This window comes from Streptomyces sp. NPDC025806 (assembly GCF_055558275.1).
Genome location: NZ_JBVHMU010000003.1, coordinates 584555 through 638504, shown reverse-complemented (window position 1 = coordinate 638504; position 53950 = coordinate 584555). Strand labels below are relative to the sequence as shown.

59 protein-coding genes and 1 pseudogene (1 of these 60 only partly in view) are annotated in these 53950 nt (G+C 71.6%); 18 read left to right on the top strand and 42 right to left on the bottom strand.

The genetic code is table 11. From position 1 onward, the window contains the following. Positions 1–386 precede the first annotated feature (386 nt). Positions 387–716 carry a DUF6087 family protein gene (locus ACZ4E1_RS09925; RefSeq protein WP_467537561.1) on the top strand — a complete coding sequence of 110 codons (330 nt, stop codon included), beginning with the start codon at positions 387–389 and terminating at the stop codon, positions 714–716. Between the two features lie 184 nt (positions 717–900). On the opposite strand, the gene ACZ4E1_RS09920 is transcribed toward ACZ4E1_RS09925, so the two are convergent. After that, positions 901–1788, bottom strand: a complete 888-nt coding sequence (locus ACZ4E1_RS09920) for a DUF5655 domain-containing protein (RefSeq protein ID WP_467537623.1) — start codon at positions 1786–1788, stop codon at positions 901–903. Positions 1789–3030: 1242 nt separating this feature from the next. Between ACZ4E1_RS09920 and ACZ4E1_RS09915 the strand changes: the two genes are divergently transcribed. The 4 genes from ACZ4E1_RS09915 to ACZ4E1_RS09900 all read left to right on the top strand — a co-directional run bounded on the left by ACZ4E1_RS09915 (position 3031) and on the right by ACZ4E1_RS09900 (position 4954). Continuing rightward, positions 3031–3243, top strand: coding sequence for a helix-turn-helix domain-containing protein (locus tag ACZ4E1_RS09915; RefSeq protein WP_467537560.1), 213 nt, complete (start codon positions 3031–3033; stop codon positions 3241–3243). 251 nt (positions 3244–3494) lie between these two features. Continuing rightward, on the top strand, positions 3495–3683 hold the full coding sequence (locus tag ACZ4E1_RS09910; RefSeq protein ID WP_467537559.1) for a sigma factor-like helix-turn-helix DNA-binding protein: 189 nt from the start codon (positions 3495–3497) through the stop codon (positions 3681–3683). A gap of 100 nt (positions 3684–3783) precedes the next feature. Beyond that, the gene (locus ACZ4E1_RS09905; protein WP_467537558.1) at positions 3784–4704 is read left to right on the top strand and encodes a hypothetical protein; all 921 of its coding nucleotides are present in this window, start codon (positions 3784–3786) and stop codon (positions 4702–4704) included. Positions 4705–4720: 16 nt separating this feature from the next. Next, positions 4721–4954 (top strand): hypothetical protein, encoded by a 234-nt coding sequence (locus ACZ4E1_RS09900; protein ID WP_467537557.1) that lies wholly within the window; start codon positions 4721–4723, stop codon positions 4952–4954. 171 nt (positions 4955–5125) lie between these two features. On the opposite strand, the gene ACZ4E1_RS09895 is transcribed toward ACZ4E1_RS09900, so the two are convergent. Next, positions 5126–5368, bottom strand: a complete 243-nt coding sequence (locus ACZ4E1_RS09895; protein ID WP_467537554.1) for a LexA family protein — start codon at positions 5366–5368, stop codon at positions 5126–5128. Positions 5369–5602: 234 nt separating this feature from the next. On the opposite strand from ACZ4E1_RS09895, the gene ACZ4E1_RS09890 reads away from it, so the two are divergent. The 3 genes from ACZ4E1_RS09890 (at position 5603) to ACZ4E1_RS09880 (ending at position 7085) form a co-directional block, all read left to right on the top strand. Then, positions 5603–5866, top strand: coding sequence for a hypothetical protein (locus tag ACZ4E1_RS09890; RefSeq protein ID WP_467537551.1), 264 nt, complete (start codon positions 5603–5605; stop codon positions 5864–5866). Between the two features lie 105 nt (positions 5867–5971). Then, positions 5972–6184, top strand: coding sequence for a hypothetical protein (locus tag ACZ4E1_RS09885; protein ID WP_467537549.1), 213 nt, complete (start codon positions 5972–5974; stop codon positions 6182–6184). A 40-nt stretch (positions 6185–6224) separates the two neighbouring features. After that, complete coding sequence (locus ACZ4E1_RS09880; protein ID WP_467537547.1) at positions 6225–7085, top strand: hypothetical protein; 861 nt, start codon at positions 6225–6227, stop codon at positions 7083–7085. Between the two features lie 17 nt (positions 7086–7102). Here ACZ4E1_RS09880 and ACZ4E1_RS09875 read toward each other — a convergent pair whose 3' ends face one another. The 7 genes and pseudogenes from ACZ4E1_RS09875 to ACZ4E1_RS09845 all read right to left on the bottom strand — a co-directional run bounded on the left by ACZ4E1_RS09875 (position 7103) and on the right by ACZ4E1_RS09845 (position 11370). Next, complete coding sequence (locus ACZ4E1_RS09875) at positions 7103–7288, bottom strand: hypothetical protein (protein WP_467537545.1); 186 nt, start codon at positions 7286–7288, stop codon at positions 7103–7105. A gap of 35 nt (positions 7289–7323) precedes the next feature. Continuing rightward, entirely contained in the window at positions 7324–7686 is a 363-nt protein-coding gene (locus tag ACZ4E1_RS09870) for a hypothetical protein (protein WP_467537543.1), read from the bottom strand. 37 nt (positions 7687–7723) lie between these two features. Beyond that, positions 7724–7876: pseudogene (locus tag ACZ4E1_RS09865) on the bottom strand (transposase); the annotation flags it as partial. A 635-nt stretch (positions 7877–8511) separates the two neighbouring features. Then, positions 8512–8916: a cold-shock protein gene (locus tag ACZ4E1_RS09860; RefSeq protein WP_188336062.1), complete on the bottom strand. Its 405-nt coding sequence runs from the start codon at positions 8914–8916 to the stop codon at positions 8512–8514. A 103-nt stretch (positions 8917–9019) separates the two neighbouring features. After that, positions 9020–9556 carry a DUF4232 domain-containing protein gene (locus ACZ4E1_RS09855; protein ID WP_467537541.1) on the bottom strand — a complete coding sequence of 179 codons (537 nt, stop codon included), beginning with the start codon at positions 9554–9556 and terminating at the stop codon, positions 9020–9022. 9 nt (positions 9557–9565) lie between these two features. Then, a complete protein-coding gene (locus ACZ4E1_RS09850; RefSeq protein WP_467537539.1) occupies positions 9566–10246 on the bottom strand; it encodes a response regulator in 681 nt (226 codons plus the stop codon). Then, positions 10243–11370 (bottom strand): sensor histidine kinase, encoded by a 1128-nt coding sequence (locus ACZ4E1_RS09845; RefSeq protein ID WP_467537622.1) that lies wholly within the window; start codon positions 11368–11370, stop codon positions 10243–10245. The genes ACZ4E1_RS09850 and ACZ4E1_RS09845 overlap by 4 nt, the downstream gene beginning before the upstream one ends. 311 nt (positions 11371–11681) lie before the next feature. Between ACZ4E1_RS09845 and ACZ4E1_RS09840 the strand changes: the two genes are divergently transcribed. Next, complete coding sequence (locus ACZ4E1_RS09840; RefSeq protein WP_467537537.1) at positions 11682–12698, top strand: carboxymuconolactone decarboxylase family protein; 1017 nt, start codon at positions 11682–11684, stop codon at positions 12696–12698. Positions 12699–12785: 87 nt separating this feature from the next. Then, complete coding sequence (locus tag ACZ4E1_RS09835; protein WP_467537535.1) at positions 12786–13451, top strand: hypothetical protein; 666 nt, start codon at positions 12786–12788, stop codon at positions 13449–13451. 35 nt (positions 13452–13486) lie between these two features. Here the strand turns inward: ACZ4E1_RS09835 and ACZ4E1_RS09830 are convergent, their stop codons facing one another. The 12 genes from ACZ4E1_RS09830 to ACZ4E1_RS09775 all read right to left on the bottom strand — a co-directional run bounded on the left by ACZ4E1_RS09830 (position 13487) and on the right by ACZ4E1_RS09775 (position 26079). Then, positions 13487–14116 carry a VOC family protein gene (locus ACZ4E1_RS09830; protein WP_467537533.1) on the bottom strand — a complete coding sequence of 210 codons (630 nt, stop codon included), beginning with the start codon at positions 14114–14116 and terminating at the stop codon, positions 13487–13489. 10 nt (positions 14117–14126) lie between these two features. Then, a complete protein-coding gene (locus ACZ4E1_RS09825) occupies positions 14127–15209 on the bottom strand; it encodes a sensor histidine kinase (RefSeq protein ID WP_467537531.1) in 1083 nt (360 codons plus the stop codon). A 31-nt stretch (positions 15210–15240) separates the two neighbouring features. Next, entirely contained in the window at positions 15241–15930 is a 690-nt protein-coding gene (locus ACZ4E1_RS09820; RefSeq protein ID WP_467537529.1) for a response regulator transcription factor, read from the bottom strand. Between the two features lie 9 nt (positions 15931–15939). Then, complete coding sequence (locus tag ACZ4E1_RS09815) at positions 15940–16632, bottom strand: VanZ family protein (protein WP_467537527.1); 693 nt, start codon at positions 16630–16632, stop codon at positions 15940–15942. A gap of 85 nt (positions 16633–16717) precedes the next feature. After that, the gene (locus ACZ4E1_RS09810) at positions 16718–18244 is read right to left on the bottom strand and encodes an NCS1 family nucleobase:cation symporter-1 (protein ID WP_467537525.1); all 1527 of its coding nucleotides are present in this window, start codon (positions 18242–18244) and stop codon (positions 16718–16720) included. Between the two features lie 156 nt (positions 18245–18400). Beyond that, positions 18401–19420, bottom strand: a complete 1020-nt coding sequence (locus ACZ4E1_RS09805) for a TIGR03842 family LLM class F420-dependent oxidoreductase (RefSeq protein ID WP_467537523.1) — start codon at positions 19418–19420, stop codon at positions 18401–18403. 19 nt (positions 19421–19439) lie between these two features. After that, positions 19440–20846, bottom strand: coding sequence for a dihydropyrimidinase (gene hydA / locus ACZ4E1_RS09800; RefSeq protein WP_467537521.1), 1407 nt, complete (start codon positions 20844–20846; stop codon positions 19440–19442). 27 nt (positions 20847–20873) lie between these two features. Continuing rightward, on the bottom strand, positions 20874–21716 hold the full coding sequence (locus ACZ4E1_RS09795) for a nitrilase-related carbon-nitrogen hydrolase (RefSeq protein ID WP_467537519.1): 843 nt from the start codon (positions 21714–21716) through the stop codon (positions 20874–20876). A gap of 132 nt (positions 21717–21848) precedes the next feature. Then, complete coding sequence (locus ACZ4E1_RS09790) at positions 21849–23411, bottom strand: PucR family transcriptional regulator (protein WP_467537517.1); 1563 nt, start codon at positions 23409–23411, stop codon at positions 21849–21851. A 13-nt stretch (positions 23412–23424) separates the two neighbouring features. Next, a complete protein-coding gene (locus ACZ4E1_RS09785; RefSeq protein WP_467537515.1) occupies positions 23425–24714 on the bottom strand; it encodes an aspartate aminotransferase family protein in 1290 nt (429 codons plus the stop codon). Positions 24715–24815: 101 nt separating this feature from the next. Further along, the gene (locus ACZ4E1_RS09780) at positions 24816–25658 is read right to left on the bottom strand and encodes a nitrilase-related carbon-nitrogen hydrolase (RefSeq protein WP_467537513.1); all 843 of its coding nucleotides are present in this window, start codon (positions 25656–25658) and stop codon (positions 24816–24818) included. Between the two features lie 169 nt (positions 25659–25827). Then, positions 25828–26079, bottom strand: a complete 252-nt coding sequence (locus tag ACZ4E1_RS09775; protein ID WP_399126371.1) for a helix-turn-helix domain-containing protein — start codon at positions 26077–26079, stop codon at positions 25828–25830. Positions 26080–26141: 62 nt separating this feature from the next. Here ACZ4E1_RS09775 and map point away from each other — a divergent pair, with 62 nt between their 5' ends. Then, positions 26142–26909 (top strand): type I methionyl aminopeptidase, encoded by a 768-nt coding sequence (gene map / locus ACZ4E1_RS09770; protein ID WP_467537511.1) that lies wholly within the window; start codon positions 26142–26144, stop codon positions 26907–26909. A gap of 24 nt (positions 26910–26933) precedes the next feature. Here map and ACZ4E1_RS09765 read toward each other — a convergent pair whose 3' ends face one another. The 4 genes from ACZ4E1_RS09765 to ggt all read right to left on the bottom strand — a co-directional run bounded on the left by ACZ4E1_RS09765 (position 26934) and on the right by ggt (position 31862). Further along, on the bottom strand, positions 26934–27887 hold the full coding sequence (locus ACZ4E1_RS09765; protein ID WP_467537508.1) for an FKBP-type peptidyl-prolyl cis-trans isomerase: 954 nt from the start codon (positions 27885–27887) through the stop codon (positions 26934–26936). A gap of 211 nt (positions 27888–28098) precedes the next feature. Continuing rightward, positions 28099–28767: a response regulator gene (locus tag ACZ4E1_RS09760; RefSeq protein WP_467537506.1), complete on the bottom strand. Its 669-nt coding sequence runs from the start codon at positions 28765–28767 to the stop codon at positions 28099–28101. Continuing rightward, on the bottom strand, positions 28764–29963 hold the full coding sequence (locus ACZ4E1_RS09755) for a sensor histidine kinase (protein ID WP_467537504.1): 1200 nt from the start codon (positions 29961–29963) through the stop codon (positions 28764–28766). Before ACZ4E1_RS09755 ends, ACZ4E1_RS09760 begins: the two co-directional genes overlap by 4 nt. An 84-nt stretch (positions 29964–30047) precedes the next feature. Continuing rightward, positions 30048–31862, bottom strand: a complete 1815-nt coding sequence (gene ggt, locus ACZ4E1_RS09750) for a gamma-glutamyltransferase (RefSeq protein WP_467537501.1) — start codon at positions 31860–31862, stop codon at positions 30048–30050. A 103-nt stretch (positions 31863–31965) separates the two neighbouring features. On the opposite strand from ggt, the gene ACZ4E1_RS09745 reads away from it, so the two are divergent. Continuing rightward, positions 31966–32724, top strand: a complete 759-nt coding sequence (locus ACZ4E1_RS09745; RefSeq protein ID WP_467537500.1) for a hypothetical protein — start codon at positions 31966–31968, stop codon at positions 32722–32724. Positions 32725–32890: 166 nt separating this feature from the next. Here ACZ4E1_RS09745 and ACZ4E1_RS09740 read toward each other — a convergent pair whose 3' ends face one another. The 5 genes from ACZ4E1_RS09740 to ACZ4E1_RS09720 all read right to left on the bottom strand — a co-directional run bounded on the left by ACZ4E1_RS09740 (position 32891) and on the right by ACZ4E1_RS09720 (position 36673). Beyond that, positions 32891–33760, bottom strand: a complete 870-nt coding sequence (locus ACZ4E1_RS09740; RefSeq protein ID WP_467537499.1) for an amino acid ABC transporter permease — start codon at positions 33758–33760, stop codon at positions 32891–32893. Then, the gene (locus ACZ4E1_RS09735) at positions 33757–34401 is read right to left on the bottom strand and encodes an amino acid ABC transporter permease (RefSeq protein WP_467537497.1); all 645 of its coding nucleotides are present in this window, start codon (positions 34399–34401) and stop codon (positions 33757–33759) included. Before ACZ4E1_RS09735 ends, ACZ4E1_RS09740 begins: the two co-directional genes overlap by 4 nt. An 11-nt stretch (positions 34402–34412) precedes the next feature. Then, on the bottom strand, positions 34413–35324 hold the full coding sequence (locus ACZ4E1_RS09730) for a glutamate ABC transporter substrate-binding protein (protein ID WP_467537495.1): 912 nt from the start codon (positions 35322–35324) through the stop codon (positions 34413–34415). Between the two features lie 20 nt (positions 35325–35344). After that, complete coding sequence (locus ACZ4E1_RS09725) at positions 35345–36088, bottom strand: amino acid ABC transporter ATP-binding protein (RefSeq protein WP_467537493.1); 744 nt, start codon at positions 36086–36088, stop codon at positions 35345–35347. A gap of 120 nt (positions 36089–36208) precedes the next feature. After that, positions 36209–36673 carry a DUF6278 family protein gene (locus tag ACZ4E1_RS09720; RefSeq protein ID WP_467537491.1) on the bottom strand — a complete coding sequence of 155 codons (465 nt, stop codon included), beginning with the start codon at positions 36671–36673 and terminating at the stop codon, positions 36209–36211. A 168-nt stretch (positions 36674–36841) separates the two neighbouring features. Between ACZ4E1_RS09720 and ACZ4E1_RS09715 the strand changes: the two genes are divergently transcribed. Further along, a complete protein-coding gene (locus tag ACZ4E1_RS09715; RefSeq protein ID WP_467537489.1) occupies positions 36842–38623 on the top strand; it encodes an SGNH/GDSL hydrolase family protein in 1782 nt (593 codons plus the stop codon). Between the two features lie 244 nt (positions 38624–38867). Here ACZ4E1_RS09715 and ACZ4E1_RS09710 read toward each other — a convergent pair whose 3' ends face one another. After that, a complete protein-coding gene (locus tag ACZ4E1_RS09710) occupies positions 38868–39647 on the bottom strand; it encodes an exodeoxyribonuclease III (protein ID WP_467537487.1) in 780 nt (259 codons plus the stop codon). Between the two features lie 60 nt (positions 39648–39707). On the opposite strand from ACZ4E1_RS09710, the gene ACZ4E1_RS09705 reads away from it, so the two are divergent. Next, positions 39708–40298, top strand: coding sequence for a hydrolase (locus ACZ4E1_RS09705; protein WP_467537485.1), 591 nt, complete (start codon positions 39708–39710; stop codon positions 40296–40298). Between the two features lie 7 nt (positions 40299–40305). On the opposite strand, the gene ACZ4E1_RS09700 is transcribed toward ACZ4E1_RS09705, so the two are convergent. From ACZ4E1_RS09700 to ACZ4E1_RS09690, 3 genes are all read right to left on the bottom strand, one after another. Continuing rightward, the gene (locus ACZ4E1_RS09700; protein ID WP_467537483.1) at positions 40306–40968 is read right to left on the bottom strand and encodes an MBL fold metallo-hydrolase; all 663 of its coding nucleotides are present in this window, start codon (positions 40966–40968) and stop codon (positions 40306–40308) included. Next, positions 40965–42272 carry a bifunctional 3-oxoadipate enol-lactonase/4-carboxymuconolactone decarboxylase PcaDC gene (gene pcaDC, locus ACZ4E1_RS09695; RefSeq protein ID WP_467537481.1) on the bottom strand — a complete coding sequence of 436 codons (1308 nt, stop codon included), beginning with the start codon at positions 42270–42272 and terminating at the stop codon, positions 40965–40967. The genes ACZ4E1_RS09700 and pcaDC overlap by 4 nt, the downstream gene beginning before the upstream one ends. Positions 42273–42384: 112 nt before the next feature. Next, on the bottom strand, positions 42385–42795 hold the full coding sequence (locus ACZ4E1_RS09690; RefSeq protein WP_467537479.1) for an SRPBCC family protein: 411 nt from the start codon (positions 42793–42795) through the stop codon (positions 42385–42387). Positions 42796–42933: 138 nt separating this feature from the next. Between ACZ4E1_RS09690 and ACZ4E1_RS09685 the strand changes: the two genes are divergently transcribed. The 3 genes from ACZ4E1_RS09685 (at position 42934) to ACZ4E1_RS09675 (ending at position 46084) form a co-directional block, all read left to right on the top strand. Further along, positions 42934–43755, top strand: coding sequence for a helix-turn-helix domain-containing protein (locus ACZ4E1_RS09685; protein WP_467537477.1), 822 nt, complete (start codon positions 42934–42936; stop codon positions 43753–43755). Positions 43756–43887: 132 nt separating this feature from the next. Next, positions 43888–44952 carry a right-handed parallel beta-helix repeat-containing protein gene (locus tag ACZ4E1_RS09680; RefSeq protein ID WP_467537475.1) on the top strand — a complete coding sequence of 355 codons (1065 nt, stop codon included), beginning with the start codon at positions 43888–43890 and terminating at the stop codon, positions 44950–44952. Positions 44953–45037: 85 nt separating this feature from the next. Beyond that, positions 45038–46084, top strand: coding sequence for a methyltransferase (locus tag ACZ4E1_RS09675; RefSeq protein WP_467537472.1), 1047 nt, complete (start codon positions 45038–45040; stop codon positions 46082–46084). A gap of 79 nt (positions 46085–46163) precedes the next feature. Here ACZ4E1_RS09675 and ACZ4E1_RS09670 read toward each other — a convergent pair whose 3' ends face one another. From ACZ4E1_RS09670 to ACZ4E1_RS09640, 7 genes are all read right to left on the bottom strand, one after another. Continuing rightward, positions 46164–46496 (bottom strand): TcmI family type II polyketide cyclase, encoded by a 333-nt coding sequence (locus ACZ4E1_RS09670; RefSeq protein WP_467537470.1) that lies wholly within the window; start codon positions 46494–46496, stop codon positions 46164–46166. A 24-nt stretch (positions 46497–46520) separates the two neighbouring features. Further along, entirely contained in the window at positions 46521–46997 is a 477-nt protein-coding gene (locus ACZ4E1_RS09665; RefSeq protein ID WP_467537468.1) for an SRPBCC family protein, read from the bottom strand. A 1-nt stretch (position 46998) separates the two neighbouring features. Beyond that, positions 46999–47259, bottom strand: a complete 261-nt coding sequence (locus ACZ4E1_RS09660) for an acyl carrier protein (RefSeq protein WP_188336100.1) — start codon at positions 47257–47259, stop codon at positions 46999–47001. Beyond that, complete coding sequence (locus ACZ4E1_RS09655; RefSeq protein WP_467537466.1) at positions 47256–48533, bottom strand: beta-ketoacyl synthase N-terminal-like domain-containing protein; 1278 nt, start codon at positions 48531–48533, stop codon at positions 47256–47258. The genes ACZ4E1_RS09660 and ACZ4E1_RS09655 overlap by 4 nt, the downstream gene beginning before the upstream one ends. After that, on the bottom strand, positions 48530–49798 hold the full coding sequence (locus tag ACZ4E1_RS09650; RefSeq protein ID WP_467537464.1) for a beta-ketoacyl-[acyl-carrier-protein] synthase family protein: 1269 nt from the start codon (positions 49796–49798) through the stop codon (positions 48530–48532). Before ACZ4E1_RS09650 ends, ACZ4E1_RS09655 begins: the two co-directional genes overlap by 4 nt. After that, on the bottom strand, positions 49795–50199 hold the full coding sequence (locus ACZ4E1_RS09645; RefSeq protein ID WP_188336103.1) for a cupin domain-containing protein: 405 nt from the start codon (positions 50197–50199) through the stop codon (positions 49795–49797). Before ACZ4E1_RS09645 ends, ACZ4E1_RS09650 begins: the two co-directional genes overlap by 4 nt. A gap of 65 nt (positions 50200–50264) precedes the next feature. Beyond that, on the bottom strand, positions 50265–51389 hold the full coding sequence (locus ACZ4E1_RS09640) for a SchA/CurD-like domain-containing protein (RefSeq protein WP_467537462.1): 1125 nt from the start codon (positions 51387–51389) through the stop codon (positions 50265–50267). A gap of 282 nt (positions 51390–51671) precedes the next feature. Between ACZ4E1_RS09640 and ACZ4E1_RS09635 the strand changes: the two genes are divergently transcribed. Next, positions 51672–53708 carry an FAD-dependent oxidoreductase gene (locus ACZ4E1_RS09635; RefSeq protein ID WP_467537460.1) on the top strand — a complete coding sequence of 679 codons (2037 nt, stop codon included), beginning with the start codon at positions 51672–51674 and terminating at the stop codon, positions 53706–53708. A 13-nt stretch (positions 53709–53721) separates the two neighbouring features. On the opposite strand, the gene ACZ4E1_RS09630 is transcribed toward ACZ4E1_RS09635, so the two are convergent. Next, on the bottom strand, positions 53722–53950 hold the 3' portion of the coding sequence (locus tag ACZ4E1_RS09630) for a class F sortase (protein ID WP_467537458.1). Its footprint extends 440 nt past the window's final position; the window shows 229 of its 669 coding nt (coding positions 441–669); its start codon lies beyond the right edge, outside the window; its stop codon occupies positions 53722–53724.

Here is a 53950-nt window from a genome sequence, read left to right as displayed (position 1 = left end):
GTCTGCAGCGACAGCGCGAGCCCGCTCTCGAACCTCCGGTACGGCACCCTCGTCTCGAGCACGACCGCGCGTCAGTCCTCGGCGGGCGCGCCGAAGGCGTCTGCAGCCGCGGTCGGGCGAGGGCCCGCGCAGCACCGGGCGGCACACGCAGAACGTGGCGTCGTGCTCCGCCCGCGGGCGCGAGGTTGTTTAGCTGTCACTGGTGCGCTGGCCCGGCGATCTCCTCGGTCTGCCTGGCGACAGGGTGCGATACACGAGCCCCACGCCCTGGCGTGCAGGGCGAGAGCGGTGAGGGCAGCAAGGTGCATGCCCCGGTTCGGCTGGGTCGCGGTGGCGTCCGGCCAAGCCGGTGGCCACAGCAACCACGCCTGCGCCACGATGCTGAGATGCACGATGAACAGGAGCCGCTGGAGGACTGGGCACGCCGCCGCGAGGAACGTCGACACACCTCGAAGGGCAAGCGCCGCGCGGTGCCGTTGACCGAAGGTCCGCACCGCGGGCAACACGTCGACCCCGACGCACCACGCGCGATCCAGGAGTGGAACGGAACCGAGTGGGAGACGGTCGCCCTGGTCAGCAATCTCACCGAGGCCAAGACCCTTCTGTACCCAATGCAGCCGGCCGAACCAAAGCCCACCGAATGGGATCGTCCCGCGCTGGGGAAAGGCCGGGGCCGGCACCGGAAGCCGACGCCAGCAGAGGGCCGAGAGGAATAGCAGTCCATTCAGAACCATGCGAGAAGGCGGCGGCAATATAGCGACGGGTCCCCGGCTACCGAAACCGGGGATCCGCCGAATACTTGTAGCTCCACCGCCACTTCCTGACCGCCCGTCGAAAGGCAGCACTGCGACGATCCATGACGTCACCGCCACGCGAGACGCAATGCCCGGCCCTGCTCCATCACGCCGCGGCGTAGCTCAACCGGAACAGGTCCTGGGCTCGCTCCAGGTCCCGCTCGTTGCGCAGCTGGACCTCCAGGTCTCCTGTGCCATGGTGTCCGAGCCCGGTCACGTCCCGGGTAAAACCGGGCACCAGGCCCACGGCCGTCGGATCCGCTTTCAGGTAGACCAGCACCTTGGTTTGCTGGGGCGGGATGAGGCACGCGAAGTTCCGCAGCCGCTGATAGGCGCGGTACTGCTTGCGCTGCACCCGAGTGACGCCGTCGCCCAGACCGACGAGGACCTCGTCGACCGCTGCCGCCAGCTCGCCCATCGCTCCGCCCTGCTGCCGAACCTGAAGACCTGGCGTGCGGCGGCGTACCCGCTTGGCCTCAGCCGAGTGCCCGGTGACCGAGGACACGGTCTCAAGGCCGAAGTGGTCGCTGCCGAAGTACCGGTAGCGGACCAGGTCGATCGAGCGCCGGTGCTCGCGGACGGCGTGCGCGTCGTAGCGGGTGAAGTCGCCGGCCACGCAGATCAGCCGCGGTGCGCTCCACAGAATCCGGGACGCGGCCGTCACCCCGAGCCGGTCGCGGACCAGACTCCGGAAGGCGTCCTTGTGGCTCATCAGCCAGGCCATATAGAAGAGGCCCTGGTTGACAACACCCGCGTCCGTGCCCCGCTTGTACTCCACGATCACGGGCGCGCCGTTTTCGTCGAGCCCCAGCGAATCGATACGACCGCCGTCGACGCAGTCGATCACGTACTCGCTCGCGAGAAACGTGACCCCCAGCATCGCCTCCATGTTCGCCTCGACGAGATCCTGAACATCCGCCTCGACAGCCGACAAACGCGGCGTGACCTCAGTCACGCCGCTATTCGTCGTGTGGAACAGCCTCAGCCCCGACACCTTCCCCTCCTCGCTCTGGAGATCACCAACGCCGAACCGGGTCAGGGTTGTTTCCACGAGGGGCTTCGGGAGTGTGAAGATGGTGTGAGAGGCTACGTCCGGGCCACCGAGAGACACCCGTGTCCCACGGTTCCCAGGGATCTCCAGATCCCACATACGTCCCACAAGATCGCGGGACGAGCGCATGGAGGACTGCGTTTACGCAGGTAACCCCCGTAGCTCAGTGGATAGAGCACGCGCCTTCTAAGCGCCTGCTCTGTCCCTGGCCATGGCCCGAGGAGCTTTTCGCGCCACGTGTCGGCGGCGGATCAAGAGGTCCTAACAGAGGCGTTGCACGTTCCGGTGAGTGATGAGGCAGGCGGCGAGGCCGGGGAAGACGTCGCGGATGCCGTCGCGTCGTTTCCAGCGGATGCGCAAACGCCGGAAGCCGTGCATTCAGGCGCTTGTGCACTCGACGACGTACCGGAAGATACCCAGTCCGGTGATGGGGATTGGGGCTGCCGCCTGGTTCACTGGGCTGCAGCCTTTTGCTCGACTGCACCCCCGGTCGCCATGGCTCTGTGTCCGCATGGAATGCAGGTCGTCGCCGTCATGGTGGCCCTGCAGCAGGTGCGAACCGGACGATCAACTCGACGGCGCCCTACCGGCCAACGTGTACGTCTGTTGAGTGGCCGGTTATCGGCGCTGGCGCACCTTCTTGCGGCGGGCCGCCGATCGGGGGGCGGCGCGGTCAATCATCTTGGTGGTGGCTGTGGGGGACACGTAGGTGGCTGCGCCGTCTCCGTAGATTGCGGCGTCTGTGGTCTCGTTGGTCTTGTAGGCGAGGCGGTGCGATACGCCGAGGCGGCGTAGGGCGAGCATGACGCGTTCTGCTTCCGCCTTATTCGCCCTGCGCTCGTGTTGGTCGGCGGTGTAGATGCAGATGACGCGGCGGGGGTCGTCTCCCCCGGGCGCCATTGGCCAAGGTGCCGGCGCCGGCCTTGGCGATGGGACCGAGTTGGCTGCCCCGGACGGCGTCGTGGATCAGGCGCCACCCGGAATCGAGGGTGGCCACCGGCAGGAACCAGAGCCACCTGCCCCAGGTCGGCCGCGTGTCACCTGCAGGCTCGAGAGCCCAGAGCCATGGCGTGTCGGTGGTGGTGGCGGGCGCGAGGCCGGACAGGAGCGCCTCCACGAGAGCCCCTGGAAGCGGTCGAGCAGATCGCGGACCGCGAGGAGCGCGTGCGGGCCAAGAGCCAGATCATGGCCGACCAGGTCAAGCGCAACCGGGAGTGGTGGCAGGAGCGCAGCGCGCTGATCCGCGAGCTGTGGGACGACGGTCAAGGTCTGTCGAATCGCCAGATCGCCGACCGCCTCGGCATCAAACTCAGTACCTTGCAGGACGTGTTCCGTGGCTACAAGGGGTCCGGAACCACCCGGCCCAAGACGGTGTCGGACGATGGCGGAGCGCGGTAGAGAGCTGCGGTACCTGGACGGCCATGGAGCGGAGGATGCCGGCGAGTACATGTGAGAGTGCTACGCCGACGAAGGCGTCGACTGCTCCGGCGAGTCGGCTGTCCTCGTCCGCGCCAGCGCCCCGGGGAGCCGCCGCGTGTATCACGGGGACGAGCACTGCGGCCTGGCCGATGGCGAGGGGCGGCGCCTCGAGGATGCCAGCTGGATCTGCGCGGCGACGCCGAGGGAGTCGGCTACGTCCCCTGTCAGAGGTGTGGAACGCCAGCCTGACGCGCAAGCTGTCTGCTCGCCTTGGCCCTCCGTGGACGGGCGCCGGCTGCCGTGAAGAGCGGGTGGTCCAGGAGATGCGCGAGGGCGGGATGACACTCCGTGAGATCGCCAAGGAGATGGTGATCAGCTTCGGCCGCGTCCGTCAGATCCTCGATGAGGAGGCAGGGTAAGGACTTCTCGCATGGGGAGAGTGGATCCAAGTGGTTGACGACCGGCCAGTTCTCCGTTGTCGCTGGACGAGGCGTGAGGGACCCTGCAAGATCGCTTGTCATGAGCGAGGATCACAACGCGCGCGAACCCGAAGTCAGTGAACCTACCTCGCGGCGCTGGCGTCATTGGCTCACGCTGCTCGGATTCCTGATGATCGGGGCGGCCGTCTCTCTTGCCATCAACGAGTGGACCTCGGATTCCGAATCGCCTTGGTCGATCCTCCTAGCTGCCCTGGTGGGTCTCCTGGGCGCGGTCGGAGGCGCATGGTCGGCAACGCTTGCAACCCAAGAGACCGAGCGGATGAGGCGTAGCCGAGCGCGGGTCCGTGCTGCTGAGCAAGACCTGGAGCGAGCAGTCCATGTCTCGAACATCGTGATTCACGGCGCCACCGTTCAAGAGGTTGACTACGGCCGAAGCTCTGGCCAGGGCTCCGGCTCCGAACCGGGAGGAGCTGCTCCTGCCGACGAAGGTGGGGGTGATCCACTGGTCGGGCTCGCCCACCCCTCGCGTCTCGGCCTATCTCAGCTGTGGGCGGTCACTCACAGTCGGATCGACCTGTACCACGAGATAGCCACCGGGCAGGCGTCGCGGTCATTCCGCAACGCCCAAGTCGCCATGGTCCTCGGGTTCGCCCTCCTCGTTGCCTTCGTAGTTGTCGCGCTTCAGGCGAGCACCACGGCCGGTGCGATCGTCGCCGGCGGGATGGGCGCGGTGGCCGCGGCCCTTGCCGGATACGTGAGTCGTACCTTTGTCCGGTCACAAGAAGCCGCGGCTGGTCACCTGCGTGCGTACTTCGACCAGCCGCTGGAGTTCTCGCGCTACCTCGCGGCGGAGCGGCTGATCGCCGACTCGAACCTGAGCGTCGAGCAGCGGGCGGAGGTGGTCGCGGAGCTTGCGAAGGTTATGATCGCCGGGCCGAACCCGCCCGGTGCGGACACAGTGAACGGCGCGAACGGCGATGCGGGGAGCGCTCGGCCGTAGGTCATAGGATCCGCTCGTGGATCTGCCCGACAGCCTGATCGAATTGCAGCGCGCGGCCGACGATGAGGGCCGCAAGTTGGAACACCTCGACGCTGACGAGCGCGCCGCGCAGCGCGAGGTGTGGTTCGAGGCCGCGGCCCGGGTGCAGGCCGCCGTCACCGAGTACGCCGCCGAGCACGAGCTCAACCGGTACGAGGTCGAGAAGGTGCTGCGCCAGCTTGTCCGGCATCCGCCGAAGCCGGAGGAGTGAGCGGCCACTCCCGGCCGCCGTCCCACTCCGTCAGCGTCACCTCGGCGCCCGGCTGCTCCCGGGCGTAGCCCGCCCGCTTCCGCTCCGCCACGTCCGCGTCGTTCCACCAGCCGTCGAGGATCCGTGCACCGTCGCGGACGATGCTCACGTGGTACCGGCCCGGCGGCGTGGTCACAGCTCGCCGCCGCAGTGCCGGCAGTACGCGCTCGGCCGGTGCCCGCGGGTCGGCAGGTCGAGGCCGCGGGCCCGCATCCGCCGGAGGTGCAAGCTGATCGTCGACGGCGTAACGCCCACCACGTCGGCCAGTTCTCGCACGGTCGGCGCCTCGCCCCGCTCGACGACCCAGGCGCGGTGGGCGCGCTCGATGCCGTCCTGCCGCTGCTCGGCGGGTAGGGAGTCGGTGGTGCGGGACATGGTTACCCCCAGGTCGTGGCGGTCCCTACTCCTCCACTAGAGCACGTGTTCGATTTTTCAGGCAACGCATGATCGTTTCAGGGTGAATACGTGTCTGCCAGCCGAGTGGGGGCGCGTGGCGGCGGCACCAGCCGACAGGGCGCCGCCCGTACGGTCCGTGGACACCCGCTGTGATCTTGCCTGGCAGACCCGCCAGGAAGGCACGGCGCGCGCTGCTACCCGAGAGGAACACCCATGCTCAAGCGTCTCGCCGCCACTCTCGGCGGTCTCGCCCTCGTCCTCGGCGGTGCCGTAATCACAGCACCCGCTGCCAGCGCCACCCCGGAGGACTGCGTCAGCCACGTGTTGGAGAGGTTCCCGTGGGCGAACCCTGAAGTGGTGACGGGTGCGTGCGACGCCGGCGCTACCGGAGACATCGACACCTGCATTTTCGAGATGCTGCAAGACCGTATCGACTCGCGGATCGCGGCCGAGGGCTGCACCCGCGCCACCTTCTAGGGGCCACCCGCGCGGGGGCTGACGTCCCGGCCGTGCGGGCGGGTCGATGGTGGATGTGCGGTGGCTCCGCTCGCACGCATCGGTGACGTGTGCACCAATGGAGGTATGGCGAGCGCCCCGATCGTCGTGCACCCGCCGCTCGGCACGGGCGGCCGGCGCGTCACCGCGCGCGGACAGATCCTCGGCCTCGCCCACTCCGACGCAGACGTCGTGGAGTTCCTGCGCCGGGCCGGACTCGAGGACGCAGAGGCGCTGCTCGACGACCCGGCCTGGGTGAAGTGGAAGGGCGGCAGGGCGCACCACTACGAGGCGGCCTGACCAGGGTGAATGTCAGAGGCGGACTGTACGGTTCCGCCTCGTGACTGTGAAAACCCCCGCCATCGACTGGGCCACCTTCGGCAGCGCCTTCGCCGCTGCCTACGACGAGTTCGAGGCCAATGACTACCTCCACGCGGCAACAGCAGAGCCAGAATCAACCGCTCTGGGCATCGTCGACGCAGATGAACCTGATGATGCTGACGAACTACGTCGAGTCTTCCTCAAGCCAGTGGGCGACATACGCGAGTACTTCGCGCATGAGGCCGCCGATTTCACGCCGTGGGTGGCCCAGAACCTGGACCGTGTGGCCGCGGCAACTTGGATGACCGCGCCTCTGCGGCTAGTCGGAACCGAACAGAAGCTTGGTGGGTACCGCATCGACGTGCTCGCGCAGACTCAGGTGGATGACCGACCCCGATACGTTGTCATCGAGAACCAGTTGGAGCGCACCGACGCCGACCATCTCGGAAGGCTCATCAGCTGCGCGGCCGAAGTTGATGCCAGCCATGCCGTATGGATCGGCACAGAGTTCCGCGATGAGCACCTCAAGGTCCTCGACTCCCTGAACAGAAACAGGTCTGGGTGCTCTTTTCACGCGCTGCAGATCGACGCCGTGTACACCGGTGGCGGATGCGCGCACATCGATCTGGGCATCCCAGGAAGCTATCCCTCCCCGGACGATCACGTCCGAGAGATGGTGCATGCATGCATGCAAGCGGCGCGAAAGATCCAGTTGACCGTGGCCCGGCTCCGTCTGCTCATGGACAAGTACCCAGGCATCGACTTCACCCGGTACCGGAGCTTGGTGGAGGAGGCCGGTTGGGCGAGCTACGAGGGGGATCAGATGATGGGCGAGATACTGAAGGAAATGCCGGAGGAGCGGCGAACGCGCGGCATCTGAACGGAGTCTTGGTGCCGTCATTCCCGCGAACGCACCCGGGCGGCGAGGTTCCCCAGCAGCCACCGTGCGACCTCTGGGTCTGACTGGCGCCCGTCGCGTACGTCGGCGAGCAGGTTCATCAGCTCGTGGACGTTGTCGAGGGTGAGCACGGGGAGCAGCTCGGACGGCGGGTCTTCGGCGGTCGTGTCGTCGTTCAGGTCCATGTCCATGTCCCGTAACGGCAGCTGGGGCGACGAGGTCACTGACCGCCGCCGCCCGAACCTCCGAAGGGGGCTGGCCCGCTTCCCTGGATCCCGAGACCGTTGGTGTCGGCGTTGAACGTGCCCGCGATGAAGGCGCCCGTAGTGCCGCCGATCAGCAGGAGTGTCTCCGCGTTCTCGTCGAAGATGTCCCAGGCGACCTTCGTGCTCTCACAGATGAGTGTGCCCCGCCACTCCTCGAACCCGCCGTCTTCCGTGCTACCTGTGGAAACCGCGGCCCAAGCGCACGTGAAGATGGCCAAAGAACTGAACCTCGGCGTGACCTTCAACTCGCGCGCGATCAAGGAGACAGTCGAAGCAGCCGCGGCGGCGGGCGGTCTCGCCTTGCAGCCGACGGCCACGGACGCTCCCGTGGCGATCGCCCCGCAGGCTGATGGGGTCACGCCACGGGACACCGGTTCGGATCCGGAACAGGATCCCATTGACCACGGTGCGGTGGTCGTTCCACCGACCGCCCCGGCCACCCAGAGGTGGCAGGTGCGGTTCCAGTAACGACCACTCGCGATTCGTCAGATCCCCCCGACTCGCGATTCGTCAGATCCCCCCGACCCATGACGGGACCAACGAGCGACCACTCGGAAGGTCATATGATCCGCCGGACAGAACCTAGGCCCCCCAGGTGCCAGTGCAGGGAGGTGGCCCCGCCTCATGGCGCCCATCTCGTCCCCCGCCCCCCCCTCACCCACCTAGAGGAGTCCTCTACTACAGGTGCGCCCCCGCATCGGTCTCTGCCACGGCCCACGAACTTTGCTTCACCTCCGTCCCGACCAACCCGAGGCCCCAGGTGAGTGGCCTTCCAATAGCGCTCCCCAGCTGCTCCGCATGGGGAGCAGCTGGGGAGTTTTCTCGCCGCTGGGGGAGGCTCTGGGGAGTTCCGGTGGCATAAGCCGGTACAGCACCGAAAGACGCTGAAAGAAGCATCACCGCAGGTGAGGGCCGCAATGGACAACAAAAGCCGAGGTCAGCGACCCGACCCCGGGACCTCCATGCCGAAGGTGCCCTGCAGAGTCGGCCGGGTCGTGAACAAGAAGGCTCCTCGTGCTGCGCGGCGGCGTGCGGCGAACAAGCGGAACGTACGGCTCGTTCCCCGTGCGCGACAAGGGATGTGTCCGCATCCCGGTCCACCTCGCAGCGCCGGCCGGGCACGGTGCCGGCGGAGCCTTCGGTCAGCTGTCGACCCAGCCGTGCTTGCGGCCGTTCTGCACCAGTTCGCGGCGCACGGCGAGGATCTGCTCGCCGGTGAGGGAGGGGGCCGCGCGCAGCAGCAGCTCGGTGATCTCGTTGGTGAACTCGTCGACGCGCAGCACGTCGCACAGGACGTCGTCGCCCTCGGCGGCCGTGTGGCGGCCCGGGGCCGGGGCGGTCGCGCCCTCGGCGAGGCGCACGGAGGAGGCCTTGGGGCCGCGGTCGCCGTCCTCGATCTCGAACTCGACCTTCAGGCCGGTGCGCAGATACGACTCGGGGATGAGGAGATCGTTCACATGCAGGAAGACGTCCTCGCCGCCGTCGTCCGGCGCGATGAACCCGTACCCGCGCTGTCCGTCGAAGCGCACCACTCGTCCTGCCGTCATGCCGACCACCCCCAACCACCTCGGCGGACCAGCCGTCCGTGTCCGCACCGATTTCTGCGGATCCTAGCGGGCCCGGTCCCGGGTGTGCGTCAGGGCGGGGGTGTCACCCGCTGCGCCAGGCCGTGGTGCCGAGCTTCCCGGTGCTGCCGAGGTCGACGGGCGCGTACGGGGTGAGCGTGGTCGTGCCGCGGCCGAGGCCGGGGTCGATCCTGACGTGGGGGGCGGTGACGGGGGGCCGGGTCAGGTCGTCGTAGGTGGTGCGCCAGACGAACGTGGTGACGGCGCCGGCGCGGGGGCGCACGGTGATGCGGTGCGGGCCGTCGTCGCGGATGCCGGTGGTGATCTCGTCGGTGCCTTCGAGGACGGTGACGTGCTCGACGGGCTCGCGGTCGGCGTCGAGCAGGGTCAGGCGCGGGTAGCCGTTCAGTTCGACGGTGGACCGGCCGCAGTTGGTGAGGGTGACGCTCAGGGTGCGCAGGCCCGAGGCTGCCTCGGTGCGCCCCGTGGTCAGCCGGATGCCGGAGTCGGGGCAGGGGCGGGTGCTCGGCGCCACCTCGATGGTGTCGGGGCGTTCGGCGCTGTCGCAGCCGGCCAGGAGCAGCCCTGTCGCGGCGAGCGAGGCGAGGCGTCGGGTCGTCATGCGGTGATCCTACGGAGCGCTGCCGGCATCCCGGGTCCGGGCGGTGACGAGGCCCGACTCATAGGCGAACACGACGAGTTGGGCGCGGTCGCGGGCGCCGAGTTTGGTCATGGCGCGGCTGATGTGGGTCTTGGCCGTGAACGGGCTGATCACCATGTGCGCGGCGATCTCCTCGTTGGTGAGGCCACGCGCGGCGAGCGCGGTGACCTCGCGCTCGCGCGGGGTGAGGCCCTCCAGGCCGGGCGCGGTCGCGCGGTCCGGCGGCCGGGCGACGAACTCGCCGATGAGCCGGCGGGTGACGGACGGCGACAGGAGGGCGTCGCCGCGCGCCACGACACCGATCCCGGCCAGCAGGTCCTCCGGCTCGCTGTCCTTGAGCAGGAAGCCCGAGGCACCGGCGCGCAGCGCGTCGAAGACGTAGGCGTCGAATCCGTAGTTGGTGAGCATGACGACGCGGACGTCGGCGAGGGCCGGGTCCCCGGCGATGCGGCGGGTCGCCTCGATGCCTCCGGCGCCGGGCATCTGCACGTCCATGAGGACGACGTCGGGCATGACGCGCCGGACCAGCTCCACGCCGCTCTCCCCGTCCCCGGCCTCCCCCGCCACCGTGATCCCGTCCTCGGCGTCGAGCAGGGCCCGGAAGCCGGCCCGCATCAGTGCCTGGTCGTCGACGAGCACCACCCGGATCACCGGTCGGCCCCCGCCGCCCGTACGGGGTCGGGCGCCACCTCCGGCGCGCGGGGCGCCGGCGGCTCGACCGGGCCCGGGGCGAGCGGCAGCCGGGCCCGCACCTCGAAGCCGCCCTCCGGCCGGGGCCCGGCGACGAGCGTGCCGTGGAGCGCCTCGACGCGCTCGCGCATGCCCGTCAGGCCGGTGCCCTCGACGGGCGGCCGGGCCGGGTCGGCGGCCCCGTCGTCGGTGACGTCGACGCTCAACTCCTGTGTGCCGTAGGCGATGCGGACCTCGATGGTCGCGTCGCGGCCCGCGTGCCGGGCCGCGTTCGTAAGGGCTTCCTGCACGATCCGGTACAGGGTGCGCTCCACGGGCGCCGACAGCGGGCGCTCGGTGCCCTCGATGCGCAGCGCCACCGACAGGCCCGCCGAGCGGGCCCGTTCGACGAGAGGGGCGGGGCCGCCCGTGGGCTCGTCGGCGCGCAGCACGTCGAGCGTCGCGCGCAGTTCACGCATCGCCTCGCCGCTCGCCTCCTGGATGGCGAGCAGCGCCTGCGGCACCTCCTCGCCGCGCTTGCGGGCGAGGTACACGGCGACGCCTGCCTGCAGCTTGACGATCGAGATGCTGTGGGTGAGGGAGTCGTGCAACTCCCGTGCGATGCGCAGCCGTTCCTCACCGGCCCGGCGCAGCGCGGCCTCCTCGCGGGTGCGTTCGGCCTCCAGGGCGCGCTGCTCGGTCTGGTGCAGGTACCGCTGCCAGTTCCGGTCGGCGAGTCCGGTGACGACCGCGCACACGAACCAGCCGGCGAGCAGCATGCCCCGGCCCGCGGCGCCGTCGCCCGCGAACGCGTCCCGGACGACGTAGAGGGTGAGGAACGCCCCGGCGACCGCCGCGCCGAGCCCCCGGTGTCCGGCGCGGGACGCGGTGTGCACGGCGCCGATCACGGGCAGCGCGGCGACCGGCCCCGGGGCGGCGTGCAGCACGTACACCGAGGTCAGGGCCGCGACGGCCAGGAGCACGGCGCGCGGTGCGCGGGCGTACCCGGCGAGCGCGGCGGCGGAGCCGGCCATGAGGACGTAGTCGACGGGGGTGGCGCCGTGGGTGAGGGCCGCGCCGGACACGACGACGGCGCCCACGATCAGGGCGAGGGCGGCTCCGGCCGGCGGGACCGGTCCCCCGGCCGCCCGCCGCTCGGCACCGGCCCTCTCGTGCCTCGACTCTGCGGCCACGGCGCCCCTTTCACGGTCGGCTGCGGGCGTCCACGAGCAGGCTAGCCGGACCGGCGGTCCCGGCCACTCCCCCGTGGGGACCGTCCCGGCCGCCGGTCTACTCCCCCGGGAGTAGTCGCGGCTCGGCTCCGCCGCACGACGCGCGGGCCGGGGCGCGAGGGCGAGGCTGAGCGGGTCCGGAGCACCCTGCCCGGCGAACCGACCGAACCGACGAGGAGCCCGTCATGCCCGGCCCGTACCGCTACACCGTCCCGCCCGCCCCCAAGGCCGCCACCGGCACCACCGCGGCCGTCTACGCGCAGTCGGCCACCGACTTCGGCATCGCCCACCCCGTGCCGCTGGTCGCCTTGTCGTCGGCGCCCGAACTGCTCGCCCCCGCCTGGGCGTTGATGCGCGAGTCGCTCATCGCGGGCAGCGGTTCGCGCACCGACCGGGAGCTGGTCGCGTCCGGCGTCTCGCTGGCGAACCGCTGCCCGTTCTGTGTGGACGCGCACGCCGTGCTGCTGCACGCGAACGGCGATCACGAGCTCGGCACGGCCGTGGTCCAGGACGCGCGGCCGCGCGACGAGCGGGCGGCCCGGCTGCTGGACTGGGGCCGCGCCACCCGCGTCCCCGGCTCGCCGCTGCTGGCCCCGGCGCCGTTCGCCCGCGCCGACCTCGCGTCGTCCGTGGGCACCGCGCTGTCCTTCCACTTCATCAACCGGATCGTGTCGGCGCTGACCGAGGACCGGCTGCTGCCCTGCGGTGGCGCGAAGCTCCAGGCCGTACGGTCCCTGGCGAGCCGGGGCATGACGGAAGTCGTGCGCGCCGAGCACGCGCCGGGCGCCTCGATCCCGCTCCTGGACACGCCGGGCGCGGGTCCCGCGTGGGCGGCCGGCACCACCGTCGGACCCGCCTACGACGCGCTGCGCACCGCCGCGACGATGGGCGCGGGGCTCCTCGACGACGGGGACCTGGCGCTGGTGCAGGAGACCGTCGCGCGGTGGGACGGCACGCATCCGCCGGCCGGCTGGGCGGGGCTGCCCGACCGCGGGGACCGGCCGGGGGCACGGCTCGCGATCCTCGCCGCGCTCGCCCCGTACCGGATCACGGACGAGGACGTGGCCGCGTGGAAGGTGCCGCCCTTCACGGACCACTGTCTGGTGCACCTGATCGCGTACGGCGCGTTCGCCGCCGTCGACCGGATCGAGTCGGCGCTGCCGGTGGAGGCGCTGCTGTCCGCGGACGATGCCGCAGTGTGATGCGGGTGTGACGGAAGTGGGCGTATACCCGCGCGGCAACTCGTGTGAGACTGACCTCCCCCACCTCCCGATGTAAGGACGTACACCGTGCGTTCTCTGCCGCTCCCGGTCGCCCTGACCGTCCGGCTGCTGCCCGTCGCCGTGCTCGCCTGCGCGGGCTGGGCGTACTCCACCGGCCCGATGTCCACGCCGGACGACACCGAGCACAAGGCGGCGCCGCAGTCCTCCGCGCCGCAAAGTCCCAGTGCCGAGGTGGCGGCCAAGACGTACGCCGAGCCGCCCGCGCCGTGCGGCACCGTGTCCGCGAAGACGGTCGCGGCGCTGGTGCCGGGGGCGAAGGCGGCGGGCAAGGAGCTGTCGGCGACGGACGCGAAGGTGCGGCGCGGCTGCTCGTGGAGCGCGCTGAAGGGGTACGACTACCGCTGGCTGGACGTCACCTTCGAGGTGAAGAGTTCCGACGCCCTGGCGAAGCAGCTGTTCGCCTCCGCCGGGGACGCGGCCGGGGCGGGCTCCGGCGCGAAGGCGCAGGACATCGGGGACGAGGCCCGGCTGACGACCGAGCTGATGAAGAAGGACGGTCAGGAGACCCGGGAGGCCGTCGTCGCGGTGCGCAAGGGGAACGTCCTGGTGACGGTCACCTTCAACGGCAGCGACTTCGAGTCCAAGGGTGCGCCCTCGGCCGACACGATGACCGGGGGCGCGGTGCGGGCGGCGCGGGACGCGGCCGCCGGGCTGGGCTCCGGCAAGGGCTGAGCCAGCCCGGTCGTCCGGTCGTCCGGTCGTCCGGTTCAGGAGGCCGCGGTGAGCGAGGCGGTCTCCCAGGCGAAGCCGTCGGGGTCGGTGAACGGGCCGGAGGCGCCGCCGAGCACGATCCGGTGCGAGCCGGAGCCGTCGGCGGGCACTCCGGCGTCCTTGGCGAGGGCGGACCGCTTGTAGAGGGCGAGCTTCACGGTGCCGGGCGCGGTCGTGAACTCGACGTACTTGCCGCCGAAGCTCTTGCCCACCGAGAGGCCCTGCTCGACGTAGAACTGCTTGCTGGCCTTGACGTCCTCGACGCCGAGCAGGAGCACGATGTCGTCGATCGCGCCGGTGGCGGGCCCGGTGTTCTTCTTCGCGGAGCTGGCGAGCTTCCAGATGGTTCCGTCGGGGGCCTGGACGACGCCGCCGTAGCCCCAGAAGGACTTGGCGGCGGGCTTGAGCGCGGTGGCGCCGGCGGCGAGGGCGGCGTCGAAGAGTCGGTCGACGTCGGCGGGCTGGGCGACGGTCAGCGACAGCGTGAAGCCGCGGAATCCGTCGCTGGGGGCCTCGGCCGCGCGGACCCGGATCTGTTCCGGGTCGAGGCCGAAGGCGCTGGTCAGGAAGGTGGCGGCGGACGCGGGGTCGGTCGCTTCGAGGGTGAGGGCTGCGAGGGAGTTCATGCGCTTCACGCTAGGCGGGGAGGTGGGGTCGGGGCTTCTCGATTCCTGACCGACTCGGGAGCCGGACCGTGACGAGGAGGCCGCCGGACGGGCGCGCGGTGAGGTCGAGGGTGCCGCCGTGGGCGCGGACGACGCTGTGCACGATGGCCAGGCCGAGGCCGACTCCGGGGTGCTCGCCGGTGCGGACGCGTTCGGTGCCGCGCTGGAAGGGTTCGGTGAGGGTGGGCAGCAGGTCCGCGGCGATCGGGCGGCCCGTGTTCTCGACCGTCAGCACGCTCGTGTCGCCGTCCTGCGTCGTGTGGACGGTCACGGTGCCGCCGGTGGGGAGGTTGTGCACGACGGCGTTCTGGACGAGGTTCGTCACCATCCTCAGCAGGAGTTCCGGGGAGCCGTCGGTGCGGGTCGCCGTGCCGGTGACGTCGAGGGTGGTCCCGCGCTGTTCGGCGAGCGGGAGCAGGGTCTCGACGGCTTCCTCGGCGACGAGGGAGAGGTCGACGCGTTCGCGGGTGACGTGGCCGCGGTCGCTGCGGCTGAGCAGCAGGAGGGCCTCGGTGAGGTCGATGGCGCGGGTGTTGACGGACTGGAGGCGGGCGAGGACCTCGTCGCGGTCCCGGGTGGGGTCGCGGCGGGCGACGTCGAGGAGGGTCTGGGTGACGGCGAGCGGGGTGCGCAGTTCGTGGGAGGCGTTCGCGGCGAACCGCTGCTGTTCGGCGACGTGCGATTCGAGTTGTTCGAGCATGGCGTCGAAGGTGTCGGCGAGTTCGCGGAACTCGTCCTGGCGGCCTGCCATGTGGATGCGGTGGGACAGCGATCCGGTCCCGGCGGTCCGGGCCGCGTCGGTGATCCTGGTCAGCGGCGCGAGCATCCGTCCGGCCAGGAGCCAGCCGCCGACGAGGCCGAAGACGAGCAGGCAGCCCATCGCCGCGGCGGCCCGGGGGAAGAAGATGCGGACGAGGAGATAGCGGTTGGGCGAGATCCCGAGCAGGCCCTTGTCCTTGTCCGGGACGTAGCGCAGCAGGTACAGCCACACGACGGCCATCAGGAGGGCGCCCGCGACGGCGAGGAACCCGGCGTAGCTGAGGGTGAGTTTCATCCGGGCACTGAGCCCGGGGCGCCTTGAACCTCTAGCCATCGGTGCCGCCGGTGTCGATGCCGCCCGTGTCGATGCGGTAGCCGACGCCGGGCACGGTGGCGATGACCCAGGGCGCGCCGAGTCGCTTGCGCAGGGCGGAGACGGTGATGCGTACGGCGTTGGTCAGCGGGTCGGCGTGCTCGTCCCAGGCCCGCTCCAGGAGTTCCTCGGCGCTGACGACGCCTCCCTCGGCGGTGACGAGGACTTCCAGGACGGCGAACTGTTTGCGGGTGAGCGCGACATGCTGCCCGTCGCGGAAGACCTCGCGGCGGAACGGGTCGACGCGCAGTCCCGCGATCTCCCGGACGGGCGGCCGGGAGTGCGCGCGCCGGCGGTCGAGCGCGCGCAGCCGCAGCACCAGCTCGCGCAGTTCGAACGGTTTGGTGAGGTAGTCGTCGGCGCCGAGCGCGAAACCGGAGGCCTTGTCGTCGATGCGGTCGGCGGCGGTGAGCATGAGGATCGGGATGCCGCTGCCCGAGGCGACGATGCGCCGGGCGACCTCGTCGCCGGAGGGGCCGGGGATGTCACGGTCGAGGACGGCGACGTCGTAGGAGTTGACGTCGAGCAGTTCCAGGGCGGTGTCGCCGTCGCCCGCGAGGTCGGCGGCGATCGCCTCCAGACGCAGCCCGTCCCGGACGGCCTCGGCGAGGTAGGGCTCGTCCTCCACGATCAGTACGCGCATGTCCGCAGCCTAAGCAGCGGCGCGTATCGCCGCCGTATGCCCGGTCCGCGTGCGCCACAGGCGGCGGGAGGCGAGTCCGGCGAGGAGCGCGCCCGCGGCGTTGACCAGGACGTCGTCCACGGAGGACACCCGGTCGAGGCGGAACACGTACTGCGCGGTCTCGATCAGGACCGAGCAGCCCGCGCCGAGCGCGAGGATCCGCGGCAGGGTCGCGACGGCCGCCCAGCGCATCGGGGCGAAGAAGCCGATCGAGGCGAGGACCAGGAGGTTGCCGCCGATGCCGAGCGGCCCCATCGTGACGAGGTCGCGCAGCGGCACCAGGCTCACCCGGGGCGGCGCGACGCCGACCTCGCCGCCCGGCATCAGGGTCATCCACAGGAACGGCAGCGTCCCGTGGACCATGCCCACCTCGGCCAGCGAGAGCCGCCACGCGTCGGGCGCCCCGGCCGCACGCCGCACGCGCGCGAGCACCCACGCGACGAGCAGGGCGACCGGCAGCAGTACGAGCGTCATGAGCACCACGCCGTTGAACGTGCCGAGGCAGCCCTGCCAGCGCCCGGCCACGCACGCCGGGGCGGCCATCATCAGGGGCCCGCGCAGCACGACCAGCACGGTGACGAGCACACCGACCGCGAGGCCGGGCCCCAGAAACCTGCGGACCCGGCCGGGCGGCGGCACGCTCAGAGTCGTCTCGTGATTCATGCCTCTATTGGAGAGGGCGGGGTGTTGCGAGGGCGTATGCGCTTTTCGACAGCCCGGCGATACGCAGCGACGCAGCGGGGCCGGATCAGGCCGGACGGTCCAGTCGCCGCCCCGCCATGAGCACCACGTACACGACCAGCGACGCTGTCAGGCCCACCGCCCAGCCGTAGTCGGCCAGGGGTTTCAGGAACGGGATGAGGCCGTCGACCGGGAACGGGCCGGCCTTCTGGCCCTTCGCGTCCAGCGTCGAGTAGGAGCCGCCGACCGCAAGGACGCCGCCGATGAGGAAGGCGGCGACGGCCCGCCAGTTCCAGCCGCCGGTGTACCAGTAGCGGCCGCCGGCCACGTACAGGTCGGCGAGGTGGAGGACGGTGCGGCGGATGATCCAGTAGTCGGCGATGAGGATGCCCGCGACGGTGCCGAGGAGGCCGCCGACGACGCCGAGCCAGGTGAAGATGTACAGCTCGGGCGTGGAGGTGAGCTTCCACGGCATGACGAGGACGCCGATGACGCCGGTGATGATCGCGCCGGTGCGGAAGCTGATGAGCTTGGGCGCGAGGTTGGCGAGGTCGTAGGCCGGGGAGACGACGTTCGCCGCGATGTTCACGGAGATCGTCGCGACGAAGACGGTGATGAGGGCGAAGAGCAGTCCGAAGACGTTGTCGGTCTTGCCGGCGAGCGCGACCGGGTCCCAGATCGCCGCGCCGTAGACCTTCTCCGAACCGGCCGTGACGAGGACGGACATCAGGGCGAACAGGGTCATGGTGGTGGGCAGGCCGAGGGTCTGGCCCCAGACCTGGGCGCGCTGCCCTTTCCCGAAGCGGGTGAAGTCGGGGATGTTCAGGGACAGGGTGGACCAGAAGCCGATCATGCCCATGAGGCCGGGGAAGAAGACCTTCCAGAAGTCCGGGCCCCAGCCGACCTTGGACGGCTCGTGGAGCAGCGGGCCGAAACCGCCCGCCTTGTTCGCGATCCAGACGAGGAGGACGACGGCGCCGACGAGGACGAAGGGCGCCGCCCAGTTCTCGAAGCGGCGCAGGGTGTCCATCCCCCGGTAGATGATGGCGAGTTCGAGCACCCAGAAGACGACGAAGCACAGCCACAGGGTCCACGGGTAACCGCCGACCTCCGAGGCGCCGGCCCAGCCGCCGAAGATCTTGCCGAGCAGGACGAAGATGCCCTGGCCGCCGATCCAGGTCTGGATGCCGAACCAGCAGCAGGCGACGGCCGCCCGCACCATGGCGGGCAGGTTGGCGCCGCGGATGCCGAACCCGGCCCTGGCGAGGACCGGGAAGGGTATGCCGTACTTGGGTCCGGCGTGGCCGGTGAGCAGCATCGGCAGGAGCACGATGACGTTGGCGAGGGCGATCGTGAGGACCGCCTGCTTCCAGTCCATGCCGAGCGCGACGAGCCCGGAGGCCAGCGTCCAGGACGGGATGCAGTGGGCCATGCCGATCCACAGGGCCACGAAGTTGTACGTGGTCCAGCGGCGTTCGGCGAGCGGGACGGGCCGCAGGTCGTCGTTGGCGTAGCGGCTGCCGGCCGGGTAGGTGTCGGCGGTCAGGTCGACCGCGGGGGCGGTCGGCGGAGCCGGCGGGACGGTATCGGTCATGGGCAGTCTGTCCGTTCACTGGCGGGCCCCGGCGGGTGGGCGGGGCCCTGGGAGGACGGGGATACGGGGTGGCCGTGGGGATGCCGTGAACTGCCGTGCCTGGTACGGGTGTTGCAGTCGGGGATAAGTCGGGGACCGGGGCCTGCGCCGGCCCGTTCACGCGTTCACCGCCGGGATCACGTCCCGGCCGTAGAGATCGATCACCGCCTCCTTCGCGTCGTGCATGGCGTACACGGCGAACTGGTCGACGCCGAGGGCGCGCAGCGCGTTCAGCTTCTCGATGTGCGCGGCCGGCGGGCCGATCAGGCAGAAGCTGTCGACGATCTCGTCGGGGACGAACGCGGTGTCCGGGTTGTCGGTGCGGCCGTGGTGGGAGTAGTCGTAGCCCTCGCGGGCCTTGATGTAGTCGGTGAGGGCGTCGGGGACCATGCCGGAGTGGGCGCCGTAGCGGGAGACGAGGTCGGCGACGTGGTTGCCGACCATGCCGCCGAACCAGCGGCACTGTTCACGGGCGTGGGCGAGCGCCTCGGGCGAGTCGTCCTCGGTGACGTAGGCGGGGGCCGCGACGCAGATCTTCACCTCCGACGGGTCGCGTCCGGCCGCCGCGGCGGCGTCGCGCACGGCCTTGACCATCCACTCGGTGAGGAAGAGGTCGGCGAGCTGGAGGATGAACCCGTCGGCCTCCTCCCCCGCCATCTTCAGCGCCTTGGGCCCGTAGGCGGCCATCCACACCGGCACCTCGGCGCCCTCGCGGACCCAGGGGAAGTGCACGACGGTGCCGCCGAGGTCGGCCTCGTCGCCGCGGCCGAGCGCCCGGATCACCTTCATGGCCTCGCTGATCCGGGCGAGGGTGTTGGGCTTGCGTCCGGCGACGCGCATCGCGGAGTCGCCGCGGCCGATGCCGCACACGGTGCGGTTGCCGTACATGTCGTTGAGGGTGGCGAACGTGGAGGCCGTGACCTCCCAGGTCCGGGTCCCGGGGTTGGTGACCATGGTCCCGACCTTCAGGTGCCGGGTCTCGGCGAGGATGCGGCTGTAGATGACGAACGGCTCCTGCCACAGCACGCACGAGTCGAAGGTCCAGCCGTACGTGAATCCGACGTCCTCGGCGCGGCGCATCAGGTCGACGACGGCGGAGGCCGGCGGGTCGGTCTGCAGGACGAGTCCGAAGTCCATGGTGCGGTTCCTCGTTCTTTCAGTTCAGGTACTGGCAGGTGCCGCGCGGGGTGTACGTGCCGTGCCCGGCCCGCCCGGTGAACTCCCGCTCGGTGATGACGGGTTCGCCGCGCGAGAGGACGGTCTCGACACGTCCGGTCAGCCGCTTGCCCTCGTACGCCGAGTAGTCGACGTTCATGTGGTGGGTGGCGGCGCTGAGAGTCTGCTCGGCGTGCGGGTCGTAGATGACGAGGTCGGCGTCGGCGCCGGGCGCGATGGTGCCCTTCTTGGGGTAGAGGCCGAACATGCGGGCCGGGGTGGCGCAGGCGATCTCGATCCAGCGGCGCCGGGTGATGTGCCCGTCGACGACGGCCTGGTGGAGGAGGTCCATGCGGTGCTCGACGCCGGGCATGCCGTTGGGGATCTTCGAGAAGTCGCCGCGGCCCAGTTCCTTCTGTCCGGTGAAGCAGAAGGGGCAGTGGTCGGTGGAGACGACCTGGAGGTCGTTGGTGCGCAGGCCGCGCCAGAGCGCCGCCTGGTGCTCCTTGGGCCGCAGGGGCGTCGAGCACACGTACTTGGCGCCCTCGAAGCCGGGCTCCGCGAGGTTGTCGGTGGACAGGAACAGGTACTGGGGGCAGGTCTCGCCGAAGACCGGGAGGCCCTCGTCGCGGGCCCGGGCGAGTTCGGCGACGGCCTCCTGCGCGGAGACGTGGACGACGTAGAGGGGGGCGCCGGCGACCTGGGCGAGCTTGATGGCGCGGTGGGTGGCCTCGGACTCCAGGAGCGCCTTGCGGACCTCGCCGTGGTGGCGGGGGTCGGTCTCGCCGCGGGCCAGGGCCTGTTCGACGAGGACGTCGATGGCGATGCCGTTCTCGGCGTGCATCATGATGAGGCCGCCGTTCTCGCCGGCCCGCTGCATGGCGCGCAGGATCTGCCCGTCGTCGGAGTAGAAGACGCCCGGGTAGGCCATGAACTGCTTGAAGGACGTGACGCCCTCGCTGACGAGGAGGTCCATCTCCTTGAGCGTGTCGTCGTTCACGTCGGAGACGATCATGTGGAAGCCGTAGTCGATCGCGCAGTTGCCGTCGGCCTTGGCGTACCAGGCGTCGAGGCCCTCGCGCAGGCTGTGGCCCACGGTCTGGATGGCGAAGTCGACGATGGTGGTGGTGCCGCCCCAGGCGGCGGCGCGGGTCCCCGTCTCGAAGGTGTCGGAGGCGTACGTGCCGCCGAACGGCATCTCCATGTGGGTGTGCCCGTCGACGCCGCCCGGGATGACGTACTTCTGGCTCGCGTCGATGACGCGCGCGTCCGTCCAGGACGCGGCGGTGTCACTGCCGGTGGCCGCGAGGGCGACGACGCGGCCGTCCTCGATCAGGACGTCGGCGTGCATCTCGTCGGCGGCGGTGACGACGAGTCCGCCGCGGACGACGGTACGGACGGCGCTCATGCTCTCCTCCAGGGACGTCGGGTGGTGCTACGGGCGGGTCAGCGGCTCGTACGCGTGCGGGGCGCGGTCGCGGTAGAACTGCCAGCGGTCGCGGACCTCGTGCAGCTTGGCGAGGTCGAGGTCGCGGACGACGAGTTCGGGCGCCTTGTCGTCGGCGACCTCGCCGACGAACTGGCCCTCGGGGTCGACGAAGTAGGAGGTGCCGTAGAAGTCGTTGTCGCCGTACTCCTCGACGCCGACGCGGTTGATGGCACCGACGAAGTACTCGTTGGCGACGGCGGCGGCCGGCTGCTCCAGCTGCCACAGGTAGCGCGACAGGCCGCGGCTGGTGGCGGACGGGTTGAAGACGATCTGGGCGCCTTCGAGGCCGAGGGCGCGCCAGCCCTCGGGGAAGTGCCGGTCGTAGCAGATGTAGACGCCGATCTTGCCGACCGCGGTGTCGAAGACGGGCCAGCCGGAGTTGCCCGGCCGGAAGTAGAACTTCTCCCAGAAGCCCTTGACCTGCGGGAGGTGGGTCTTGCGGTACTTGCCGAGGTAGCTGCCGTCGGCGTCGATCACGGCGGCCGTGTTGTAGAGGACGCCCGGCTGCTCCTCCTCGTACATGGGCAGGACGAGGACGATGCGGTGCTCGCGGGCCAGCTCCTGGAAGCGGCGCACGATCGGTCCGTCGGGGATGGCCTCGGCGTAGGCGTAGAAGGCCGGGTCCTGCACCTGGCAGAAGTACGGGCCGTAGAACAGCTCCTGGAAGCAGAGGACTTGGGCGCCCTGGGCGGCCGCGTCGCGCACGGCCTGCTCATGCACCTTGATCATGGATTCCTTGTCGCCGGTCCATGCGGTCTGGAAGATCGCGGCGCGGATCACGGAACTCATCGGGACCTCCTGCGAGAGACGACAGAGGGGAGGGCGGCGGGGACGAACGGTGTGCCAAGGACGATAGGAAGCGCGCCGCCGCCGGCCGAGTCGCACCGTGTCACGTCCGCCGCCCGCCGCCGTTGCACCGTGTCACGCCCCGGTCTGCGCGTCGTGCGCGAGCAGCGCGATGTGCACGGAGGCCGCTTCCTCGAAGTCGTCGAGGTCGACGCGGAGCAGGGCCTCGATGGCCTCGATGCGGCGGTACAGGGCGGGCCGGCTCATGTGGTGGAGCTGGGCGGTGCGGGACTTGTTGCGGCCGGTGGCGAGGTAGGTGCGCAGGACCGGGAGCAGCGCCTCGCCCTCCTCGGCGTACAGCAGCCCGTCCAGCTCGCGTTCGGCGAAGGACTGCACGCGCGGGTCGTCGCGCAGCATCCGCATCAGGCCGCGCAGCCGTACGTCGCCGAGGCGCACGACGGCGGGCAGGCCGGGCGACGCTCCGGCGACGGCGTCGCAGACGTGGAGGGCCTCGCGCAGGCCGTCGGGGACGTCGTCCCAGGCGGGCCCGGCGGGTCCCGCGGTGACGACGGGCGCGGCGCCGGTCTCGGCGCGCAGCCGTTCGGCGAAGTGGGCGGCGAGCGGTACGGGGTCCTGGTCGTGGGCGAGGCTGAGCAGGACGGCGGTGGCGTGCTCGGTGAGGTCGGCGACGAGCGCGGACAGGCCGAGCAGGCGCAGGACGCGGTCGAGGCGGGCGGGGTCGGTGTCGCGGACGGCGAGCGGGACGAAGGTGCGCCGGTTGACGGGGAGGCCGGCCGCGCGGGCGCGCGGGAGGAGTTGACGGGCGGGCACGGCGCCGGAGACGAGGTCGTCGAGCAGGCGCCGTGCGGACTGTTCCTCCCAGCTGACGGCGGTGCCGGACAGCAGGTGGTGCAGGACGAGGGACTCGGCGGCGCGGTCGGCGAGCAGCCGGCCCGAGGCGCCGTCGCCGCGGTAGCCGCACAGCACGACGGAGCCCCAGCGTTCGCCGCGTCCGCCGAGTTCGGCGCGCAGCCAGCCCTCGCCGTCGACGCCGCCGGGCTGCCGGGCGATGCGGTCCCAGTCGCGCAGGACGTCGTCGACGGCGGGCCGTTCACCGGCGGTGGCGAGGACGCGGTGGGCGAGGTTGGTGACGACGACGGGGCAGGCGCTGTGCGCGGCGATCTCGTCGAGGAGGCGCTGGAGCGGGGCGCCGGCCGTGATGAGGGCGGTCAGCGCGGTGCGGATGCCCTCGGAGAGGCGGACGGCGGCGTACTTGCGGCGCACGAGCCGGGACTGGACCTCCTCGGTGAGCTCGGCGAACGGGAAGGGGCGGTGGAGCACGACCATGGGCAGGCCGCAGCGTTCGGCGGCCCGGCACATGTCGCGGGGCGGGGCGGGGAAGGCGCGGCCGAGGCCCAGGACGAGGGCCGCGGCCTCGGCGCGGTGCAGGGACTCGATGTAGGCGGTGCGGCCGTGCGGGTCGCCGCCCGCGAGGAGCACACCGGTGGTGAGGACCATCTCGCCGCCGCTGAGCATGACGCCGACGTCGGCGGCCTCGGCGACGTGCACCCAGCGCACGGGCCGGTCGAGGTGCTCGGCGGCGGCGACCACCTCGGGCTCGCCCGCGGCGACCCGTTCCAGAGCGAGTATCTGCCGGACGGACAGGGCGTGTTCGGGGGCGGTCGGGGAGGTGGTCATGGCGCCGCGCCCGCTACGAGACGTTCCGGAGGGCTCGTTCGAGGATCGCCGCGCCCTGTTCGGCCTCGGCGACGGTCAGGGTGAGGGGCGGGGCGATGCGCAGGACGCTGGTGCTGTGGCCGCCGCCCTTGCCGATGAGCAGCCCGTGCTCGCGGCACTCCTCCAGGACGGCGGAGGCGGCGTCGGGGTCGGCCTCGTCGGTGCCGGGCCGGACGAGTTCGATGCCGATCATGAGGCCCCGGCCGCGCACCTCGCGGACGCAGGGGGTGCTCGCGCCGATGGCCCGCAGCCGCTCGATGAGGAGGCCGCCGACGCGGCGGGCGTTGCCCTGGAGGTCGTGCTCCAGGAGGTACGAGAGGTTGGCGAGGCCCGCGGCCATGGTGACGGGGCTGCCGCCGAAGGTGGAGATGGAGTTGGCGTCGAGGCAGTTCATGACCTCGGCGCGGGCGACGACGCCGCCGATCGACATGCCGTTGCCGATGCCCTTGGCGAAGGTGAGCAGATCGGGCGGGCCGGACGCGGCGTGCGCCTGCCAGCCCCAGAAGTGCTCGCCGGTGCGGCCCCAGCCGGTCTGCACCTCGTCGGAGATCCACAGGATGCCGTGCTCGGCGAGGACCTCGCGGAAGCGGGCGTACAGGCCGTCGGGCGGGGAGGTGAAGCCGCCGACGCCCTGGATGGGCTCGGCGATGAGCGCCGCCACGTTCCCGCGGGTCTGGCCGAGCATGTCGCGCAGGTCGGCGACGCAGGCCTCGGTGAACTCGGCGTCGGGCAGGTGGGCGTAGGGGCCGCGGGTGCGGACGCCGCCGTGCACGTACAGGGTCTGGAGCGGCGAGAGGCTGGTGGGCGACCAGCCGCGGTTGCCGGTGATGCCGACGGCGGAGAAGGAGCGGCCGTGGTAGCTGTTGCGCATCGCCAGGATCTGGTTCGAGCGGCGGTACGCGGTGGCGAGCAGCAGCGCGGTGTCGTTGGCCTCGGTGCCGGAGGTGGTGAAGAAGACGCGGGCGTCGGGGATGGCCGACAACTTGGCGACACGTTCGGCGAGTTCGACCATCGGCCGGTTCAGGTAGAGCGTCGAGGAGTGGACGATCCGGGACGCCTGCTCGCTGACCGCCTTGGTGACCTCGGGCAGGGCGTGCGCGGTCATGGTGGTGAGGATGCCGCCGAAGAAGTCGAGGTACTGCTTCCCGTCGGCGTCCCACACCTGGCGGCCCTCGCCGTGGGTGATCTCGATCGGCCGGTCGTAGTAGAGGGCGAGCCAGTCGGGCAGGACCGCGCGGTGGCGTGCGTGGAGGTCAGGGGTCATCACGGCTGCGGAGTCCCTTCGTCGGTCACGGCTGAACGGATGTCGGGCGTACGCACGGGGCCTGCGTACGGGGTGCCTGCGTACGGGGCCTGCGTACGGAATCAGGGCTGGACGAGTCCGTCGTAGGCGTCGGGGCGACGGTCGCGGTAGAAGGCCCACTGCTGCCGCACCTCGTCGATGACGTCGAGGTCGAGGTCGCGCACGAGCAGTTCCTCGTCCCGGTCGTCGGCCGCGTCGCCGACGAGCTGCCCGCGCGGGTCGACGAAGTACGAGGTGCCGTAGAAGTCGTCGTCGCCGTACTCCTCGACGCCGACGCGGTTGATGGCGGCGACGTAGTACGCGTTGGCGACGGCCGCCGCGGGCTGTTCGAGGCGCCAGAGGTGGGAGGAGAGGCCGCGGCTGGTCGCGGACGGGTTGTACACGATCTGGGCCCCGTTGAGCCCCAACTGGCGCCAGCCTTCCGGGAAGTGGCGGTCGTAGCAGATGTAGACACCGACCCGGCCGACGGCGGTGTCGAAGACGGGCCAGCCCAGGTTGCCGGGCCGGAAGTAGAACTTCTCCCAGAAACCGGGGAGCTGCGGGATGTGATGCTTGCGGTACTTGCCGAGGTAGCTGCCGTCGGCGTCGATCACGGCCGCGGTGTTGTAGTAAAAGCCGGGCTGCTCGACCTCGAAGACGGGGGCGACGATCACCAGGCCGGTCTCGCGGGCGAGTTCACGCATCCGGGTGACGGTGGGGCCGTCCGGCACGGGCTCGGCCCAGTGATGGTGCTCGGGGTCCTGGACCTGGCAGAAGTACGGGGCGTTGAACACCTCCTGGAAGCCGATGATCCGGGCTCCCCGGCGGGCCGCCTCGCGGGCGTGCTCCTCGTGCTTGGCGATCATGGATGCGGTGTCGCCCGTCCAGGAGGCCTGGACGAGTGCGGCGCGAACGACGTGGGCCATGAGCCGCTCCTCAGCGTTGAACCTCTACGCCTGTAGAACGGGGCGTAGAGGGACGAACGTAAGCCCGCCCGGGGGGCTTGCCAAGACCATCGTCGTCAACCCGCTGGAACGATCATGTTTCGGCACTCGTGCGGGTGATCCCGCGTTTCATCACACAGGGCTCCGGGGCTCAGGCGGGCTGGAGCGCGCAGTGCACGATCAGCTCGTCCATCGAGAGGCCGAGCTCGCGGGCGAGGGCCGCGACCGTGAAGAAGGCGGGGGTCGGCGCGCGCCCCGTCTCGATCTTGCGCAGCGTCTCGACCGAGACGCCCGCGCCGGCGGCCACCTCGGTCATGCTGCGCCCCTGCCGCGCCTCGCGCAGCAGCCGGCCGAGCCGCTCGCCGCGCTCGCGCTCTTCGGGGGTCAAGGGGGTTCGGACCATGCGCCCAGTCTAGCCGAGGCTCAATTTCTTTACCGGATTCAAATACCGGTATAGTAATTGGCATGGTGGAACTGAAGACCGAACCGCAGATCGACGCGATGCGCGAGGCGGGCCGCATCGTCGCCCAGGCCCTGGCCGCCGCCCGCAAGCACGCCGCACCGGGCGTCACCCTCCTCGAACTGGACGAGGTGGCGCACGACGTGCTGCGCGACGCCGGCGCGACCTCCCCGTTCCTGGGCTACCGCCCGCCGTTCGCCCCGACTCCCTTCCCCGCCGTCCTGTGCGTCTCCGTCAACGACGCGATCGTGCACGGCGTCCCGAACGGCACCCGGCTGCGCGACGGCGATCTCGTCTCGGTCGACTTCGGGGCCGAACTCGGCGGCTGGGTGGGCGACTCGGCGATCAGCTTCACCGTGGGCACCGCGCGGCCCGAGGACACCCGGCTGATCGAGACCGCCGAGCGAGCCCTGGCCGCCGGGATCGCGGCGGCCGTCGTGGGGAACCGCATCGGCGACATCGCGCACGCCATCGGCACGGTCTGCCGCAGCGCCGGGTTCGGCGTCCCGGACGGCTTCGGCGGGCACGGCATCGGGCGCCGCATGCACGAGGACCCGGGGGTGCCGAACGAGGGGCGGCCCGGGCGCGGCATGCGGCTGCGGGCGGGCATGGCCCTGGCCATCGAACCGATGGTGATCGCGGGTGGCACCGACGACTACCACGCGGACCCCGACGGCTGGACCCTGCGCACGAACGACGGCTCCCGCGCCGCGCACGCCGAGCACACCGTGGCGATCACCGACGCGGGCCCGCGCATCCTGACCGCGCTCTGACCTCGTGCGACGTCCGTACGGGCGTCAGCGGTCCTGCCGGTCGAGCACGTCCACGACGTAGAGCACCGGGACCCCGGGCGGCTGTTCCAGGCCGCCCGGGGTGCGGTGGAAGTCGGGGCGGTAGCGGGCGGGCACCGCGAGCTGCAGCCGGCTGCCGACCCGGATCCCCTTGAGCGCCTCGTACATACCGGGCAGCAGCGCGGGCCGGGCGAGCACCATGCCGCTCGGGCCGCTGTCCCCGTACGTCGAGCGGAACGGGCGGCCTTCACCCCAGGACCAGCCCGCGTACTGCAGCACAGCCACGTCACGGTCCTGGAGCACCGGGCCGCGGCCCTCGCTGAGGGTGCGCACGTGCAGTTTCGCCGGCGGGCCCGCACCCCAGCTGACCACCTTCGGCATCCCGCCCGCGGGGAAGTCGACGACGGCCTTCGCCTCGCGGGCCTCCCCGGCGCCCGGCATCCCGCCGCTGCCGTGCACCACCGGCACCCGCTGGTCGCGGTCGTAGCCGCCGATCAGGTCGAACACCAGGACCATGTGGTCGTCGGGGGCGACCCTCGCCGCCGCGGCGCTCCGCGGTCCGGCGGCGCGCGCCGCCGGGGCGACCATCAGGACGCGGCTGCCGCCCCTGCGGCCCACGAGCGCCTCGGCCCAGGACCGTTCGCCGGCGGACGAGACCGTCGTCGGCTGGGCCAGGCCCCACGAGCTGAGCAGCTCCTGCTTCCCCTCCCAGCTGCGCATCTCGACGTCGGTGACGGCGACCTGCCCCTTCTTCACCGCCGGGCCCGTACCGGCGCGGAGCACCTTCAGGCGGGCCGCCGCCGGGGCGGGCCGGTCCGGGATGGTGATCACCGGCCGGGTCCCGACGGCGCCGGTGACCTTCGGGACGTTCTCGGGGCCCGGGTCGGGGGCGGCGCAGGCCGCTGCCGCCGCGAGCAGGACGGTTACGGCTCCGGTGCGCAGGACGGGTCTGGGGTCCACCGGTGACCTCCTTGGCGTGGGGGTGTCGCCAAGGAGCGTTCCGGTCCCCGGGGCGCGGGTGACGGACCTGCGGGGCGACACACCGGGGGGCGTACGTCCGCCGGGTGTACGAGGCCGCGCCCCGGACCTCCGCGCCCCGCCCCGCACCCGGGCGCCCGGCCGACGCACCGGTACGGGGAGGCGCGTGGGCGGCTCCCCGCGGCGGAGCCGGTCAGCGGCTCGGGGCGACCAGACCCAACTCGTACGCGGTGATGACCAGTTGGACCCGGTCGCGCGCGGCGAGCTTCGTGAAGAGGCGGGCCACATGGGACTTGGTGGTGGCGACGCTGATGAAGAGCTCCTCGGCGATCTCCTGGTTGGAGCGGCCGAGCCCGACCAGGGTGAGGACCTCGCGCTCGCGCTCCGTGATGCCCTCGACGGGCCGCTGCGACCGCGCCGCGACCGGCCCCCCGCGCCCCACGAAGTCGGCGATGAGGCGCCGGGTGACCCCGGGCGCGATGAGCGCGTCCCCCGCGGCGACGATCCGGATCGCCGCGAGGAGATCGTCCAGCGGCATGTCCTTCACGGCGAACCCGGCGGCGCCGGCCCGCAGCGCCCCGTACACGTAGTCGTCCTCGTCGAACGTGGTCAGGACGAGGACGCGCGCACCCTGCCCGGAGTCGACGATGCGCCGGGTCGCCTCGATGCCGTCGACGCCGGGCATCCTGATGTCCATCACGACGACGTCTGGCGCGAGCCGCGCCGTCCGCTCGACGGCCTGTGCCCCGTCCCCCGCCTCGCCGACGACCTCCAGGTCGTCCGTGTCGCCGATGAGGGTGCGCAGTCCGGAGCGGACGAGCGGCTGGTCGTCGACGAGCAGCACCCGGACCCGCGCCGTCACGCGGCCTCCTCCTCGGGCAGCGGTATCCGCGCCGTCACCCGGAAGCCGCCCTCCGGCCGCGGCCCCGCGCCGAACTCCCCGTGCAGCAGGCGCACCCGCTCCTCCATCCCCGTGATCCCGAACCCCGTGCCCGACGATCGTGCCCCGGCGCCCCGCCCCGCGTCCACGATCTCCAGGAACAGTTCGGCGTCCTCGTAGGCGACAGCCACCCGGCAGGCGGCGACGTCCGCGTGCCGGACGACGTTGGCGAGGGCCTCCTGCACGATGCGGTACGCGGAGCGGTCCACGTCGGGCGGCAGGGGGCGCTCGGTGCCGGTGCGGGACAGGTCGACGCGGACGCCGGCGTCGGCGGTCTGCGCGATGAGCACGTCGAGTTCGGCGAGCCCGGCGCCGGGGGTGAGCGGCGCGTCCCCGTCCGGATCGGCCCGGCGCAGGGCGACGAGCGTGCGGCGCAGGCCGCGCAGGGTGTCGCGGCTGGTCTGCTCGATCGCCTCCAGCGCGGCACGGGCCTCGGCGGGGCGGGTCTCGACGACGCGGGCCGCGACCCCGGACTGGATGGTGATGACGCCGATGCCGTGGGAGACCATGTCGTGCAACTCCCGGGCGATCCGCAGCCGTTCGGCGGTCACGGCCTCGGTGACAGCGCGCCGGCGCAGCGCGGCGGCGTGCTCGGTGCGCTCGCGGACGAACAGGCCGACCATGCAGGAGACCAGCAGGGCGAGCAGCGCGATGGTGGTGAACGCCGCGAGGCTCTCGCCCCGCGCGAACAGGGCGATGCCCGCGGCCTGGGCGAGGACGCTGAGCACGACCCCGGTGACCCACTGGCGCGTGGACCTGCGGGCGACGAGGAGGCCGAGCACGATGTCGGCCACGGCGAAGGCGAGCAGGGTCACGGACCGGCCCCCGTCGTAGGTGTCGACGGGAACGGCCGGACCGAACGGCCCGGAGGGGTGGTACGGTCCGCCGCTCGGTTGCAGCCCGGTCGCCACGAGCGTGCCGAGCAGGACGACGACCAGCGCGAGCAGCGGCATCCTCCGGGCCACGCCCACCAGGAGCACGGCGGCGAGGGCCACGCCCAGGGCCCGCAGCAGCGGCACCGTGTCCGGCGAGGCGAACAGGGGGACGGTCAGCACGAACGGGTAGAGGGCCAGTCCGCACCAGGCGGCGGTCCCCCGGGATCCGGTTGTCTCGCTCATGCCGATGAGCGTACGAGCGCGGGGGGACACGGACATCGGCCCACGGAATGCATCCCGTGGGCCGATCCCCGGCTGGTCAGAGTGTCAGTGGCCGGGCTCGACGACCATCGCCGAGCCGCCGCCGCGCCGTACCTTCTCGGCGGCGGCCAGCCACCGCCCGTCGGGCAGCCGCTGGACACCGGTCGCGGCGCCGATCTCGGGGTTGAGCTTGAACGAGTGGCCGATCGACTCCAGTTCCGCGCGCAGCGGGCTGTCGTAGAGGCCGGGTTCGAGCTCGGTCTGCGCGGCGTTGCGCTGGCTGGCGCGCGGGGCGGCGATGGCGTCGACGAGCGGCAGGCCCCGGTCGAGGAAGCCGGTCAGGGTCTGGAGCACGGTGGTGATGATGGTGGCTCCACCGGGCGAACCGACGGCGACGACGGGCTTGTTCGCCCGGTCGAGGACGATGGTCGGCGCGATGGAGGAGCGCGGTCGCTTGCCGGGGCCGGGCAGGTTCGGGTCGTGGACGGCGGGGTTCGCCGGGGCGAAGGAGAAGTCGGTCAGCTCGTTGTTGAGCAGGAAGCCGCGGCCGGGCACGGTGATGCCGCTGCCGCCGGTGGACTCGATGGTGAGGGTGTAGGCGACGACGTTGCCCCACCGGTCGGCGACGGTCAGATGCGTGGTGTTCTCACCCTCGTAGGTCGTCGGCGCGGCCCGGTCGCCGGCCTTCCCGCAGGTCCCCGGGTGGCGGGGGTCGCCGGGGGCGAGCGGGCTGGTGAGCACCGCGTCGTCCTTGATCAGGCAGCCGCGCGCGTCGGCGAAGCGCTGGGAGAGCAGTTGCCGCGTGGGGACGTCCTCGGCGGTCGGATCGCCGACCCAGCGCCCGCGGTCGGCGAACGCGATGCGGCTGGCCTCGATGAAGCGGTGCAGGTAGCGGGCCTGGGAGGCTTTGGAGAGGTCGCTGCGCTCCAGGATGTTGAGCGCCTCGCCGACGGTGGTGCCGCCGGAGGACGACGGCGCGATGGAGTAGACGCCGAGGCCCCGGTACGAGGTCCTGGTCGGGGTCTGGAACTTCGCGGCGTAGGCGTCCAGGTCCTGGGCGGACAGCTTGCCGGGGCGGGCGTTCCAGCCGGAGGCCGGGTCGACGGGCGGCGCGTCGACGGTCTTGACGACGTCGGCGCCGATGTCGCCGTGGTAGATCGCGCCGACGCCCTCGCGGGCGAGCTGGGCGTAGGTGCGGGCGAGGTCGGGGTTGCGGAAGGTCGAGCCGACGACCGGGAGCTGTCCGCCGGGCAGGAAGAGCCGGGCGGTGTCCGGGAAGTTCCGGAAGCGGGCCTCGTTGGAGGCGGTCTGGGAGCGGAAGGTGTCGTCGACGGTGAAGCCGTCCCGGGCGAGGCGTTCGGCGGGCTTCAGGACGGTGCCGAGTCCCTTGCTGCCCCAGGCGTCCAGGGCGGAGGCCCAGGTCGCGGGCGTGCCGGGGGTGCCGACGCTCAGACCGCTGGTGACCGCGTCCGCGAAACCGAGCGGTTTGCCGTTCTCCAGGAACAGGTCGGAGCCGGCGCTCAGCGGAGCGGTCTCACGGCCGTCGATCGAGTGCACCTGCCGGGTCTTGGCGTCGTAGTAGACGAAGTAGCCGCCTCCGCCGACACCGGCCGAGTACGGCTCGGTGACGCCGAGCGCGGCGGCGGTGGCGACGGCGGCGTCCACCGCGTTGCCCCCGTTCCGGAGGACCTCGATGCCTGCGGCGGAGGCGTCGGCGTCGACACTGGCCACGGCGCCGCCGTGCCCGACGGCGACCGGAACCTTCTGCGGCGTCCCCGGGGAGGCGCCGGAAGCGGACGAAGGGGGCGCGGCCGCCCCGACCGCCACCATGCTCACCGCAAGGGCGCAGAGGGACAGATTCCGTGCAACTGAACGCCTCATCAGTACCTCCAGTCAACAACCGTCTGCGCAGCGTAACTTGCCTTCCCGGCACCGTCAGGACCCCCTCGAACACCGGTACGCCGGTTGGCTAGAGTGCGCCCCCATGACTGAAGACGTGCGCAACATCGTCCTCGGCCTGATCGCAGCGGGCATCAGCGCCTCGCTGGGCTGGCTCGCCCGCACCTATCTGTGGAAACGCAAGCTCCGCCGCAAGCAGGCCTTCTTCGGGCTGCCCGACAACGCGGAGTCGCTGCTGGTGGTGAACCGCGACGCAGGCGGCCCCGAGCTGGCCGTCAAGCGGCACGACGTGTTCGCGCTGCTCGAACTGGCGGCGATCGTCAAGGACTGCGGCGCGCACGCCCAGGTCGTGGCGCACGACACGGCCCAGCAGGGCTTCGGGGAGCGCACCGAGTTCTGCGTCGGGGGCCCGGCGTCCAACCGGCGGATGGCGGCGCACATGGTGAGCCTGCTGCCGGGGATCCGGGTCAACACGGATCCCGAGCCGGGTCCGGACCGCGGCGCGTTCCAGGTCGGCTCCGAGCGCTACCGGGTCGAGCCGGGCCGTACCGAGTACGTGATCCTGGCGCGGCTGACGGCCGGTGAGTCGCGCGAGGCGCGGCCGGTGTTCCTGTTCTGCGGGCAGCTGCCCATCACCAACCAGGCGGCGACCCGGTATCTGGCCCGGCATCACGAGCGGCTCGCGCGCAAGCACGGCAACAGCTCGTTCGTCCTGCTCCTGAAGGTCGTGAACTCGGGCGCGTACGGCCCGGACGTCGTCGAGCTGGTCTCCGACGTGACGCGCGCGGCCCAGCAGCCGCTGCCGGCCTCCGCGACTCCGCGCAATTCGCACCGCGCCAAGTAGGCGGCTGCGACCAAGGAAGAGCGGTACCCCGGCCGCGTACGAATGCGGCAGGGGCCCGCTCGGCCTCGGCAAGCAGGCGGCCCGTCCGTCCCGCACGCAGCTGACCTTCTCCTCGCGAGGAGTGATCTCCGGCTGCGGCCGGGCGTGGACGGCCGACGCTCCGTGGCTACTGCACTCCGGGCAGCAGCGTCCCTGGTTCGGCCGGGGCGACCTCCGCGGCCTCGGTCTTGGGATTGCGCCGCTGACGCCTGGCCACCCACTGGGCGAACCACGACAGCAACATGCACATCCCGATGTAGATCGGCGAGATCACCATCACCACGGGGATGAAGGGCAAATCGTAGTCGAGGTTCGACGCGATGAGCTTCCCGGCGTGGAGAAACTCCTCATAGGTGATCAGATACCCCAGCGACGTGTCCTTCAGGGCGACCACGAGCTGGCTGATGATGGCGGGCAGCATGGCCCGCACCGCCTGCGGCACCAGGACCTGCGCCATCACCTGCGTCTTGCGCATGCCGAGCGCGAACGCGGCCTCGCGCTGGCCGCGTTCCACGGCGTTGATGCCGGAGCGGAAGACCTCGGCGAGCACCGAGCCGTTGTAGAGGGTCAGTCCGGCGACGAGCGCGGGCAGCGGCTCGGCCTTGAGGGCCACGTAGATGAAGAAGATCATCACGAGGACCGGCATCGCGCGGAAGAACTCGACGAACAGGGTGGCGAGCCATCGTACGGGCCGGTGGTCGGACAGGCGTCCCACGGCGAGGATCGTGCCGAGCGCCAGGGACAGCACGGCCGCGATGGCGAAGGCCTTGAGCGTGTTACCGAGGCCGCGCAGCAGCAGTTCCTGGATGCCCTTGTACTCGAAGGGAGTCCACTTGGTGCTGGTGAACTGGTCGGTGTCGAAGAGCAGGTAGAGGATCCAGCCGACGAGCGCGAGCAGGATCACCGTGGACAGGAGCCCGTACAGCTTGTGCCGGCGCTCGGTGTTGGGGCCCGGGATGTCGTACAGGGCGGTGGCACCGTGGTCGAGTGCTTTCATCGGGCGACTCCCCAGCGCTTTTCCATGAGGTTGAACACCGCGCTGATGGCGAGCGTGATGATGAGGTAGCCGACCGCGATCCAGACGAAGGTCCAGATGATGTTGAACCCGAGCTCGCTGAGCGTCTTGTAGGTGCCGAGCAGTTCGGTGACGCTGAAGGCGCCCGCGATCGCCGAGTTCTTGGCGAGGGCGATGAGGTTGGAGCCGACGGGCGCGATCACCGAGCGGAACGCCTGCGGCAGGATCACCAGCGTCAGCGTCTGGCCGAAGGACATGCCGAGGCTGCGGGCGGCCTCGCCCTGCCCCTTGTGCACGGTGTTGATGCCGGAGCGCAGCGCCTCGCAGATGAACGCGGAGGTGTAGCAGCCCAGCGCGAGCACGGCGAAGACGGTGAAGGGCAGCACGAGCCCGAAGCGCGGCAGGCCGAGCAGGACGGCGAAGAACAGCAGGGTCAGCGGGGTGTTGCGCAGGACGGTGACCCAGGCGGTGCCGAAGGCGCGGAAGGAGCCGACGGGCGCGACACGGAACGACGCCATGACGAAGCCCAGCACGAGGGCGAGGATCGAGGCGTAGACGGTGAGCTCGACCGTACCGAGGAAGCCCTTCCAGTAGGTCGAGAAATTTTCGGTCAGTACGTTCACGGTGCGGGTCCTCAGCTCGCCGGATAGCGGTCGATGGCGGGCGGTTTCGGTGCGGGCACGCCGGACAGGCCGAGCGTCGCGTCGTACGCCTTCTTCCAGTCGCCGTCCTTCTCGCGCTGCGCGAGCGCGGTGTCGACGGCGAACCGCAGCGCGTTGTCGGAGCGGGGCACGCCGATGCCGTACGGCTCCTCGGAGAACGGCTTGCCGACCAGCTTCAGCTCGTCGGGCACCTTGGCCGCGTAGCCGAGCAGGATCGCGTCGTCGGTGGTCACGGCGTCGACCTGGTAGGTCAGCAGGTTGTCGACGCAGACCGAGTAGGTGTCGTAGGCGACGAGTTCGGCCTTGGGGTAGTCGGCCTGGATCCGCTGGTAGGGGGTCGATCCGGCGGCCGAGCAGACGCGCTTGCCGTCGAGGTCCTGGGGGCCGTGGATGTCGTCCTCGCCGGTCCGGACGAGCAGGCTCTGGCCGGCCATGTAGTACGGGCCGCCGAAGCCGACGAGCTTCTTGCGGTTGTCGTTGATGGTGTACGTGCCGACGTAGTAGTCGATCTGGCCGTTCTGCAGGGCCGTCTCGCGGTTGGCGGAGGCGATCGTCTTGAAGGAGATCTTCTTCGGGTCCAGACCTAGCGAGGCGGAGATCATCTTGGCGATCTCGATGTCGAAGCCGGAGTAGACGCCGCTGGCGGGGTTCTTCTCACCGAGGTAGGGCTGGTCCTCCTTGGCGCCGACGACGAAGTGGCCTCGCTTGTTCGCCTTCTTCCAGGTCTTGGAGTCGGGCAGCGAGAAGCCCTGTGCCACTTGGTACTTGGGGAGTTCGGCGGCGGAGGGGCCCTTGACGGGCGGTGTGCCCTCCTTGCCGCAGGCGGTGGCGGCCAGGGCGGCCACCGCGAGGGCGGTGAGCAGCCTGAGCGACTTTACGATCATGAGGTGCTGCACTCCCCCGGTCAGTGCTTGAGGATCTTGGAGAGGAAGTCGCGGGCGCGCTCGCTCTCGGGATGCGTGAAGAAGTCCTCGGGGGCGCGGTCCTCGACGATCTTCCCGTCGGCCATGAACACGACGCGGTCGGCGGCGGTGCGCGCGAAGCCCATCTCGTGGGTGACGACGACCATGGTCATTCCGTCACGGGCCAGCTGCTGCATGACCTCGAGGACCTCGTTGATCATCTCGGGGTCGAGGGCCGAGGTCGGCTCGTCGAAGAGCAGGGCCTTGGGGTCCATGGCGAGGGCGCGGGCGATGGCCACGCGTTGCTGCTGGCCGCCGGACATCTGCGCGGGGAACTTGTCGGCGTGGGCGGCGAGACCGACCCGGTCGAGGAGTTCGCGCGAGCGCTGGTCGGCGTCCTCCTTCTTGCGCTTCCTGACCTTCACCTGGGCCAGCGAGACGTTCTGGAGGACGGTCTTGTGCGCGAAGAGATTGAAGGACTGGAAGACCATCCCGACCTCGGCACGCAGTTGCGCGAGCGCCTTGCCCTCCTCGGGCAGCGGCTTGCCGTCGAGCTTGATGGTGCCCGACTGGATCGTCTCCAGCCGGTTGATCGTCCTGCAGAGCGTCGACTTGCCCGACCCCGAAGGGCCGATGACCACGACCACCTCCCCCTTGCCGACGGTGAGGTCGATGTCCTGGAGGACATGCAGCTCTCCGTAGTACTTGTTCACGTCACGCAGCTCGATCAAAGGATCGACGGCCATGCCAGTCCTGCCCACTCTCAGCTGTCTCGGTTTGCGCAAACTATCCACGCTCATAGGGGACTTAACCGACGACACGCACGTATGGGCATTAACCGTATTTGCGGCTCAGGGCATCGCGTCTCAGGACTCGGCGGCCTCCGCGTAGAACTGGGAGAGTTCCGGGGCGCCGCTCTCCGCCCACTCCTGCCCCGCCTCGACGACCTCGATCTCCCGGCCCGATTCCAGGAGCACGACGGGCTGCCCGTCCGGCCGGATCAGCCAGGCGGCGCCGGGGACATGGCGCACCAGGACCGTGCCGAGGTACAGGCCCGCGTCGTTGCCGAGCCAGGGCAGCACCTCGGGGTCCTCGCGCCAGCGCGGCACGAGTTGATCGAGCTTCTCCAAGGACCGTACGGAGTCGTCGAGTTCGATGCCCGCCGCAGCCGCCTGCGAGCGCAACAGCTCGCACTCCGAGAGCAGTTCGGCGAGTCCGTCGCCGCCGCCCGCACCACCGGAACCCGCCCCGCCGCCGTCGGACGCCGCCGCCGCGACAGCGAGGACGGGCTCGTGCTTCTTGCGCCAATTGTCCACGAACGGGATCTTCATACCGTCCAGCCTCGCATTCCCCCTGGCCCCGGCACCACAGGGCGCGCGGACCCGCTGTTCGCGGTGCGTTCACGGCGGCTTCCTACGCGCCTCATTGACGCGTCCCTGCCCCCTTCCTACGTTCATGGCACACCTGTCACGCCCGCCGCACCACGGAGGGAGCCGGCCGTGCGCCGACGCACCTGGGGAACAGCTGTCCTACTGGCGGTCTGCGCGGGCCTCACCCCCGCGACGACCGCCGAGGCTGCCGCCCCGCACAGACCCGAGCCGCTCCCCCTGGAGCGGCTCTTCGAGAATCGGGCCGTCAGCGACGACCGCGAGCCGGCCGATGCGGACTTCGACGGCGCGGGCGGCTCGCTGTCCGCCCAGGACCTGACGGCGGCGGGCTGGACCCCCGGGCGGCGCCTCGGTGTCCAGGGCGCCGAACTGCACTGGCCGCGCACGGCGGGCGACGGCCCCGACAACGTCCGGGCGGACGGCCAGCGCGTCCGGCTGCGGGGCACCGGGAACGCGCTCGCCTTCCTCGTCGCCGGGACCGGTGGCGACGCGAGCGGCACCGGCACCGTCCGCTACACGGACGGCTCCCGCTCCCGGTACACGCTCACCGCCCCGGACTGGCGCACCGGCCCGCTCGCCACGAAGTCCGTCGCGCTCCCGCACCGCAACACCCCGCAGGGGCAGGTCCCCGACCGGACCCGGCTGTACGTGGTCACGGTGCCGGTCCGCGCGGACCGTGCGATCAGCTCCGTCGACCTGCCCGGGGCGCCGGACGAGGCCGGCCGCGCGCTGCACGTCTTCGACGTCTCCGTGCGCCGGGCGACGCACGGCTGGACGGGCACCTGGGCCGCGTCGACCGCCGGGTACACGACGGTCGGCCCGTGGGCGGACCGGACGGTGCGGCTCGTCGTGCACACCAGCACGGGCGGCCCCCGGGTCCGGATCCGGCTCGACAACACCTTCGCGTCGACGCCCGTACGGATCGGGAGCGCGTCGGTGGCCGTACGGGAGGCCGGGGCCGCGACGCGCGGGGCGCCCGTCCCGCTCACCTTCCGCGGCGCCTCGGGGACACAACTGCCCGCCGGTGCCCAGGCGTTCAGCGATCCGGTCGACTTCGACGTGCCGTCCGACTCCGACCTCCTCGTCAGCTTCCACCTGCCCGACCCGGTGCTCAGCGCGCCCGTGCACAGCCAGGCGCTCCAGCGGTCGTACGTGAGCGAGCCCGGGGACCACGCGACGGACGCCGCCGCTACGGCCTTCACCTCGACGATCACGTACTGGCCGCTGCTCACCGGGGTCGACGTGGGCGGCGGGCCCGGGTCCGTGGTGCTGCTCGGGGACTCGATCACGGACGGGGTGAAGTCGACCCAGGACGCGAACAGGCGCTGGCCGAACGTGCTGGCCCGGCGGCTGCTCGGGCAGTCGCAGGTGCCGCGCTACGGGGTGCTGAACCAGGGGATCTCGGCGAACAAGGTCGTCGGGGACCGGTATCCGGGCGACGGGGTGTCCGTGGACACGGGTGGAGTGAGCGCGCTGCACCGGATCGACCGGGACGTGTTCGCCCAGACCTCGGCGCGGACCGTCGTGGTCTTCCAGGGGATCAACGACCTGCGGTGGGGCGCGAGCGGGGAGCAGGTCGTGGCGGGGCTGCGCGAGGTCGCCGCGCTGGCGCGGGCGCGGGGGTTGCGGGTGGTCGGGGCGACGATCACTCCGTGCGAGGGGGAGGCGCTGTGCACGGCCGCCGCCGACGCGGGGCGGGTCGAGGTGAACCGGTTCCTGCGGGGGCCCGATTCGGGGTTCGACGCGGTGCTGGACTTCGATGCGGTGCTGCGGGATCCGGAGCGGCCGGCCCGGATGCGGGCCGCGTTCGACAGCGGGGATCATCTGCATCCCGGCGATGCGGGGCTCGCTGCGCTGGGCTCATCGGTCGACCTGGGGGTCCTCGCGCCGTAGCTTCGCCGGTTCGTCGGCGGGTGCGGGTCCGGTGGGGCTTCTCGCGCAGTTCCCCGCGCCCCTGAAGGCACACTTCGTGCGCCCCAGAGGCCCACCCGTCGCGCCCCGCGACGGAGTCGCTGATCGGGCACAGCCCCGCGCCCCTGATGAGGCTGCGCCTCATCGGGGAAATGCGACCCGAAGGGTCTGCATTTCAGGGGCGCGGGGAACTGCGCGGCCCGCCCCCACCGGCGGTCAGGTCGCGCTACACGTCGAGGTCCACCACCACGGGAGCGTGATCCGACGCCCCCTTGCCCTTACGTTCGTCGCGGTCGACGTAGGCGTCGGAGACCGCCTTCGCGAACGGCGCGTTCCCGTAGACGAGGTCGATCCGCATGCCGCGGTTCTTGGGGAAGCCGAGCTGGCGGTAGTCCCAGTACGTGAAGGGGTGGTCGTACTTCAGAGGGCGCGGCACGACGTCGCTGAGCCCCGCCTCCCGCAGCGACGCGAGCGCGGCCCGCTCGGCCGGCGTCACATGCGTCGCGCCCTCGAAGACGGAGATGTCCCAGACGTCGTCGTCGGTCGGCGCCACGTTGTAGTCCCCCATCACCGCGAACGGGCGGGAGCCCTGCGCGTCGCCGGCCACCGCCGCCTTCAGCGCCTCGAACCAGCGCAGCTTGTACGCGTAGTGCGGGTGGTCGACCTCCCGCCCGTTCGGCACGTAGACCGACCAGACGCGGACCGGGCCGCAGGTCGCGGAGACGGCGCGGGGCTCCTCGGCCCCGTCGTAGCCGGGGTCGCCGGGCACGCCCTTGACGACGTCCTCGAGGCCGACGCGGGAGAGCAGCGCCACCCCGTTCCACCTCCCGTTCGCGTTGACCGCCGACTCGTAGCCGAGCTCGCGCAGCTCCTCCGTCGGGAACTGCTCGGCCGAGCACTTGGTCTCCTGGATGCACAGCACGTCCGTGCCGCTGCTCTCGAGCCAGGCGAGGAGCCGGGGCAGGCGGGCGGTGATCGAGTTCACGTTCCAGGTAGCGATGCGCATGTCCCACAACCTACCGGGCGGGTACGACAACGGCCTTTTCGACAGGTAGCCTGTCGAAATATGAGTGACAGCAGCCTCCCCGCCCCAACCCTGGACGAGCGCCCCGCCCTCGTCCTCATCGACCTCCAGCAGGGCATCCTCGGCCTGCCGACCGCCCCGCACTCCGCGGACACGGTGCTCAAGAACGCGGCGCGGCTCGCCGACGCCTTCCGTGCCCGGGGCCTGCCGGTGGTCCGGGTGCGGGTCGCCTGGTCGCCCGACGGCGGCGACCTGCCGGTGAGCCGCGCCACGACGCCGGGCCTCACCCAGGCCCCGCCGGCCGCGTTCGCCGCGTTCCCCGACGAGCTGGGCCCGCTCGGCGACGACATCGTGATCACCAAGCGGCACTGGGGCGCCTTCACCGGTACGGAGCTCGACCTCCAGCTGCGCCGGCGCGGGGTCACGCAGCTGGTCCTCGGCGGCATCTCGACGTCGATCGGGGTGGAGTCCACCGCGCGCTCGGCCTTCGAGCTCAGCTACCACCTGCTGGTGGTCGAGGACGCGACGACCGACACCGACGCCGCGTCCCACGCGCACACGTTCGGCAAGATCTACCCGCGGATCGCCGAGCTGGGCACGACGGACGAGGTGCTGGAGCTCCTCGCCCGCTGACTCCGGGTCACAGCCGGACGGTGTCGCCCGGTGTCAGGCGCAGGTGCCGGGTGCCGCCGAGCGCGCCGATCTGGTTGTCGTAGATCGGGCGGGCCAGGTCGGTCAGGAGCGCGTCGTGGATGTCGTAGGCGCGGCTCGGCTTCACCTCGCGCACGTAGTCGATCACCTCGGCGATCTTGTTCCAGGGCGCCATGACCGGGAGCATCAGCGTCTCGACCGGCTGATCGGGGACGGTGAGCGCGTCCCCCGGGTGGAAGACCGTGCCGCCGTCGAGGAGGTAGCCGACGTTCGTGATGCGCGGGATGTCGGGGTGGATGACGGCGTGCAGTTCGCCGTGGACCTGGACGTCGAAGCCGGCGGCGGTGAACGTGTCGCCGTGTCCGACGGTGTGGACGCGGCCGGGGAACGCGCCGGAGAGCTTCTCCGCGACCGAGCGCAGGGTCCAGATCTGCGCGCCGGGGCGGTCCTCCATCCCGGCGCGCAGCCGTGCCTCGTCGAAGTGGTCCGGGTGCTCGTGGGTCACGAGGATCGCGTCGGCGCCGACCGCCGCGTCCTGCTCCGAGAACCCGCCCGGGTCGACGACGAGGACCTGTCCGTCCTTCTCGAGGCGGACGCAGGCGTGGGACAGCTTCTGGAAGGTGAGCGTCATGGTCCCATCCTGCTCGGTCATTCCTGCGGTGTGGTCTCCTCGCGGATGACACGCTGGGCGACCTTGAACGCGGAGTTCGCCGCGGGCACGCCGCAGTAGACGGCCGTCTGCATCAGGATCTCCTTGATCTCGTCGGCGGTCAGGCCGTTGCGCAGGGCGGCGCGCGTGTGGAAGGCCAGCTCGTCGAGGTGGCCGCCCGCGACAAGGGCGGTGAGCGTCACCGAGGAGCGCATCCGGCGGTCGAGTCCCGGGCGGGCCCAGATCTCGCCCCACGCGTAGCGGGTCATGAACTCCTGGAACTCGCCGGAGAAGTCGTCCGCCTCGGCCAGCGCCCCGTCGACGTGCGCGTCGCCGAGCACCTCGCGGCGCACCTTGAGGCCCGTGTCGTGCGGGTCGGGCCGGACGGCCGCCTCGGGCTGGACCGCGGCCGGGGCGATCTCGGCGACGGGGCCCGTCGGGACGGGCGGGGCCAGGACCGGCTTGACCGGCGGCGCGGGGATGGCGTGCTGGCCGGTGTCCTGGGCGGGCTGCCAGGCCGTGGAGAAGTGCCGAACCAGGAGATCGGTGACGGCGGCGGGCTGCTCGACCGGGGCCAGGTGCGAGGCGCCGGGCACGACGGCGAGCCGGGCGTCGGGTATGCCGGCGACGAGGGTGCGGGCCTCCGCCGGCCCCGTCACCTGGTCCTCCGAGCCGACCAGGACGAGCGTGGGCACGCCGATGGCGCCGAGCTCGCTGCGGATGTCGAACGCGGCGAGGGCCTCGCACGCGGCGATGTAGCAGCCCGGGTCGGTCGTCCGGACCATCTGCACGGCCCAGTCCGTGATGGCGGGCTGGGCGGCGGCGAAGCCGGAGGTGAACCAGCGCTCGGGCGACGTACGGGCGATGGGATCCAGGCCGTTGCTGCGGACGATGACGCCGCGCTGGCGGAACTCGTCGGCGGTGCCGAAGCGGGGCGAGGCCGCGACCAGGGCGAGGGACGCGACGCGCTGCGGGTTCCGCAGGGCCAGTTCGGCGCCGATCGCGCCGCCCAGCGAGCAGCCCGCGTACCCGAAGCGCTGCACCCCGACCTCGTCGAGCGTGGCGAGCAGCCGGTCGGCGAGCTCCCCGACGGAGTCGACGGGGTACGCCGGGGCGCCGCCGTGTCCGGGAAGATCGAAGCGGAACACCCGCCACTGCTTGACCAGCTCGGGGATCTGACGGTCCCACATATGCCATGTAGCACCGAGGGAGGTCCCGATGACCAGGACCGGGCCGTCTTCCGGCCCGTCAAAGCGGTACTGCAGGGTCTCGACGTTCTTTTCACTCACCCACCCACGCTCCCACATCTCACATCCTGCTCGTGAGCGGGGGCCGCACCACTGACCAAACCTCCCCACGCATTCGCCACCGGCCGCACATCCTCCACATCGGGCTTCACGTACCGGCGCCGCGCGGTCTTCACCCGTGATCGGTGGCCTTCAGCGTCTCCTGCATGATGCGCGCGCCCTGCTCGGCCATCGCGCTGATCGGTCCGGCGAGTTCGTCGGGCGTCACGTCGATCGTCCAGACGAACCGGCTGCGCCCCTCGGTGTCGGCGAGGACCTGCATCGAGGCGTGATGGTGCTTCGGTGCCATCGAGCCGCCCACCACCGCGTAGGCCACCCGGCGGGCCGCATCGTCGATGTCGACGATCAACTCGTGCACGACGACACCGTTCGCGAAGGTCACGATCCGGGTGTCCGTCTCCATGCGGGTGTCCGTGACGAAGCCCGGCACCAGGCGCCGGTGCACGGCTCCGACGTCCCGCAGGGCCTCCCAGACGTTCTCCGGGCTGTTGTCGATCAGGAAGTCCTTGTGGAGGTGAGCCATGTGTTCTTCTCCTGTCGGGTGAGGTGTCAGGTGTCAGGCGCCATCGGGGCGCCGCCCAGCTTGCTCGCCACGTCCCGTCCCGGTCTTGAAGATCCTTGCGGCGGGGCCGATGTCAGACCCCCGGCGTAGCGTCGGAGGGTGCTCACCACCACGGTTCTCGCCAACCGGCCCGACTTCCGCATCACCGCGGTGAGCTGCCGGGACGACCACACCCACTGGTCGCGGACGGAGGTGCGCGAGGACTACCGGGTGGTGCTCGTGCGGCGCGGCCGGTTCCGCCGGCAGGTGGCCGGCGCCCCGGCCGAGGTCGACCCGACGACGGCCTATCTCGGTGTGCCGGGCGAGGAGGAGCGTTTCGCGCACCCGGCCGCCGGGGGCGACGAGTGCACCTCGATCAGCCTGACGCCCACTCTGTGGCGGGCCACGGCCGGTGAGGACGCCCGCCCGGTCCGGCAGAGCGTGTACGTGGACGCCCGCGTCGACCCGGCCCACCGCCGAGTCCTCGCGTCCGCCCGCACCGGCGACGTGGACCACGCGGTGACCGAGGAACTCCTCGGACTGCTCGCCGCCGCCGTCGGACAGGCCGTCGCCGGAGCCGTCCCGGCCGGGGTACGCACCGGCCGGGACGAGGGGCCGCTCGTCGCCGCGGCCCGGCACGCGATCGGCGAGGCCCACCCCGCCTCCGCGGGGCTGCTGCCGCTCGCGGAGCTCCTCGGCGTCTCGCCCTACCGTCTGAGCCGCTCCTTCACCCGCGAGATGGGCGTCTCCCTGACCCGCTACCGCAACCGGGTCCGTGTCGGCCGGGCCCTCGACCGTCTGGACGCGGGCGAGGACAGCCTCGCGACCCTCGCCGCCGACCTGGACTTCTCCGACCAGGCCCACCTCTGCCGGACCATGCGCCAGTACCTCGGCCACACACCGACGGCGCTGCGGCGGCTGCTCGCCCCGGAATCGCCTTGAGAAGCCGGAGAAGCGCGCCCGATACGTCGTACCTCCTTCCGTCCGGCCGTCAGGGACAGGCTCGCGAGGCGGCGGCGCCCGCCTGGGGGAACAGCGGTGGCAGGGCGGAACACCCGCTCATAGCTTCGCCATGTGACCAAACGACAGATTGTGGGTCTCGCCTGTGCCGCGGCCACCGTCGCGTCGGGCCTCGGGGCTGCCTCACCGGCGGCCGCCGCCCCGACGGTGCACCATGTGAAACCGGGCGAGTCCATCCAGAAAGCAATGAACTCAGCGAAGCCGGGGGACGTCGTCCTCCTCGCCCCCGGCACCTATCACGAGAGCGTCGACGTCGACGTGTCCGGCGTGACCCTCCAGGGCTCCGGAGCCCGGTCCACCGTCCTCGTCCCCGCCGCCTCCGCCGGCGACAGCGCCTGCGCGAAGGCCGGCAACGGCGTCTGCGTGACCGGCACCGAGGCCGACCCCGTCAAGAACGTCACCGTCCGTTCCCTGACGCTGCGCGGCTTCGCCAAGTCCGGGCTGTGGGCGACGGGGACCGACCGGCTCCGGGTCGAGAAGGTGACATCGGAGAAGAACGGCCAGTGGGGCCTCGCCCAGGAGCGGTCCCTGCGCGGAGCGTTCCGCGGCAACACCGCGACGGGCAACGGCGACGCCGGGCTCTTCGTCGCCAACACGGTCGCCGCCGAGGAGGGCGCCGTGGACACCCGCAGGGCGGTGATCAGCCACAACCGCCTCCGCGACAACCGGATCGGCCTCACGGTGCGGCGCCTGCGGAACCTGACGGTCGACCACAACGAGGCGACCGGCAACTGCACCGCGATGTTCCTCGTCGGCGACGAGAACACGCCCCGCCCCGGCGACCTGCGCGTGGTGGCCAACGACGTCCACGCCAACAACAAGTACTGCCCGAAGACCGCCCGGCTGCCCTATCTGCAGGGTTCGGGGATCATCCTCACCGGAGTCGAGGACTCGCTGGTGGCGGGCAACCGGGTCGAGGACAACGTGGGCGAGGCCCCCATGTCGGGCGGCATCGTGCTGGCCAAGAACTTCAAGAACGCCCTCAACCAGCGCAACGCGATCCGCGACAACGTGGTCCTGCGCAACGGCGCGGCCGACCTGGCCGTGCAGGACGACGGCGCGGGCAACACCTTCCGCGACAACACGTGCGCGACCTCCCGGCCCGGCGGCTTGTGCTGACCCGTGCCGCCCCTCAGGACAAGTCCCCACCCTCATCACGAACCCCGTCACGCGCCGCATCACGCCGGCAGAAGTGAGGCACCCCATGACGACCGTCGATCCGGCACCCGCGCCTGAGCTCGCTCCCCCGCCACCCATGCGGCTGCGGGAGCTCGTGTTCGGGGCTGCGTGCGCCGCCGCCGTCCGCGCCGCGGCCCGCCTGGGTGTCGCCGACGCCCTCGACGACACACCTCTGAGCGTGGACGAACTGGCGGCGGCGGTGAAGACCCAGCCGCGCACCCTGCGCCGGCTGCTGCGCGCGCTGTCCAGCCAGGGCGTCTTCACCGAGCGCCCGGACGGCACGTTCGCGCACACGGAGATGTCCCGGCTGCTGCGCGAGGACGACCCGCACAGCCTGCGGTACATCGCCCTGTGGTGCACCGAGCCGTGGACGTGGAACGTGTGGCCGAAGCTCGACGAGGCGGTGCGCTCCGGCCGGAACGTCTTCGAGGACGTCTACGACCGGGAGTTCTTCACCTACCTCAACACCGAGGCCCCCGAGTCGGCCCACGTGTTCAACCGGGCCATGACGACGTCCAGCAGGCAGTCGGCGCAGGACGTCGCCGAACTCCTCGACCTGCGGGACGTGTCCTCGGTCGTGGACATCGGCGGAGGTCAGGGGCACGTGGTGGCCAGCCTGCTGGAGAAGCACCCCGGGATGCACGGCACCCTGCTCGACCTGCCGGGCGTCGTCGAGAACGCCGACCCGCGGCTGCGCGAGGGCGGCGCCCTCGCCTCCCGGGTGCGCATCGTGCCCGGGGACTGCCGCGAGGCCGTCCCCGTGGAGGCGGACGTCTACATCATCAAGAACATCCTGGAGTGGGACGACGAGAGCACCCGCAGGACGCTGGCCAACGTCCGCGCGGCGGCCCGGCCCGGGGCCCGGGTCGTCGTCATCGAGAACCTCGTCGACGACACCCCGTCGATGAAGTTCACGACGTCGATGGACCTGCTGCTGCTCCTCAACGTCGGCGGCGCCAAGCACACCCGGCAGAGCATGGTGGAGCGGCTGACCGACGCCGGACTCGCCATCGGTGAGATCCGCCCCGTCAACGCGTACCTGCACGCCTTCGAGTGCACCGTGCCCGCCTGAGCGGACCCGCAGCACCGAGGCCGCCGGCCCCGCGTCCCACGCGGTGGCCGGCGGCCTCGTGTCGTTCCCGGGCGCCCGGTCAGGACGGGGCGCCCCGCTCCCAGCGGTAGAAGCAGTGCGCCATGGCGTCCTTGGGGCTGCGCCAGGTCGTCGGGTCGTACGCGCTGACGTACGCCGAGAGCTGCTCGCTGACACTGCGGAACTCGGGGTGCCCGGCCGCCTTCGCGATGGCGGGCGCGGGGTCCTGCTCGGACTCGATGAGGTGCAGGTACACGTCGCCGAACTGGAACAGGCTGCGCCGGTCGACACCGATGAGGTGCGGGAGTTCACCGCGGTCGGAGGCGGCGAACACGTCGGAGATCGCGGGCGCCGAACCGGGCGCCATGCGGGCGACGATCAGGGAGTGGTGCATCGGGTTTCCTTCCTCGCCGTGCCGTCAGCGCGGCGTCGCGGGCGCCTTCTGCCGCTCCCGCGCGGCCTTCTCGATCTTGTCGCGGATGAGGGCCATCTGCGTGGCGGAGTTCCGGTTGATGTTGTCCGTCATCCACGAGTCGTCGACGGGGGCCTCGGGCTTCATCGCGAAGTCCTGCACCCAGTCCATGCGGGTGCCCTCCGGGGTCTGCGCGTAGTCCCACCGGATGTTCATGTGGGCGAAGGGGCCGGTCTCGACGCGGCGGGCGCGCACGGTCCGTTCGGCGCGGTTCACGGTCCGCTCCGAGACCCAGCTCCAGACCTTCCCGTTGTCGTCCGGGTGCATGGTCAGGCGGAAGGTCGTCGTGTCGCCGTCGCGGGAGAGGACGTCGAGGGACGCGTACTCGCTGAAGAGGCGCGGCCAGTTCTCGATGTCGTTGGTGATCTCCCAGACGAGGTCGAGGGGGGCGTCGATGGTGATGCTGTTCTCGGTGTGTGCCATGTCAGGCTCCGGCCTTGAGGGCGTTGTTGACGAGGTCGAGGAACGCGCGGGGTGTCTTGCAGCGTTCCGAGTCGGGAGGCAGGGACCGGCCGTAGCGGTTCTCGATCTCGCCGACGATGCCGAGCAGACCGAGCGAGTCGATGCCGCGGGCGTCGAAGGGAGCGTCGGGGTCCTGCGCGAGCTCCTGCGGGTCGACGGTGATACCGGCCGCCTTCTTCATCAGGCCGGCCAGTTCCTCGTAGGTGACTTCGGTGGTGATCATGCGGGTGTTCTCCTTCCCGCCCGGTGCTGTCGGGCGGATTCGTCGCCGCGGCGCACTACGAGCGCGGCGTTGGAGCCCATGAGTCCCCGGCTGAGGACCAGGGCGGTGCGCAGCTCGGCGGGGCGAGCGCGGGACATCACCAGATCCAGGTCGTGGCAGATGTCGAACACGTTGGGCGTGGGGGGAATCAGGCCGTGCTCCAGGGCGTGCACGGCCGCCGTCACGTCCAGGACGGACGCCGCGCAGTAGGCGCGCCCCATGCCGGTCTTGGGCGCCGTGACGGGGACGCGGGTGCCGTGGGCGCCCAGGGCGTCGGCGAGGGCCAGCGCCTCGGCGCGGTCCGCCTCCGGGACGCCGAGCGCGTCGGCGAACACGACGTCGATCTCCTCGGGGGCGCAGCCGGCCTCGTCGAGGGCGCCCCGGATCGCGTGGGCGAGGCCTTCTCTGGAGCGCTCCCACCGGGACGCGCCGGTGAAGGTGGCGGCGTGCCCGGCGACGACGGCGCGCACCGGCGCCTCGCGCTCGCGGGCGCGGGACTCCTCCTCCACGACGAGGACGGCGCCGCCCTCGGCGGGCGAGAACCCCCGGGCCGCCGTGGTGAAGGGCAGATAGGCGCGTTCGGGTTCCTCGGCGGTGCTGATCTCGGGGTAGCCGAGCTGGCACACCATCGAGTACGGGGCGAGCGGGGCCTCGGTGGCGCCGACGACGAGGGCCTCGGTGCCGCGCCCCACGGCGCGGGCGGCGTGCGCGATCGCGTCCAGGCCGCCGGCCTCGTCGCTGGCGACGACTCCGCACGGTCCCTTGAAGCCGCTCCAGATGGAGATCTGGCCGGTGCTGGCCGCGTAGAACCAGGCGATGGACTGGTAGGGGCCGACGAACTTGGAGCCCTGGCCCCACAGTTTCTGCAGCTCGCGCTGGCCGAACTCGCCGCCGCCGGATCCCGCGGCGGTGAACACGCCGATGGAGTACGGGTCCTCGGGTGCGCCGCGGCCGATGCCGGCGTCGTCGAGGGCCTGGGCCGCCGCCGCCATCGCGAAGTGGCTGAACCGGTCCGTCTGGACCAGGAACGGCTCCTCGATGTGGTTCTCGGCGTCGAAGCTGCGGACCTCGCCGCCGACACGCAGCGGCAGGTTCTCGCAGCCCTCACGGGTGATCCGGTCCAGGACGAACAGGCCTTCCCGGACGGATTTCCGGTAGGCGTCCGCGTGCAGTCCGTTGGGCGCGATCACACCGATGCCGGTGATGACCGCGCGCCGGGCGCGTCGACCGCTCATCGTGCCCTCCCACCTGGCCCGGCCAGGAGCACCGCCGACTGGAAACCGCCGAATCCGCTGCCGACGGAGAGCACGTTCCTCAGCTTCCGGGGGCGGGCGGTGCGCGGTACGTAGTCCAGGTCGCACTCGGGGTCGGGCGTCTCGTAGTTCGCGGTGGGCGGCACCACCTGGTGCTGGAGCGCGAGGACGCAGGCGGCCACCTCGATCGCGCCGATCGCGCCCAGGGAGTGGCCCACCATGGATTTGATGGAGCTCATCGGGGTGTCGTAGGCGTGGGCGCCCAGGGACAGCTTGACCGCGGCCGTCTCGTGCCGGTCGTTCTGCCGGGTGCCGGAGCCGTGCGCGTTGACGTAGTCGATCAGCGTGGGGTCGAGCCGGGCCTGGCCGAGGGCGGTGTCGATCGCCCGGGCCATCTCCCGGCCCTCGCTGGTCAGTCCGGTCATGTGGTACGCGTTGCCGTACGTGGCGTAGCCGCTGATCTCGCAGTACACGTGGGCGCCGCGCGCGCGGGCGTGCTCGACCTCCTCCAGGACGAGAACCGCCGCTCCCTCTCCCATGACGAAGCCGTTGCGGTCCGCGTCGAAGGGTCTGGAGGCGTGCTCGGGATCGTCGTTGTTCGGCGAGGTCGCCCTGATGGCGTCGAAGCACGCCATGGTGATCGGTGACACCGGGGAGTCGGAGGCGCCGGCGATGCAGACGTCGGCCCGGCCCTCCTGGACGGTGTGGAAGGCGTAGCCCACCGCGTCGAGTCCGGAGGTGCAGCCGGTGGAGACGGTCTGTACGGGGCCCTGGGCGCCGAACTGTTCGGCGACGACCGCGGCGAGCGTGCTCGGCGCGAAGGCCAGATGGAGTTTCGGTTCGGCCGCGCGGTGGTCCACGTCCCAGCGCTTGCCGCGCTCGCTGACGAGGACGTAGTCGTGCTCCAGGCGGGTGGTCCCGCCGATGGCGCTGCCGAGGGAGACGCCGATCCGCCAGGGGTCCTCGCGGCCGGTGTCGAGTCCGCAGTCGCGCACGGCCTCGCCGGCGGCGGCGACCGCGAACTGGATGTACCGGTCCGTGTGGTCGCGCACGTCGAGGGGCAGGCCGTGGGCGTCCGGGTCCCAGTCGCACTCGGCGGCGATCCGCGAGCGCAGGCCCGCCGGGTCGAACAGCGTGATGCCGCGGGTCGCCGTCCGGCCGTTGGACAGCAGGTCCCAGAAGGCCGTGGCGCCGATTCCCCCGGGAGCCACCACGCCGACGCCGGTGACCGCCACCCGCCGGGTCACCTTATGACCTCGCTTGGCTCGGGCTCCTCGGTGTCGACGTGGCCGAGGCGCGGCTCCGGGGCGAGCGGACCGAGGTGGAAGACCATGCGGGCCTCCACGTCGCCGACGTTGCGGAAGCGGTGCCGCACGTCGATCGGGATCAGCAGCCCCTGGTCGGGCCGCAGCTCGTGCGTCTCGCCGTCCAGGTCCACCTCGAGGGCGCCCTGCACGACGTACACGAACTCCTCGGAGTACGGGTGGTAGTGCTCGCCGATGCGCTCTCCGGGCTGGATCAGGGCGAGGCCCATGAAGCCGCTGGTGGAGCCGACCGTGGCGGGCGTGAGCATGGCCCGCAGGTCACCTCCGCGCCGGCGGTTGGGCTCGGTCTCGCTCAGGTCCACGATGCGTGGATGCTTGATCATGCGTGATACCTCCGGGTGAGTGGTGGCGTGGCGGGCCCGGCCCGCGGACGCCGGCGGGCGGTGCGTCAGGAGCCGGCCGAGCTGCGGTCGGTGACCGGCGTCATGTCGATGTGCGACAGGAGCCGGTTGATGTTGCGGTCCGTGTGCAGGGAGCCCTCCACACCGATCGCGGCGAGGTCGATGAGGCGCTCGGCCTCCCCGCCCTGCTCCAGGCCCTTGAGTCCGACGGACGCCACCGGGTCGGCGTCGAGCTCGCCCGTGATGTCGATGAGGCGCACCACGATGTCGTCGCGCTGGAAGACCGTCGACGCGTACACGGGGCTCGCCGGGTCGTCGGCCGCGGCCGCGTCCTGGTGGGCGAGCAGCCGGGCCAGGTCCATGCCGCGGCCTTCCTTGGCCGGGTAGTGGAGCGCGTGCCGGCTCAGGCCCTCGGGGGCCGGGCGGTCGGACACGACGTGGTGGACGGCGGGGAGCGCGGCCCGGGTGAAGAAGACGCGCGCCGACTCGGGGTCGGTCAGGTCGCGGTCCTGCTCCAGGTAGGGGTTGACGGCCTCCTCGACGGCCCGGATCTCCGGCTGGCGGGCGACGTGGCGCAGCGCCGCGAGGAGGTCGCCCTCGACCTCCACGGCGCGTACGACGCGGTTGCCGTGCATGAACAGCGAGGTGCGGCGCAGCCGTGTGGTGTCGTCGACCTGGGCCTGGGGCGAACGGTACGCGGCGAGGATCTCCGCGACCTTGGACTCGGAGCCCGGCTTGACGGTGAACGTGAGGGCGTGGCGCGCCGCGCCGTCGCCGACCCGGGCCACCGCCTGCGTGGTCGCCGCCGCCGGTTCGGGGGTGGTCGGCCCGGCGGGGGTGGTCTCGCGCAGGATGCTGTAGCGCATCGAGCGGGTGTCCCGGACGCAGTTGTGCATCGGGCGGACGGTCTCGACGTGCTCCTCGCTGTTCACCCAGGCGAGGAACGGCGGGGCGCTCTCCCACTCGCTGGTGATGAGCCACTGCGAGGGGTTCTCGATCGACTGGCAGAGCTGGTCACTGAGGTGACCGGGGACCGACGCGACCTGGTTGCGCATGTGCTCGTACGCGTCGAGGAACTGCTGCTGGGCTCCTTCGTACAGGTCGAGCAGGAGGATCACCCGCAGCCTGGAGCCGTCGAACGCCGACTGCGATATGCGTCCTGAGATGGACATACCGGCACGCCTCTCTCTTTGTCGTGGAGGGTCTGGTGCGACGCCCGGCCGAGGGTCTGATGCGACTCCTCGTCGAGGGTCTGATGCGGCCGTCGCGTCCGAAACAGCGCGGTCGCCATGAGCCGATCGTCGACGCGGGTCCGGAGGTCGCGCGAACCGCACGGTCCGGTCGGGTGAATTAGGTGCCCGGCAGGTGCTTCCGACGCGCGAAGTGGTACAGCGCGGCGTGCAATGTGGGCGACATCCCTCACTCATGTCGCAGGTGACGCTGGAGGCAGTCACATGACCCGTCCGCACGAGGCCCCCGAGGCCGTGCAGCACACACCCGTACTCATCGTCGGCGGCTCCCTCGTGGGCCTGTCGACCTCCCTGTTCCTGGGGCGCCTGGGCGTCCCGCATCTGCTCGTCGAGCGTCATTCGGGCACGTCGATCCACCCGCGCGGGCGCGGCAACAACGTGCGCACGATGGAGTTGTTCCGGGTTGCCGGGGTGCGGGAGCGCATCGAGGAGGCCGCGTCGGTCCTGGCCGGCAACCACGGAATCCTGCAGACCCCGACGCTGGTGGGTGACGCCGGCGAGTGGCTGTTCAAGGAGATCGACCCCGGTGGCGGGCTCGCCCGCTTCAGCCCGGGCGGCTGGTGCCTGTGCAGCCAGAACGATCTGGAGCCGGTGCTGCTCGACAGCGCGCGGGAGCTGGGCGGCGACCTGCGGTACGGCACGGAGCTGATGTCGTTCGAGCAGGACGCCGAAGGTGTGACCGCGCGGCTCAAGGCGCGGGACACCGGCGAGCACACGACGGTCCGAGCGGACTACCTGGTCGCGGCGGACGGGCCGCGCAGCCCGGTCCGTGAGCATCTCGGCATCGGGCAGAGCGGACCCGGCGACCTGTTCCACAACGTGAGCGTCACGTTCACCTCGCGCGGCCTCGCCGATGTCGTGGGCGACCGGCGCTTCATCGTGTGCTACCTCACCGACCCGGAGGCGGACGGCGCGCTGCTGCCCGTCGACAACCGTGAGCACTGGGTCTTCCACGCGCCCTGGCACCCCGAACACGGCGAGACGCTGGAGGAGTTCACGGACGAGCGGTGCGTCGCGCACATCCGGCGGGCCGTCGGGGTGCCGGACCTCGACGTGGAGATCACCGGCCGGGCCGCGTGGCACGCCGCCGAGCGGGTCGCCGAGCGGTACGGGGAGCGCCGGGTGTTCCTCGCCGGTGACTCGGCCCACGAGATGTCGCCCACCGGGGCGTTCGGCTCCAACACCGGCATCCAGGACGCGCACAACCTGGCGTGGAAACTGGCCGCCGTGCTGGGCGGCTGGGCCGGCCCCGGCCTGCTGGAGACCTACGACGCGGAGCGCCGCCCCGTGGCGGAGGCGACAAGCGCCCGGGCCTCCACCCGCTCGGTCGAACACAGCCACCCCGGCTACACCCCCGGCCCGGAAGCGGGCGGCCCCGGCGGCCCGGGGGGCGGTCCCGGCGGTGCGGTCGGTGGCCCGAGTGGCGGTCCCGCCGGAGGGCCCGGTGGTCCGGGAGCCGGTCCCGGCGGTGGGGCCGGCGGGCCGAGCGGCGGCCCAGGCGCTGAGGTCGGTGGCCCGAACGGCGGCCTCGGTGGTGGTCCCGGCGGCCCAGGGGCCGGTCCCGGCGGTGGGGTCAGTGGTCTCGGCGGTGGGCCCGGTGGCCCCGGCGGTGGGCCCGGTGGCCCCGGCGGTGGCGTCGGTGGCCCGAGCGGCCGCCCCGGCGGTGGGGTCGGCGGCCCCGGTGGCGGTCCCGGTGACCAGGCTGGCGGACCCGGTGGCCAGGGTGGCGGACCCGGTGGCCAGGGTGGCGGGCCCGGTGGCAAGAAGGGTGGGATTCTCAATGTGGCGCTCGCCTACCGCTATCCGCGCGGCGCGGTCCTCGGCACCGATCCGGCGGCGCCGGTCGTGCCCGACGGCGTACGGCTGACGGGTGAGCCCGGGAGTCGCGCCCCGCACCTGTGGCTGGACCGTGCCGGGGACCGGATCTCCACCCTCGACCTGTACGAGCGGTCGCTGGTGCTCCTCAGCTCGGAGGACGGCGGCGACGACTGGCACCGCGCGGCGCGACACCTCGCAGAGGCGATGTCCGTACCGCTCGACGCGTACCGGATCGGCACCGGCCCCGCGGCCGAGCTGTCGCCCGCGTCCGACACGGACTGGGCCGAGGCGCACGGCGTCAGCGCGGGCGGTGCGGTGCTTGTCCGCCCGGACGGATTCGTCGCGTGGCGGTCCGAAGGGCCGGTGGCGGAGCCGGAGTCGGTGCTGCGGGAGGTGCTGACCGCGATCCTGGCCCGCACCTGAGGGCGCGGCCGGCTCAGACGAGGTGGGCGAAGACGACGAGGTTGTCGGTGTAGTCCCGCACCGAGCGGTCGTAGTCCCCCGCGCAGGTGATCAGCCGGACCTGGGCCTGCGGGGTGTCCGCGTACACGCGCTTGTCGGGGAAGTCGTCCTTCGCGAAGGTCTCGACGCTGTCCACCACGAAGGAGGCGGTCCGCCGGTCGGACCGCTTCACGGTGAACCGGTCGCCCTTCTCCAGGTCGCTG

Bases quoted from the DNA above. Each gene is read 5' to 3' on its own strand.
- ACZ4E1_RS09925 (WP_467537561.1), top strand. From the start codon at position 387: ATGCACGATGAACAGGAGCCGCTGGAGGACTGGGCACGCCGCCGCGAG.
- ACZ4E1_RS09915 (WP_467537560.1), top strand. From the start codon at position 3,031: ATGGCCGACCAGGTCAAGCGCAACCGGGAGTGGTGGCAGGAGCGCAGC.
- ACZ4E1_RS09905 (WP_467537558.1), top strand. From the start codon at position 3,784: ATGAGCGAGGATCACAACGCGCGCGAACCCGAAGTCAGTGAACCTACC.
- ACZ4E1_RS09895 (WP_467537554.1), bottom strand. From the start codon at position 5,368: ATGTCCCGCACCACCGACTCCCTACCCGCCGAGCAGCGGCAGGACGGC.
- ACZ4E1_RS09890 (WP_467537551.1), top strand. From the start codon at position 5,603: ATGCTCAAGCGTCTCGCCGCCACTCTCGGCGGTCTCGCCCTCGTCCTC.
- ACZ4E1_RS09885 (WP_467537549.1), top strand. From the start codon at position 5,972: ATGGCGAGCGCCCCGATCGTCGTGCACCCGCCGCTCGGCACGGGCGGC.
- ACZ4E1_RS09875 (WP_467537545.1), bottom strand. From the start codon at position 7,288: ATGGACCTGAACGACGACACGACCGCCGAAGACCCGCCGTCCGAGCTG.
- ACZ4E1_RS09860 (WP_188336062.1), bottom strand. From the start codon at position 8,916: ATGACGGCAGGACGAGTGGTGCGCTTCGACGGACAGCGCGGGTACGGG.
- ACZ4E1_RS09855 (WP_467537541.1), bottom strand. From the start codon at position 9,556: ATGACGACCCGACGCCTCGCCTCGCTCGCCGCGACAGGGCTGCTCCTG.
- ACZ4E1_RS09840 (WP_467537537.1), top strand. From the start codon at position 11,682: ATGCCCGGCCCGTACCGCTACACCGTCCCGCCCGCCCCCAAGGCCGCC.
- ACZ4E1_RS09830 (WP_467537533.1), bottom strand. From the start codon at position 14,116: ATGAACTCCCTCGCAGCCCTCACCCTCGAAGCGACCGACCCCGCGTCC.
- ACZ4E1_RS09825 (WP_467537531.1), bottom strand. From the start codon at position 15,209: ATGAAACTCACCCTCAGCTACGCCGGGTTCCTCGCCGTCGCGGGCGCC.
- ACZ4E1_RS09820 (WP_467537529.1), bottom strand. From the start codon at position 15,930: ATGCGCGTACTGATCGTGGAGGACGAGCCCTACCTCGCCGAGGCCGTC.
- ACZ4E1_RS09815 (WP_467537527.1), bottom strand. From the start codon at position 16,632: ATGAATCACGAGACGACTCTGAGCGTGCCGCCGCCCGGCCGGGTCCGC.
- ACZ4E1_RS09810 (WP_467537525.1), bottom strand. From the start codon at position 18,244: ATGACCGATACCGTCCCGCCGGCTCCGCCGACCGCCCCCGCGGTCGAC.
- ACZ4E1_RS09805 (WP_467537523.1), bottom strand. From the start codon at position 19,420: ATGGACTTCGGACTCGTCCTGCAGACCGACCCGCCGGCCTCCGCCGTC.
- hydA (WP_467537521.1), bottom strand. From the start codon at position 20,846: ATGAGCGCCGTCCGTACCGTCGTCCGCGGCGGACTCGTCGTCACCGCC.
- ACZ4E1_RS09795 (WP_467537519.1), bottom strand. From the start codon at position 21,716: ATGAGTTCCGTGATCCGCGCCGCGATCTTCCAGACCGCATGGACCGGC.
- ACZ4E1_RS09790 (WP_467537517.1), bottom strand. From the start codon at position 23,411: ATGACCACCTCCCCGACCGCCCCCGAACACGCCCTGTCCGTCCGGCAG.
- ACZ4E1_RS09785 (WP_467537515.1), bottom strand. From the start codon at position 24,714: ATGACCCCTGACCTCCACGCACGCCACCGCGCGGTCCTGCCCGACTGG.
- ACZ4E1_RS09780 (WP_467537513.1), bottom strand. From the start codon at position 25,658: ATGGCCCACGTCGTTCGCGCCGCACTCGTCCAGGCCTCCTGGACGGGC.
- ACZ4E1_RS09775 (WP_399126371.1), bottom strand. From the start codon at position 26,079: ATGGTCCGAACCCCCTTGACCCCCGAAGAGCGCGAGCGCGGCGAGCGG.
- map (WP_467537511.1), top strand. From the start codon at position 26,142: ATGGTGGAACTGAAGACCGAACCGCAGATCGACGCGATGCGCGAGGCG.
- ACZ4E1_RS09755 (WP_467537504.1), bottom strand. From the start codon at position 29,963: ATGAGCGAGACAACCGGATCCCGGGGGACCGCCGCCTGGTGCGGACTG.
- ggt (WP_467537501.1), bottom strand. From the start codon at position 31,862: ATGAGGCGTTCAGTTGCACGGAATCTGTCCCTCTGCGCCCTTGCGGTG.
- ACZ4E1_RS09745 (WP_467537500.1), top strand. From the start codon at position 31,966: ATGACTGAAGACGTGCGCAACATCGTCCTCGGCCTGATCGCAGCGGGC.
- ACZ4E1_RS09740 (WP_467537499.1), bottom strand. From the start codon at position 33,760: ATGAAAGCACTCGACCACGGTGCCACCGCCCTGTACGACATCCCGGGC.
- ACZ4E1_RS09730 (WP_467537495.1), bottom strand. From the start codon at position 35,324: ATGATCGTAAAGTCGCTCAGGCTGCTCACCGCCCTCGCGGTGGCCGCC.
- ACZ4E1_RS09725 (WP_467537493.1), bottom strand. From the start codon at position 36,088: ATGGCCGTCGATCCTTTGATCGAGCTGCGTGACGTGAACAAGTACTAC.
- ACZ4E1_RS09720 (WP_467537491.1), bottom strand. From the start codon at position 36,673: ATGAAGATCCCGTTCGTGGACAATTGGCGCAAGAAGCACGAGCCCGTC.
- ACZ4E1_RS09710 (WP_467537487.1), bottom strand. From the start codon at position 39,647: ATGCGCATCGCTACCTGGAACGTGAACTCGATCACCGCCCGCCTGCCC.
- ACZ4E1_RS09705 (WP_467537485.1), top strand. From the start codon at position 39,708: ATGAGTGACAGCAGCCTCCCCGCCCCAACCCTGGACGAGCGCCCCGCC.
- ACZ4E1_RS09700 (WP_467537483.1), bottom strand. From the start codon at position 40,968: ATGACCGAGCAGGATGGGACCATGACGCTCACCTTCCAGAAGCTGTCC.
- pcaDC (WP_467537481.1), bottom strand. From the start codon at position 42,272: ATGTGGGAGCGTGGGTGGGTGAGTGAAAAGAACGTCGAGACCCTGCAG.
- ACZ4E1_RS09690 (WP_467537479.1), bottom strand. From the start codon at position 42,795: ATGGCTCACCTCCACAAGGACTTCCTGATCGACAACAGCCCGGAGAAC.
- ACZ4E1_RS09675 (WP_467537472.1), top strand. From the start codon at position 45,038: ATGACGACCGTCGATCCGGCACCCGCGCCTGAGCTCGCTCCCCCGCCA.
- ACZ4E1_RS09670 (WP_467537470.1), bottom strand. From the start codon at position 46,496: ATGCACCACTCCCTGATCGTCGCCCGCATGGCGCCCGGTTCGGCGCCC.
- ACZ4E1_RS09665 (WP_467537468.1), bottom strand. From the start codon at position 46,997: ATGGCACACACCGAGAACAGCATCACCATCGACGCCCCCCTCGACCTC.
- ACZ4E1_RS09660 (WP_188336100.1), bottom strand. From the start codon at position 47,259: ATGATCACCACCGAAGTCACCTACGAGGAACTGGCCGGCCTGATGAAG.
- ACZ4E1_RS09655 (WP_467537466.1), bottom strand. From the start codon at position 48,533: ATGAGCGGTCGACGCGCCCGGCGCGCGGTCATCACCGGCATCGGTGTG.
- ACZ4E1_RS09645 (WP_188336103.1), bottom strand. From the start codon at position 50,199: ATGATCAAGCATCCACGCATCGTGGACCTGAGCGAGACCGAGCCCAAC.
- ACZ4E1_RS09640 (WP_467537462.1), bottom strand. From the start codon at position 51,389: ATGTCCATCTCAGGACGCATATCGCAGTCGGCGTTCGACGGCTCCAGG.
- ACZ4E1_RS09635 (WP_467537460.1), top strand. From the start codon at position 51,672: ATGACCCGTCCGCACGAGGCCCCCGAGGCCGTGCAGCACACACCCGTA.